Origin of the sequence: Acidovorax sp. Root70 (genome assembly GCF_001428225.1) — a bacterium.
Taxonomy (GTDB): domain Bacteria; phylum Pseudomonadota; class Gammaproteobacteria; order Burkholderiales; family Burkholderiaceae_C; genus Acidovorax.
The window spans coordinates 228,955-283,417 of sequence record NZ_LMHQ01000031.1; the positions used below are offsets into that span (position 1 = coordinate 228,955).

A 54,463-nucleotide genomic window follows, 5' to 3' on the forward strand; every position below is an offset into this window, starting at 1 on the left:
CGAGCTGGTGAACGGCGTGCGCTACTACTCCTGGACCGGCACCCTGCCGCTGACCAATGTGCTCGACGCCAGCGACGCCTTGCTGGCCACACTGAGCCTGGTGTTTGGCGAAGCCAACGACGGCCTGGTGTCGGCCTGCTCGTCGCGCCTGGGCAAAAACCTGGGCGACTACCGCCAGAACCACCTCGACGAAGTCAACCAGCTGCTGGGCCTGCGCGACTGGTTCTCCACCGACCCGGTGACGCTGTACCGCCAGCACGCCAACCGCCTCAAGCAGCAAGGCCTGTAAGCCATGGCCCAGCCCTCGCGCACCTGGGCGGTTGCCGCCACAGTCCTGGCCCTCACCACGGCCGCCGTGGTCTGGTGGCTGGGAGGCCCTGCCGGGCCCGGCGCGGGGGATGCGCGCACAGCGACGACGGGGGCGGCTGCTGCCTCCGCCGGTGCCCAAGTCCAACCATCGTCCGCACCAGGCGCGGACAACCGCTTTTTTGCACGCCGCCACGCCATCACCACCGACGGCCCGGCCGACCCGCTGCTGGTGCACGGCCTGCGCGACACACTGGAAGCGCTGCTGATGGAGGCGGGCGACGCCAGCGACCCCGCCACTCTCAAACAGCGCCTGGCCGCACTGGTCAACCAGCATTTCCCCGCCGCCCTGGCCACACGGGCGCTGGCCTTGGCCGAGCGCTATGTGGACTACCGGGTGGCCCTGGGCAGCCTGCGCGCGCCGCAGGACCTGACCGACCCACGCGCACTGCGCGACGCCCTGGAGGCACGTCACAAGGTGCGCCTGCAGTTCTTTGACGACGCCGAATACGACGCCCTCTTTGCCCGCGAGGCCGACCTGGACCGGTACACCCTGGCGCGCCTGGAGATTGAGCGCAACACCCAGCTCAGCCCCGAGCAACGCACCCAGGCGCTGCAGGCGGCCGACAACGAACTCTCCGCCGAGCGCCGCGCCGAACGCAGCGCCGCCACCGAACACATGGCCGCCGCCGCACAGACGGCAGCCTTCAATGCCAGCAACGCCGACGAGCGCACCCGCTACGCCGCCCGCAGCGCGCAATACGGCCCGGCAGCCGCCCAGGCCATGGCCCAGCTGGACCGGGACGAACAACACTGGAACCAGCGGCTCGACCAATACAGCCAGGCGCGCACCCAGCAAGGCGAAGGCGCTGGCCTGCAACAGTTGCGCCAGCAGCTCTTCTCGCCTGAGGAGCAACAACGCATCGACGCCGCGCTGGCGCTGCGCCAGCTCAATGCAGGCACTTCGGGCTCCTAGCGTTCTGGAGGCTCCTGGCGACGCCGCATGGATGCGGCGTCCAATCCGGCCGCATGCGCCGCCTGACTGCGCAAAATTTTGACAATTCACAAGATTCCTGCAAATCGAGCAGCAAAGCCTCTTGATTTCGCCAGAAACATGAGGCAGGGCGCGCCTACAGTCCATGACATTCATCAACGAATGCCGGAGACACCCCATGAACGCCGCCTTGCCGCAAGAAACCACCGCCCAGCTCGCTGCCTGGGACAACCCCATGGGCCTGATGGGCTTCGAGTTCGTCGAATTCACCTCGCCCCAGCCCGGCGTGCTGGAGGCGGTGTTTGAAAAGCTCGGCTTCACCTTGGTCGCCAAGCACCGCTCCAAGGACGTGGTGCTGTACCGCCAGAACGGCATCAACTTCATCCTGAACCGCGAGCCCCACAGCCAAGCCGCGTACTTCGGCGCCGAGCACGGCCCCTCGGCCTGTGGCCTGGCCTTCCGCGTGAAGGATGCGCACAAGGCTTACAACCGCGCGCTGGAACTGGGCGCCCAGCCCATCGAGATCCCCACAGGCCCCATGGAACTGCGCCTGCCCGCCATCAAGGGCATTGGCGGCGCACCGCTGTATTTGATCGACCGCTTTGAAGACGGCAAGTCCATCTACGACATCGACTTCGAATTCATTGAAGGCGTAGACCGCCGCCCCGTGGGCCATGGCCTGAACCTCATCGACCACCTCACGCACAACGTGTACCGCGGCCGCATGGGCTTCTGGGCCAACTTCTACGAAAAGCTGTTCGGCTTCCGCGAAATCCGCTACTTCGACATCCAGGGCGAATACACGGGCCTGACCTCCAAGGCCATGACTGCCCCTGACGGCAAGATCCGCATTCCGCTGAACGAAGAATCCAAGCAGGGCGGTGGCCAGATCGAAGAATTTTTGATGCAGTTCAACGGCGAAGGCATCCAGCACATCGCACTGATCTGCGACAACCTGCTGGACGTGGTGGACAAGCTAGGCATGGCCGGCGTGCAGCTGGCCACCGCACCCAACGACGTGTACTACGAGATGCTGGACACCCGCCTGCCCGGCCACGGCCAGCCTGTGCCAGAGCTGCAGTCGCGTGGCATCTTGCTGGACGGCACCACCGCCGACGGCACGCCCCGCCTGCTGCTGCAGATTTTCTCCACGCCCATGCTGGGCCCGGTGTTCTTTGAATTCATCCAGCGCGAAGGCGACTACCGCGACGGCTTTGGCGAAGGCAACTTCAAGGCGCTGTTCGAGTCCCTGGAGCGCGACCAGATCCGCCGTGGCGTGCTGAACACATAAGACATCGGACATCCAGGGTTAACCCTGCACAGGTGCCTATACTGCGCGCTCCCCGGAACTCAAAAGGATCCCGATGTCGCTCCGTAGCACCCTGTTCAGCACCCTTCTGGCCGGCGCAGCCACTGTCGCGCTGGCGCAGAACCCGTCTGCCCCGCTCACCATCGTGGTGCCCTACCCCGCTGGTGGTCCGCTGGACACCTCGGCCCGTATCGTGGCCGAAGGTGCTGCCGCCCAGTTGGGCGCCATCACCGTGGAGAACAAACCGGGGGCCGGTGGCAATACCGGCGCCGACCAGGTTGCCAAGGCCGGGAAGACCAGCAACCAGGTGCTGATGGGCGCTGTGGCCACGCACGCGGTGAACCCCTGGCTGTACAAGAACTTCCCCTACAACGCACTCAAGGACTTCAAACCCCTCGTCCTCGTGGCGCGCACGCCCAATGTGCTGGTGGTGAATGCGGGGCAGGCGGCCAAGCTGGGCATCAAGACCACGCCCGACCTGGTGCAGTACCTGAAAAAGAACCCGAACCAGTTCAAGTACGGCTCGGGCGGCAACGGCAGCATCGGCCACATCTCGGCCGAGATGTTCGAGTCGCTCACCAACACCAAGATGGACCACACGCCGTTCCAGGGCTCCAAGCCCGCGCTGGCGGCGCTGGAATCCGGCCAGGTGCTGCTGGTGTTCGACAACCTGGCCTCGGCCCTGCCGCAGATCCAGTCGGGCAAGTTCCTGGCGCTTGGCGTGACCACCTTGAGCCGCAACGAGGCGCTGCCGAACGTGCCCAGCATCAACGACAGCGTGCAGGGCTTCAACGTGTCCACCTGGTTCGGCCTGTTTGCACCCGCCTCGCTGCCCGATGCGGACGCACGCCGGTACGCCAACGCGTTCAGCGCCGCGATGCACTCGCCGGCTGGCAAGGAGAAGTTCAAGAAGATGGGCATCACGCCCGAAGAGCTGACGCTCGACGGGTTTGCGCAGTTTGTGCGCTCGGAAAACAGCAAGTACGAGTTCCTGATCCGGGCCGCAAAAATCAAGATCAATTAGCAGCCGCGTGGGCTGGTGCGTACCCCCATCGCGGTGCGCCGACCATGGCGGCAAAGGAGAAAAAAATGGGACAAGCCCCTGTCGTCTATGGCCAATCCACCCGCCCTCCACGTGGCGACTATTCGCGTGCCAACGCGGACTACACCTGCCCGCAAGACTACGCGGCCTACACCGCCGCCGACCACGACACCTACCGCCGCCTGTACGAGCGCCAGCGCGCTTTGCTGCCGGGGCTGGCGAGCCAGGCGTTCATCGACGCCCTGCCCTCGCTGGGCGCGAGCGACCGGATTCCGCGTTTTGAGGAAGTGAACGAGCGCCTTTACCAGGCCACCGGCTGGGAGCTGGTGGGCGTGCCCGGCCTGATCCCCGAGGTGCCGTTTTTCACCTTGCTGGCCAACCGTAAATTCCCGGTGACGGACTGGATCCGCACGCCCGAGGAGTTCGAGTACATCGTCGAGCCCGACATTTTTCACGACCTGTTCGGCCATGTGCCACTGCTGTTCAACCCGGTGTTTGCCGACTACGTGCAGCGCTACGGCCAGGGCGGCCTGAAGGCGCAGGGGCTGGGGTCGTGCGAGATGCTGAGCCGCCTGTACTGGTACACCATCGAGTTCGGTCTGATCCGCGAGGCGGGGCAGTTGCGGGCGTATGGCGCGGGCATCTTGAGTTCGTCGGGCGAGCTGGCGTATTCGGTCCAGAGCCCGGAGCCGCAGCGCATTCCGCTGCAACTGGAGCGCACGATGCGCACGCGCTACAAGATCGATACGTACCAGCAGACGTATTTTGTGATCGACAGTTTTGAGCAGCTGTTTGAAATGACGGCGGCGGACTTTGCACCGATCTACGAACGGCTCAAGGGGTTGCCGGAGTTTGCTGCGGATGAGCGGGAGGCTGTGGCGGCTTGATTTTTGGCGGTATTGGCTGCTAGTGCCAGTGAATCATGCCTTGGCAGCTACGTCTTTGATAGCACCCCTTCTGCACCCAGGAATACCTGGCTGAGGTTGCTGGAGCTTGTGGATGAATCGGTCTGTGTGCCTTTGTTGAGGGCGGAGGCCGGGAGTCGCCCGGCAGGCGAGGCACTTTTCTTTGCTTCGCCAAAGAAAAGTACCCAAAAGAAAGGCGACCCCACTGTCTGCGTCCCCGCCGCTGCGCGCCGGGGCAACCTGCGGTGCTCGGCGCATCCAGAGGGGCAAAGGGAGCCAAACAGCCACTCGGGCCTTTGCTTCGCTCGGCCGCCGCTCGCGGGCGCAAGCGCCCCGCGCTGCGCAGGCGCGGCCGAGCGCAGCGATGGCCCGAATGGACGTTGGCTGTTTGGATGTTCGGCTGCCCCACCCCTGCTGGCTGCGCCTGCGGCGGGGCGGTTGCGGGGTGAGCATGGGCGTCGAAGCGCCCATGCTTCGTGAACTGACTCGCCGCAGTTGTCTGAACGGAGCGCGCCAGCGCGCAGTGAGTTCTGCGGCGCACCCCGCAACCGACACGCCGCAGGTTTGCCCCTTCGCACCGCGAAGGGGTCGCAGACTGGGGGTCGCCTTTTCTTTGGTGACTTTCTTTTGGCGAAGCAAAAGAAAGTTACTCGCANCGCAGGTTTGCCCCTTCGCACCGCGAAGGGGTCGCAGACTGGGGGTCGCCTTTTCTTTGGTGACTTTCTTTTGGCGAAGCAAAAGAAAGTTACTCGCACGCCGGGCGACTCCCGGCCTCCGCCCTCAACCCAAGCACGCGGCCAAATCAGCACACCCCACCAAACACTACTAAATCAATAGCCGCCAGCGCATCCAGCCCCAATAACCAGAGCATCACCCCCGCCCAACCTCCTCCAGACAAGCCTCCATCACCCCAGGGTCAAACGCCATCTGCACATGCGCAACCCCTTCCACCAACCGGTTGTCCGCCCCCGCCAACGCCGCCGTGGTCGCCGGGAACACGATGTTGTCGCAGTTTGAATACCAGCAGGTAAACAGCGCCGCCCGCCCCGCAGGCTCCGCCCGCTGCAGCGCCACCACCCAGTCCCCCGCCAGACTCATCTGCCGCCCATTCACCGCCCGGCTGAAACGCCCCAGCCACGTACCCCCATGCGGCGTGCCCAGCGTCAGCACGCGGTGCACCCGCCCATCGGCCTGGTGCGCCCGCAGCCACGCCCGCACCGCCAGGCCCCCCATGCTGTGGCACAACAACACCGGCGCCTGCCCGGTGGCCGCCGTCACCTTGCGAACGGCGTCTTCAATGATGTCTGCATATTCGTCAATCGAGCCCATCACCGGCTCCAGATTGACCGCCACATAGGCATGCCCCCGCGCCTGCAAGTGCGCAAACCACGGCAGCCACAGGCCCCGGTTGCACATGAACCCATGCACCAGCACCACGCCGCGCTGTCCCGTCGGCGGCGCAGGCAGCCAGTCGGGTACGGAATCGTGGCGAAACGGCTGGCGCCAGCCAAAGACCTGCAGCGCCACCCACACCTCCTCCCACCAGGCACCCACCACCTGCGACAGGCGGGCACGCGGTGCTGCGTCGGTGCGGTTGGTGATGTGCATCAGCACAAACTCCACGGCCATCACGAGCAGGTAGACAACCAGCGGCAGCAAGGCACCCACCAGCGCCCGCGCGGGTGACTGCGGCCATTGCCACACCAGCCACGCGGCCACGGACAACAGGATGAAGAGAACAAAACTTCGTTGCCAGCGCGCAATCATGGTGATGGAGGGCGATGTTGTAATTCAGCTGGCCACATTGTGCGGCCTCGCCATCACCCCACATGAACCCCGAAGGACCACCCCATGGATGCCGCCCAGACCATCCGCGATGCCATTGCCGATGTGACCGCCCTGCGCCTGCACCGCACGGGCGACCCGGTGCTGGGGGCGGCGGTGGGCAGCGTCAAGACCTTCCAGGCGCGGCGCTTTCGCGGCAGCTATGCCGACCTGATGGCATCGCCCGCGTTCGGGCCCGCAGCGCGGTTCTTTCTGGAAGAGCTGTACAGCGACACCGACTACACCGACCGCGACCAGCAGTTTGGCCGCATCGCGGGCACGCTGCAGACCATGTTTCCCCAGCCGGTCGTGAACACGGCCGTGGCCCTGGCCGTGCTGCACGCGCAGACCGAGGAGCTGGACCAGGACATGGGCCGCGCATGGCGTGCGCATGAAGGTGCCGATGCGGCCAACGACGCCGCCCGCTACACCGCCGCCTGGCGCACCGTGGGCCAGCGCCGTGCGCGCCAGCAGCAGTTGCAGCGCGTGCTGGCCATGGGCAATGACCTGGCGCGCCTCACCCGCACACCCGGACTGCGGATGATGCTGCGCATGATGCGCGGCCCGGCCCACGCGGCGGGCATGGGCGCGCTGCAGAAGTTTCTGGAGGCGGGGTTCGACACCTTCGGCCAGCTCGCGCGCCAGCGCGGCGGGGTAGAGCAATTCCTGGCCGCCATCGAACAACGCGAGCGCGCGCTGATGAATTTGCTCTTCGACGCTGATCCTGTCACCTGCGGGACCCAGCTCGCCAGCACACTAGGACAAGCCCGATAGCCCGCAACGCCCCCGCCTTCCACAATCTGTGCCCACCTATCAATGGCATTTGGCACCGAAGGAATCAAGCGCATGGAAAAGATCTGGCTCAAGAGCTACCCCCCGGGCGTCCCGCATGACGTGAAGCCCGAGCAATACCGCTCTGTGGCCCACCTGCTGGAAGAGTCGTTCCGCAAACACGCGTCGAGCCCGTTTTCGGTCTGCATGGACCAGTGGATGACCTATGGCGAGCTGGAACGCCGCTCGGCCGCGCTGGGTGCCTATCTGCAAAGCCTGGGGCTGGAGCCCGGTGCGCGCGTGGCCATCATGCTGCCCAACATTCCGCAGTTTGGCGTGACCATGGCCGCCGTGCTGCGCGCAGGCTACACCTGCGTGAACGTGAACCCGCTGTACACCGCGCGCGAGCTGGAGCACCAGCTCAAGGACTCGGGCGCCACGGCCATCGTGATCCTGGAGAACTTTGCCCACACGCTGGCCGAGGTCATTGACCACACGGCCGTCCAGCATGTGGTGATGGCGTCCATGGGCGACCTGCTGGGCTTCTGGTTTGGCCAATGGATCACCTTTGCCGTGCGCCATCTGGCCAAGATGGTGCCCGCATACGACCTGCCGCTGACGGGCGGCCGCAAGGTCGTCACGTTCAAGAAGGCGCTGTCGCTGGGCGAGCACAAGTCGCTCGCGCCCAGCCAGGCCACGCTGGATTCGATTGCCTTCCTGCAGTACACCGGTGGCACCACGGGCCTGTCGAAGGGCGCTGTGCTCACCCACCGCAACATCGTGGCCGCCACGCTGCAGGCCGAGGCGTGGTTCACCCCCGCGCTGTCCAAGGTGGGCGACCTCAGCAAGGCCAACAGCATTGCCGCGCTGCCGCTGTACCACATCTTCGCGCTCACGCTGTGCCTGCTGGCCATCCGCCAGGGCTCCAGCCTCACGCTGATCCCCAACCCGCGCGACATTCCCAAGTTCGTGGCCGAACTGAAAAAGCGCCCCTTCCACATGCTGCCTGCAGTGAACACGCTGTTCAACGCGCTACTGCAGAACCCGCAGTTCAAGACGCTGGACTTCTCGCACCTGTGCGTGTCGCAGGCCGGGGGCATGGCCGCCAGCGAAGGCACGGCCAAGCAGTGGCAGAAGGTGACCGGCAGCACCATGATCGAGGGCTGGGGCATGAGCGAGACCTGCGCCATCGGCACCAACAACCCGGTGATCAACACCGAGTTCAGCGGCACCATCGGCCTGCCGCTGCCGGGCATCGACATCGCCATCAAGGACGACGAGGGCAACAGCCTGCCCCAGGGTGCGTCGGGCGAGATCTGCATCAAGGGCCCCAACGTGATGGTGGGTTACTACAACCAGCCCGAGGAGAACGCCAAGGCCTTCACCGCCGATGGCTTCATGCGCACGGGCGACATCGGCATCATGGACCCGCAGGGCTACACCCGCATCATCGACCGCAAGAAGGACATGATCCTGGTGAGCGGCTTCAACGTGTTCCCCAACGAGCTGGAGCAGGTCATCAGTCTGTGCCCCGGCGTGGTCGAATGCGCGGCCATCGGCGTGCCCGATGAGAAGCAGGGCGAGGCCATCAAGGTGTTCATCATCAAGAGCGACCCAGCCCTGACCGAGGACGAGGTGGCCAACTACTGCCACCAGAACCTCACGGGCTACAAGCGCCCCAAGTACATCGAGTTCCGCGACGAGTTGCCCAAGAGCAATGTGGGCAAGATCCTGCGCAGGGAATTGCGCAAGGCTTGACCTTGTTCATAGGCGCAGCGGCCCGAACGCTGCACCCTGCAACCTCCCCCAGGGCGCTTCGGCGCCCTTTTTCTTGGGCGCAAAAACTGCAACCCGCCCGCGTACCCCAGGTCATTCGATGTCGGCATCTTCGGGTTTTTACCGAATAGCAAACGTTTGCGCAAACGTTTGCTTTCGTTATCATCCCAATCGCGACAAGGCGCCGGGCCTCCGCAGCCGCTCCTTTTTGCGGGGTCTGCCGGGGTTCTATCCACGCTGTCGGTCGCCTTGGTCCACATTCCAACCTGGAGACAACACCCATGAAGTTCACCCGCCGTTCCGTTCAGACCGCCGCCGCCCTCGCCGTTGTGGGCAGCCTGCTGGCCAGCCCCGCGTTTGCGCAGGACAAGCCCAAGATCGCGCTCATCATGAAGTCGCTGGCCAACGAGTTCTTCCGCACCATGGAAGACGGCGCCAAGGCGCACCAGAAGGCCCACGCCAAGGAATACACGCTGGTGGCCAACGGCATCAAGAACGAGACTGACACGGCAGCCCAGATCAAGATGATCGAACAAGCCGTGGCGCAGAAGGTCAACGCCATCGTGCTGGCCCCCGCGGATTCGAAGGCGCTGGTGCCCGTGGTCAAGGCGGCCATCGACAAGGGCATCCTGGTGGTCAACATCGACAACCAGCTCGATGCCGATGCGCTGAAGGAAAAGAACATCACCGTGCCCTTTGTGGGCCCCGACAACCGCGCAGGCGCCAAGCTCGTGGGCGACCACCTGGCCAAGACGCTGAAGGCGGGCGACAAGGTCGGCATCATCGAAGGCGTGTCCACCACCTTCAATGCGCAGCAGCGCACCCTGGGCTACCAGGACGCCATGAAGGCCGCCAACATCACCGTGGTGGGCGTGCAGTCCGGCAACTGGGAGATCGAAAAGGGCAACACCGTGGCCGCCGGCATGATGCGCGAGCACCCGGACCTTGTGGCTCTGCTGGCCGGCAACGACAGCATGGCCCTGGGCGCCGTGGCCGCCGTGAAGGCTGCGGGCAAGACCGGCAAGGTGCAGGTGGTGGGCTACGACAACATCGGCGCCATCAAGCCCATGCTGGCCGACGGCCGCGTGCTGGCCACCGCCGACCAGTACGCCGCCAAGCAGGCCGTGTTCGGCATCGAACTCGCGCAGAAGGCCCTGGCCGCGAAGACGCCCCAGAACCAGCTGCCCGCCACGGTGAAGACCGACGTGGTGCTGGTGACGAAAGACAGCAAGTAAGCCCCTGGCACCTTAGAACGCGTCACATCAACCCCCGCCGTTCACCCTGAGCCTGTCGAAGGGCTGCGCTACCGTAGCGCCCTGGCTTCGACAAGCTCAGCCCGAACGGTGATGGGTGTAGCGACCCGACCAACGCCTCTCAAGCCCATGCCCCACACAACCAACGCCACCGCGTCCCCGCCCCTGCTCGCCATCCAGGCCGTGGGCAAGGACTACACCGCCACCGTGCTCGATGGCGTGAACGTGGAGCTGTTTGCGGGCGAGGTGCTGGCGCTGACCGGGGAGAACGGCGCGGGCAAGAGCACGCTGTCCAAAATCCTCTGCGGGCTGGAGCAGCCCACGCGCGGCGGCATGTTGCTGGCGGGGCAGGCCTACGCCCCCGCGTCGCGCCGCGATGCCGAGCGCCACGGCGTGCGCATGGTGATGCAGGAGCTGGGCCTGGTGCCCACGCTCACCGTGGCCGAGAATTTGTTGATGGGCCGCCTGCCGCACCGGCTGGGCTGGCTGCAGCGCGATGTGCTGCACGCCGCCGCCCGTGCACAGCTGGCCAAGATCGGGCTCGACAACATTGACCCCGCCACACCCGTCTCGCAGCTGGGCATCGGCCAGCAGCAGATGGTGGAGATTGCGCGCAACCTGCAGGACGACACGCGCATCCTGGTGCTCGACGAGCCCACGGCCATGCTCACGCCGCGCGAGACCAATTACCTGTTTGAGCAGATCGCCCACCTCACCGCACGTGGCGTGGCCATCATCTACGTGTCGCACCGGCTTGAAGAGCTGCGCCGCATTGCCGACCGCGTGGCCGTGCTGCGCGATGGTCGCCTGGTGGACGTGCGCCCCATGGCGGGCATGAGCGAAGACGACCTGGTGCAGCGCATGGTGGGCCGCGTGGTGAGCGACCTGGACCACCGCCCGCGCCGCACCGTCGGCCCGGTGGTGATGAGCGCTGACAAGCTGGGCCGGGGCACCGCTGTGCAGGATGTGAGCCTGGAGCTGCGGGCCGGTGAAATTTTTGGCATTGCCGGGTTGGTCGGATCGGGCCGCACCGAGCTGGTCCGCCTGCTGTTCGGTGCCGACCGCGCGGACCGGGGCAGCGTCACCTTGCACTCAGAATTTGAACAAAAACAGGCTGTCCCGCGCGATGGACAAGCCAAAGAAGCTATACAAAACATAGCAAACACCCAAACCACAACTGTGCCTCGTACTTGGCACAGGGGTTTCGCGTCTCCGCTGCAAGCCATCGCCGCCGGAGTCGGCCTGGTCACCGAAGACCGCAAATCCCAAGGCCTGCTGCTGTCGCAGCCCATCCGCATCAACGCCACGCTGTCCGACCTGTCGGCCGTATCGCGCGGCGGCTGGCTGCAGCGCGGGCTCGAAAGCCGCCTGGTGCAGGGATTCATCCGCACCCTGCGCGTGCGCTGCCACGGCCCGGAACAGCCGGTGGGACAACTGTCGGGCGGCAACCAGCAAAAGGTGGTGTTCGCCCGCTGGCTGCACCGCGAAGGCCGCGTGCTGCTGCTTGACGAGCCCACGCGCGGCGTGGACGTGGGCGCGCGCGCCGAGCTGTACGGCGAGCTGGACCGCATGGCCCTGGAAGGCCGTGCGCTGCTCATGGTGTCGTCCGACCTGCGCGAACTCATGGCCATGGCCGACCGCATCGGCGTGATGAGCGCAGGCCGCTTGGTGGCCGTATTCGAGCGCGGCGAGTGGTCCGAGCAATCCCTGCTGGCGGCCGCGTTTTCCGAGCCCGGCGGGCGCCCCAGCACCACCCCTTCAACTTCTTCCCCTGTGACCGCATGAACGCCCCCACAACATCTGCCGCGCCCGCTGCGGCGCCCTCCTCTGCCTCGGTCTGGCGCAGCCAGCTGGGTACCTACCTGGGCCTGATGGCCGTGCTGGCGGGCATGGTGGCGCTGTTCTCGTCGCTGTCCGAATACTTCTGGAGCGCCGAGACCTTCATCACCATCGCCAACGAAATCCCGGCCCTGGCCGTGATGGCCGTGGGCATGACCTTTGTGCTCATCATCGCGGGCATCGACCTGTCGGTGGGCTCGGTGATGGCGCTGGCCGCCGCCACCTCGGCCGCCGCCATCCTGCAGTGGGGCTGGACGGTACCCGCCGCCGCCGCGCTGGCCCTGGCCACGGGCCTGGTGTGCGGCACCATCACGGGCACCATTTCGGTCGCATGGCGGCTGCCCTCGTTCATCGTGTCGCTGGGCATGCTCGAAGCCGTGCGCGGCAGCGCCTATGTAGTCACCGACTCGCGCACCCAGTACGTGGGCGATGCGATCTCGTGGCTGTCGGCGCCGTTTTTTGGCGGCATCTCGTTCGCCTTTTTGCTGGCCGTGGTGCTGGTGGTGGTGGCGCAACTAGTGCTGTCGCGCACCGTGTTTGGCCGCTGCGTGGTGGGCATTGGCACCAATGAAGAAGCCATGCGCCTGGCGGGTGTGGACCCGCGCCCCATCCGCGTGATCGTGTTTGCCATGACCGGCCTGCTCGCAGGTCTGGCGGGCCTGATGCAGTCGGCCCGGCTCGAAGCTGCCGACCCCAACGCAGGCACCGGCATGGAGCTGCAGGTGATTGCGGCCGTGGTGATTGGCGGCACCAGCCTGATGGGCGGGCGCGGCTCGGTGGTGAACACCGCGTTTGGCGTGCTCATCATCGCGGTGCTGGAGGCAGGCCTGGCCCAGGTGGGCGCCAGCGAGCCCAGCAAGCGCATCATCACGGGTTTTGTGATCGTGGCGGCCGTCATTGTGGACACGCTGCGCCAGCGCCGCGCCAAGGTCTGAGAGACTGACCCCGCATCCAGCCGCCCCACCACCCACGACCTCATTCTTCTTTTTTGCATGGCTACTATCAAGGACGTTGCGCGCCACGCCGAGGTGTCGGTCACCACGGTGTCGCACGTGGTCAACGGCACGCGCCGCGTGAGCCCCGAGGGCCGCGAACGTGTCGAGGCTGCCATCCGTGCCCTGGGCTATGTGCCCAGCGCCATTGCGCGCAGCCTCAAGAGCAACAACACGCGCACGCTGGGCATGTTGATCCCCAACAGCTCCAACCCCTACTTTGCCGAGATCGTGCACAGCGTGGAAGACCGCTGCTTTGGCGCGGGCTACAACGTCATCCTGTGCAACACCAACGACGAGGCGCACCGCCAGGGCACCTACCTGCAGGTGCTGGCCGAGCGGCGCATCGACGGGCTCATCGTGGTCTCCACCGGGCACGACGCCACGCTGGCCACGCAGCTCGCAGGCCTGTCCATCCCCACCGTGCTGGTGGACCGCGAAATCGACATCGCCGAACAACAGCCCTGTGACCTGGTGGAAACCGCCCACATGCAGGGCGGCCTGCTGGCCACGCGCCACCTGCTGTCGCTGGGCCACCGCCGCATTGCCTGCATTGGCGGCCCCGAGGGCATTGCCCCCAGCGAGCAACGCATTGCCGGCTGGCGCACCGCACTGGCCGACGCGGGCTGCGGCACCGGCGAGGGCCTGCTGTGGCACGGCAACTTCACGAGCCAGGGCGGCTACGAAGCCATGCACGCCGTACTGCGCGCGCCCGAGCCGCCCACTGCCGTCTTTGTCTGCAACGACCTTATGGCCATGGGCGCGCTGTGCGCCGCACACGAGCGCGACCTGCGCGTGCCCGAGGCACTGTCCATCGTCGGCTTTGACGACATCGAACTCACCGCCTTCACCAGCCCGCCGCTCACCACCGTGGCCCAGCCCAAGCAGCGCATCGGCGCGCTGGCCGTGGACATGCTGCTGGAGCGCATCGACGGCAAGCGCCAGGACGCGCGCAAGGTGATGCTGCAGCCCGAGCTGCGCGTGCGCGCCTCCACGGCCCATGCGCTCGGAGGTGCGGCATGAGCACCAACAACAAGCCCCGCATCGCCGTCGTCGGCAGCCTGAACATGGACCTGGTGCTGCAGGTGCAACACGCACCCGGCCCTGGCGAAACCGTGCTGGCCGACGCCCTGCACCTGGTGCCCGGCGGCAAAGGCGGCAACCAGGCCGTGGCCTGCGCGCGCCAGGGCGCCCAGGTGGCCCTGTTTGGCCGCGTGGGCGATGACGGCTACGGCCACACGCTGCGCGCCGGGCTGGACACTGACGGCATCGATCACAGCGGCGTGCAGACCGACACCGCAACCACCACCGGCGTGGCCGCCATCACCGTAGAAGCGACAGGGCAGAACCGCATCGTGGTCGTACCCGGCGCCAATGGCCGCTTTGTGCTGGATGCCGCAGCGCTGGGCGCCGCCCTGCAAGGCGCAGGCGGCCTGGTACTGCAGTTCGAAACCCCCCTGCCCCAGGTGCTCGCCGCCGCCGAGATGGCCCATGCCGCGGGCTGCCCCGTGGTGCTCAACCCCTCGCCCATCCAGCCCCTGCCCGAGGCCCTGTGGCCGCGGGTGCACACGCTGGTGGTGAACGAGGTGGAAGCCGCTGCGCTGGCGGGCCAGAACGTGACCACGCCCGCCGATGCCGCGCAGGCCGCACAAGCCCTGCGCGCCAAGGGCCCCGCCCAGGTGGTAGTGACCCTGGGCGCAGCAGGCGCCGTGGCCGCCGATGCCGCAGGCAACCGCTACCACCCTAGCCTGGTCGTGAAAGCCGTGGACACCACGGCCGCAGGCGACACCTTCCTGGGTGCGCTGGCCGTGGCGCTGGCACGCGGCGAGCCGCTGGACGCCGCCGTGCGCGAAGGCATCCGCGCATCGGCGCTGTGCGTCACCCAGCCGGGCGCCCAGCCCTCCATTCCCACCCGCGCCGCCGTGGCGCAAAGCCCCCAACCGCCCGCCTGGAGCCCCCTGTGAAACGCACCGCCCTGCTGCACGCCGAACTCTCCCATGCCATCGCCACCCTGGGCCATGGCGACATGCTGGTGATCGGCGATGTGGGCCTGCCCATCCCCCCCGGCCCGCGCCGCATTGACCTGGCGCTCACGCCGGGCATCCCCGCCGTGGCGGATGTGCTGCGGGTGGTGCTGGAAGAAATGCAGGTCGAAAAGGCCGTGATCGCCACCGAAGCCGTGGAGCGCAACGACGGCCAGTTGCCCGCCTGGTGCCAGCTGCCAGTCACTCCCCAGGCGGTCTCGCACGAGGACTTCAAGCGCCTGACGCAGCAAGCCCGTGTGATGGTGCGCACGGGCGAGTGCACGCCTTACGCCAACGTGATCCTGGTGGCAGGCGTGACCTTCTGAGGTTCTGACGTTGTGAAACCCGCCGGACCCGCCGCAGGCCGGGCGTTGCGGGTTTTGGAGAACGTCTAGCAGGGCACACCTGGGGTACGCTGAGGCCTCACCTTTTGCCTGCCCCCATGCCCAGCTCCGAGCCCCACGATCTCCTGCCTCCCGAAATCACCGTCCTCGAACGCGGCTGGCTGTCGGCCAACAACATCCTTTTTATCGGCCAGCACGACACGGCCATCGTGGACACCGGCTACTGCAGCCATGCCGATCAGACCGTGGACCTGGTGCGCGGCACGCTGCAGGGCCGCGCGCTGGACCGCATCCTCAACACCCACCTGCACAGCGACCACTGCGGCGGCAATGCCGCGCTGCAAAAGGCCTGGCCCAGCGTGCTCACCGCCATCCCGCCCGGCCAGGCCGACCATGTGCGCCAGTGGGATGCCTACGCGCTGAGCTACACGCCCACCGGGCAGGAATGCCCGCCGTTTCGGGCCGACACGCTGCTGGTGCCGGGCTCGTGTGTGCTGCTGGGCGACAAGCCCTGGCAGGTGCATGCTGCACCGGGGCACGACCCGCATTCGGTGGTGCTGTTCGAGCCCCAGGGCCGCGTGCTGATCTCGGCCGATGCACTGTGGGAGAACGGCTTTGGCGTGGTGTTCCCCGAACTGGAGGGCGACGATGCCTTCGCCCAGGTGGGGGCCACGCTGGACCTGATTGAGGCGCTGTCGCCGCAGGTCGTGATCCCGGGCCACGGGCCGGTGTTTGCCGATGCGCCCCGCGCCATCGACGGCGCCCGCCGCCGCCTGGACGGTTTTGTGCGCAACCCGGGCAAACATGCGCTCTACGCGGCCAAGGTGCTGCTGAAGTACAAGCTGCTCGAATGGCAGCAGATCGGCATCCTCGACCTCACGGCCTGGGCGCAGGCCACGCCGTATTTCGGCATGCTGCGCACGCGGCACTTTGCAGCGCAGACCGAGGCCGAATGGCTGCAGAGTCTGGCGGATGAACTGGTGCGGTCAGGCGCTGCGGCGCGCCAGGGCGAGGTGCTGCACAACGTGTGAGGCGTGGCGCATGCGCCTGCGGGGTTGAACGCGACACCGCAGGCACAAAACTACCGAGAAGGTCAGCCCCACGCCCTCAATGTTTGTATTGCTTGTCGCAGCCCGTGACGTGGTTCTTGCTGCTGGACATGCACTGGTAAAACGACTTCTTGTTGCCCGATGCGCCCTGGCAGTCGGACACGCTGTATTTGCCCTTGGCTTCGCGGATCTTGGGTGCCGTGGCATCGAACGCCGTCTGGGTCATGTAGCCATCCCGCACGTTCTTCTGGCCCACTTCCAGCATCAGGTCGGCCTGGTAGTGGATGTTGTCCACGGCCACGGCGCAGTTCAGGGGAACCTGCTTGCTGTCCACGGTGCCCAGCGATTTTTTGAGCCCCTCGCCAAACTCCTCGACGTCCTTCGAGACCTTTTTGGTACCGTCAGGGTTGTACTGCTGGCCCGCCTTGGCGCTGGCGCCCTTGCCGCTGGAGGAGCCACCGCCACCGCTGGTGCCGTTGTTGCTCTGCAGCTTCAGCGGCTCGGCGTCCTGCTTGGCGGGTGGGGGCTGCGACCCGTAGTGGGTCTTGCCATCGGCATCCACCCACTTGTACACGGGCTGCGCCTGCGCGCCCGCGCCCCACGCCACGACCGCGCCGATTGTGGTCACGCAAGCCATCCATGCCAGTTTACCCATTCCACCCCTCCCCTTTTATGCAAACATGCCCAGGCGCACATTTATCATGCGCCTATAGCTCTGATTTTTATAGCAATCAGTTTGCTCTCCGACGCCCGTCAACGGCAGTTGGCGTCACGGCAGGTCCTTATTCACCTCGGGCAAGGCCGCATCGCGCGGGCCAATGGTGCCCAGGCGGCTCTTGAGCGACTGGGGCAGGCCGGTGAGCATGGCTGCATAGTTGGTGGTGTTGGACAGCACCTTCTTCACGTAGTCGCGCGTCTCGGCAAAAGGCACGTTCTCGGCCCAGATGGCAGCGTCCAGCACCGGGCCGTTGCGCCAGCTGCGTGGGCGGCCGGGGCCCGCGTTGTAGGCGGCAGCAGCCATGGGCATGGAGCCTGCAAAGTCGTCCAGCGCCAGCTTGAGGTAGGCGGTGCCGATGGTGATATTGGTGTCACGGTCGGTGATCTGGTCGGGCGTGAAGTTGGTGAGGCCGATCTTCTTGGCCGTCCAGCGGGCCGTGGCGGGCATCACCTGCATCAGGCCCGAGGCGCCCACGTGCGAGCGCGCGTCCATCACAAAGCGGCTTTCCTGGCGGATCAGGCCATACACATAGGCCGGGTCGATGCCGATGCCCTGCGCGCGCTCCACCACGGCGCTGCGAAACGGCATGGGGAACCGCTGGGTGACCTCGATCACGCCCTTGGTGCGTTCGCTGGTGTTGATGCACCGGTCCCACACCTCGCGCTGACACGCGAAATCAGCGGCGGCCAGCAGCTCACGGTCGGGCATCCCGCCACTCTGATGCAGGTTGGTGGTGTAGTTCCATTCGCGCACGCCTTCGCTGCGCAGGCCGAGCAGGATGGCATACAGCGCGCGGTTCAGGCCAGGGTTGGCACGGGCGGCGGCTTTTTCTTCGGCCGTGAGGGGCGCGGGGGATGGCGGCACGGTGATGCGCTGGCCCAGTTCCTCAAGGGCCAGTTGTTCATAGAACCCGCGCGTGCCGGCAATGCCTTCGAGCATCTGGCGGGCTTCGGCGCGCTCAGCATCCGTCACGCGGCCCGTGAGCAGCGCACGCGCCTTCCAGTACACCCAGGTGCTGTCCTGCCGGCCTTCGGGGCCCATGGCGTCCACAGCCTTGGCCACGGCCTTCCACTGGCCGGCGCGCAGTGCGGCGCGCACTTTCCAGCCCAGCAGATCGTCGTTGAGGTCGCTGTCTTTGGTGATGTTGCCAAAGTAGCCCATGGCATCGCTGGACAGCTTTTGCGCAGCCGCCTTGCCGATCACGCCCCAGGCCCAGTTGCGCTCCTCGGGCGAGAGGTGAACGCTCCATTTGCTGTCGAGCTGGCGGGCTGCGCCGTCCGGGTCGCTGCCTGCGAGCTTGATCAGTGCCAGCACGATCAGCTCCTGGCGCACCTTGCCCCGCGCCGTGGCCCGGCCGAGCAGGTATTTGCTGGGGGTGTCGAGCGCTTCCTTGAGCTGGGGCAGCGCATCGGGCGCCACGATTTCGACGGCATTGCGCACCACGCGGGGCCGGTTGGCGTCCACGCCCAGCCGGGCTTTGCGCCAGATGTCCAGCGCCGAGAGTTTCTTGGCGCTGTACAGCTCGCCAGCCGCATGGTTGCAGCCATCGTCGGCGTCGCGAATGGCGTACCAGTTGCTGCGCACGTCGTCCGCCACCGTGGCGGCAGCCGTGCCCTTGATGTGGTCGATCAGCAGCGCGTAGCAGCGCACCTCGCGGTCATCCGACATGCGGTAGTTGGGGTGCTGCTCGGCAAACTGGCTCCAGTCGCGCCGCTGGCCCAGCAGCAGCAGCCAGTCGTTGCGCAGGCGGTCTTCCTGGTAGCTGCCCGCGTAGCGCTGCATGAAAGACTGGATCTCCTGCGGCGACGCCTCGCCCAAGCGCACCCGCAGCTCCCAGTAGGCAGCCCAGGGCTCCAGCGCGTGGCCGCGTGCCGCAGGCAGCAGCTGCGCGAGCTTGTTGCGGTCACCCTTGCGGAAGGCCTGCTGCATCTCCAGCAGGGTATCGTCACCGCGGTTTTGCGCCATGACAAGGGGCGCGGTGGCGGCCAACAGGGTGGCTGCCACAAGGGGTGTCAGAATGGCTCTGAGAAATTGCATGGGGGAATTATCTGATGGACAAAGCAGCCCTTCGGCGCACATTGATAGAAGAACGCCTCAACCTGCCCGACCGCCTACAGCGGGCCGACCTGTTACAGCAGGTGATGCGCATCTGGCTGGTGAACCGGCCGGACACGGTGATCGGCGCCTACTGGCCCATCAAAGGCGAGTTCGACCCCCTGCCTGCCCTGCACCGCTGGAAGGAAGACGGCGAGCTGCTGGACGAACCCCTGCGCCGCCGCATCGGCCTGCCGGTGGTCAACAAGCAGCACAAGACCCTGACCTTCCACGCCTGGTACCCCGGCTGCCCCATGGAAGAAGACGCCTACGGCATCCCCAAGCCCAAGGACACCGAGGTCATCGTGCCCACGCTGCTGTTTGTGCCCTGCGTGGGCTATGCGCCGGGTGGCTACCGGCTGGGCTACGGCGGCGGTTTTTACGACCGCACGCTGGCCACACTGCAGCCCAAGCCCTTCACGGTGGGCCTGGGCTTCACCCACGGCTACCTGGACGATTTCGAGCCCGAGGCGTTCGACCTGCCACTCGATGCCATCCTGAACGACAACGGCGTGGTCTGGCCGGTCTGATCCCCTCAGTGCCCGCTGGCGGCCGCACGGCAGACCGCCCACGGGCACTTGCCGGTCGGCACGAAGGCCTGTGATGCCTGCTGCGCATCATTCGGACCGGTTTTTCGCATCGCTGGCGCGCGCCGCAGCGGCTAGCATGGCGGGCTGACCTCTTCATTTCAGGTGCCCACCATGCTCAAGCTCTACATCGGCAACAAGAACTACTCGTCCTGGTCCATGCGCCCCTGGGTGCTGCTCAAGCAGGCGGGCATCGTCTATGAAGAGGTGCGCGTGCGCTTTGACAGCTTTGACGCGCAATCGGACTTCAAGCGCACCATCGGCGCCGTCAGCCCCACCGCCAAGGTGCCCGTGCTGGTCGATGGCGACCTGGTGGTGTGGGACACGCTGGCGATTGCGGAGTACGTGGCAGAAGCCCATCCCGACAAAAAGCTCTGGCCCACGGAAGCAAAGGCCCGCGCACGCGCCCGGAGCGTCTGTGCCGAGATGCACAGCGGCTTCACCGCCCTGCGCAGCCACTGCCCCATGAACATCGAAGCCCAACTGGCCGACACCGGTGCCCTGATCTGGCGCGACCAGGCCGGCGTGCGCTCCGACGTGCAGCGCCTGGTGGAGATGTGGAGTGCGTTGCTGCAGGAGCACGGCGGCCCCCTGCTGTTTGGCGACTTCACCGTGGCCGATGCCTACTTCGCCCCCGTGTGCATGCGGCTGCACACCTACGCTCTGCCCGTGCCTGCGCCCATCCAGGCCTATGTGGACCGCGTGCGTGCCCTGCCCGGCGTGAAGGCCTGGATCGACGAAGCCCTGGCCGAGAAGGACTTTCTGGACTTCGAAGAGCCCTACCGCCTGCGCCATACCGAAGGCTGAGCCCCATGGCCGCCACCATCTACCTGCGCTACGTGCTCAACACCAGCAAGCTGAAAGAGTTCGAGCACTACGGCAAGCTGTGGATTCCGCTGGTCGAGAAGTTCGGCGGCCAGCACCACGGCTACTTCATGCCCAGCGAGGGCGCCAACAACATTGCACTGGCACTGTTCACGTTCGAGAGCCTCGCGGCCTATGAGCGCTACCGCGAGGCGTCGATGCAAGACACGGACTGCCTGGCGGTCTTCCGCTATGCCGAGGAGACGGGGTGCATCGTGAGCTATGAACGGAGCTTTTTCAGGCCGGTATTCGCCTGAATGAAGGCGCGCACAGGCAGTCTTTTAACGGAACTGCTTGCGCAAGAACGGCTTGTGCCGCGCGATGTGCGCCAGCTGGGCGGGAGCGATGGTTCCGCCCAGGTCTTCCTCCTCCGCATTGAGGACCCGATTGGCATAGGCCAGCCCACGCGCGACCACCTCTTCGTCGCTCAACCCCTGCTGCGCGGCCAGGTCCAAAGCCACACGCTTCATGGCGCGCTGGGACAGCATCCACATGGCGCCAAAGGCGTCCCATGCGGCGGCGGCCTCCTTGAACTTGTCGCGGTCGGCCAGGATTTCATTGAGCGGCTTGGCCAGGATCTCCTGCAAGCCTTCCACCTGCGCCTTCAGGGCCTCGAACTGCGCCTCGCGCTGCAAGGCCTCGGCAGCCGCGTTGGCGGCGGCGTCGGGCGCCTGAGGCACGGGCACGCTGCCGTCGGGGTTGAGCTGGGCAATGGTGAGATCAGACGATAGGGACATGGTGGCGGGACTATACGGCCCCCACCCTAAACTACGCCGATGCAAATCTACATGGTGGGCGGCGCGGTCCGCGACAAGCTGCTGGGCCGGCCGGTGAATGACCACGACTGGGTGGTGGTGGGCGCCACGCCCGAGCAGATGCTGGCGCAGGGCTACCTGCCCGTGGGGCGCGACTTCCCGGTCTTTTTGCACCCCGAGACACGCGAGGAATACGCGCTGGCCCGCACCGAGCGCAAGAGCGGGCGTGGCTACCGGGGCTTTGTGGTGCAGAGCTCGCCCGACGTGACGCTGGACGAAGACCTCTCACGCCGTGATCTCACTATTAATTCAATAGCATTCAGCACAGATGAATCCGGCGCTACCCGCCTTTTTGACCCCTATCACGGCGAAAAAGACCTTCAGGCCCGCGTACTGCGCCACGTGACCGACGCCTTCCGCGAAGACCCGGTGCGCATCCTGCGCGTAGCGCGGTTTGCGGCGCGCTTCACCGACTTCACGGTGGCGCCCGAGACGATGCAGCTCATGCGCGAAATGGTCGCGCATGGCGAGGTGGACCACCTGGTGGCCGAGCGCGTGTGGCAGGAGCTGGCGCGCGGGCTGATGGAAGAGCAACCCTCGCGCATGTTTGAGGTGCTGCGCGAGTGTGGCGCGCTGGCCGTGCTGCTGCCCGAGGTGGCACGCCTGTGGGGCGTGCCCCAGCGCGCCGAATTCCACCCCGAGGTGGACACGGGCGTGCACCTGATGATGGTGCTGGACATGGCCGCGCGGCTGCAGGCGCCGCTCACGGTGCGGTTTGCCTGCCTCGTGCACGATCTGGGCAAGGGCACGACGGCTGCCCATGTGCTGCCCCGCCACATCGGGCACGAGGAGCGCAGCGCGAGGCTGCTGAAAGACGTGGCCGAACGCCTGCGCGTGCCCGTGGACTGCCGCGAGACTGCCGACGTGGTGGCGCGCGAACACGGCAACATCCACCGCAGCGGCGACCTTGCGGCCGCTGCCCTGGTACGCCTGCTGGAGCGTTGCGACGCCATCCGCAAGCCCGAGCGTTTTGCCGACATCCTGCTGGCCTGCGAGTGTGATGCACGCGGGCGGCTGGGGTTTGAGGAATCAGCCTACCCCCAGCGCCAGCGGTTGGCCTCCGTGCTGACGGCGGTGCAGTCGGTGGTCACGCGCGACATTGCCGCACAGGCTGCCGCCAAGGGCGTGAGCGGCCCGAAGGTGGGCGCGCTGATCCACCAGGCGCGAGTGGCAGCGGTGGCGCAGTGGCTGCAGGCCCACATCGACGCGGCCTGACCCCGCGCACGGCATCCCCAAGACGCGGCAGAACCCTTTCTACAATCCGCGTCCGCCCGCACCCCTTCAGGAGTGCGCCTCTGCCAACCGCTGGGCGCCTCTTGGGGCCCTTCTGCCATCCCGACGCCACCATGACCGCTGCGCACATCCGCCCCGCCACACCGGCCGACGCCGACACCATCGCGCCGCTTTTTGATGCCTACCGGCAGTTCTACGAGCAGGCGCCAGACCTGTCCAGAGCACGGGCCTTCATGGCAGAACGGCTAGAGCGTGGAGAGTCGGTGATCCTGCTGGCAATGGATGCTTCGCAGGCCGCAATGGGCTTTTGCCAGCTCTATCCCACCTTCTGCTCGGTGGAGGCGGCCCCCATCTACACGCTGTACGACCTGTTCGTGGTGCCCGCAGCGCGCCAAACCGGCACCGGGCGCAGCCTGCTGGTGGCAGCAGAGGCGACGGCCCGCGCCCATGGCAGGGTGCGCATGGACTTGACCACGGCACACACCAACATCGCCGCGCAGTCACTCTACGAATCGCTGGGGTGGACGCTGGACACGGTGTTTCGCGCCTACAGCAAACGCGTCAGCGCCTGAGCCGCCATGGCGCTTGCTGTATCAGCCGCCCTCACCAACGCAGGAGGCGCGGCCCCAGCACAGCCCCCAGCGCCGTCGGCATGGCCATGCCTGCCACGTACCACACCGCCAGAAACGGCGCGGCCATTTCGGGGCAATGCAGCGCATACACCAGAGCCCCCAGCGCACCCGCCAGCAATCCGGCGCCCGCTCCTGCCCACGCCAGGCGCGTAGGGGCCGCGCCCTTGAGCGCCCAGAACCCGGCCACAAATGCGGGCACCGAGAGCAAGGCGATATTGAAGGGGCAAGTGCGCCAGGTGCTGCCCAGGATGATCGGCATGCGCTCTGCGGCAGACACCTGCGACAACGCCCCCAAGGCCATGGCCCACAGCACCAGCGGCGGCACCGCCAGCCACAGGGCCGCGTGGCCTAGCGGCATGCCCGGGCGGGCCATGCGGCGCAGCAGCGCCAGGCCTGCAGCCGCCAGCGCTGCCGCAAACACCAGCTTGCCCCAGAACATGGGCAGCGCCATGGTCGCCAGCAGATCGGGGCGCAGGCCGAACAAGGTCAGCATCAGCACCCCGGCGCCGGCAATGCCCACAGCGCTGGCCACGGCAATCCGTTGCTCGATGGCGGTGCGCCGCACGGGCCGCTCGTCTGCAGCCAGCAGGTGGATCAATTCATCGGTTTTCATGTCATTCCTCTGATCTTCGCAGCCAGGGCCTTCAGGCCCCGGTGCACGCCGACTTTGACGGCCGACTCCGACAGCCCCGTGAGGCGCGCCGTCTCGACCACCGACAACCCTTCCAGCTTCACATACTCAATCGGCAGTCGCTGCTTGTCCGGCAGGGTCTGAAGCAACTGCCCCAGGTCGCGCCGGGCTTCAGCAGCCTCGCTGTCGCTGCTGGCAAACAACTCGTCCGCATCGTCCAGCGGGTCATTGCGCGCCTCCTTGGCGGCATGCGAGCGCAGCCAGTCGATAAGCTTGTAGCGCGCAATCGCATGCGCCCAGGCCGTCACCGGCATTTCGGGCCGGTAGGTGTGGCGCTGGTTGTGCACGGCCAGCAACGTCTCCTGCACCAGGTCTTCCACCTCATCAGGCCGCTGCGCGAGGCGGCGGCGCAAGAAGGCGCGCAGATGGGCACTCAGCTCCTTCAAAAAGCGCTGGTAGGCGGCTGCGTCGGCATCCAGCCCCTGCAGCAACAAGCCACGCAGGCGCTCTTCCACTATCTCCATGGTGTCTCCCTGCAAGGAATTCGTATCCCGGGGCGGATGGGTTACAGGCAGCACAAAAAATATCTTCGTCATGCCGTCGCGATTTTTTGCGCAGCGCTGTAACCCGACCGCTGCACAGCGCGAATTACAACGCAGATCGGGCAGTTCCACGCAGCCTCTGGGCAGCACCCCGGTCGGACTCAACCCTTACCCAACCTTCGGAGATTCCTACCATGACCACCCGCACCCTCAGCCTCGGCGCCCTCGCCCTCGTTGCCCTGACCTCTGGCGCCGCCATGGCCCAGACCGCCCCCATGGACGGCGCCAAGCCCGCCATGGAGAAGTGCTACGGCGTCTCGATGGCAGGCAAGAACGACTGCGCCGCCGGCCCCGGCACCACCTGCGCGGGCACCTCCAAGATGGACTACCAAGGCAACGCCTGGAAGTTCGTGCCCGCAGGCACCTGCGCCTCGATCAAGACACCCAAGGGCATGGGCATGCTGACGCCCATGAAGAGCTGACCATGGCCCCCCCTCTCACCGCTGGCCTGGGCCTCAAGCCCCAGCACTACGACGAGGCGCTGCGGTGCACCGCCCCCGGCTTGTGGTGGGAGGTGCACCCCGAGAACTACCTGGCCGATGGCGGCCCGCGCCTGACCTGGCTGGAGGCCATCCGTGCGCGCCACCCGGTGGCTCTGCATGGCGTGTCGCTGTCGCTCGCGGCCGATGCCCCGCCCGACGCGGCCCACCTGAAGCGCCTCGCCGCCCTCGCACGGCGCGTCGATCCCGCCCTCATTTCTGAGCACCTGGCCTGGTCCACCTGGCGCGGGCAGTACCTGCCCGACCTGCTGCCGTTTCCCCGTACGCAAGCGGCGCTGCACCGCATCGCTGGCAACATCGCCCGCACGCAGGACGTGCTGCAACGCCCCATCGCCATCGAGAACCCGACGCATTACCTGCACATCGACGGCCATGACTGGCTGGAGACCGATTTTCTCGCCGAACTGGTGCAGCGCACCGGCTGCGCCCTGCTGCTGGACGTGAACAACGTGTACATCAGCGCCAACAACCTGGGCTTTGACGCACAGGCCTACCTCGGCGCCTTCCCCCTGCACGCCGTGGCCGAAATCCACCTGGCAGGCCACCATGCGGACCCGGTGCACGGCAACGCCTTGCTCATCGATAGCCACGATGCGCCCGTGGCGCCCGCTGTGTGGGCGCTGTACGAGCAGGTGATCGCACGCACCGGCCCCGTGCCCACGCTGATCGAGCGCGACGACCACCTGCCACCCTTGGGGGAACTGCTGGCCGAGCGTGATCAGGCCCACAGCGCACTCACCGCGGTGCAGCCCGAGGAGGCCGCATGCAGCTGAGCACCTTCCAGGACGGCTTCTCTGCCGCGCTGCTCGGCCACGCCGCGCAAGCACCGTGGCTGTCTGCACTGGAGTCCCAACCGGGATTTGCCGTGTATCGCAACACCGCGCTCAAAGGCTGCATCGATGCGCTGCAAGCCAACTACCCCACGGTGAGCCAGCTGGTGGGCGAAGACTGGTTCCGCGCCGCCGCTGCGGTGTACGCCCGCGCGCAGCCGCCAGTTGACGGGCTGCTGGTGAACTATGGCGCGGGGTTTGCCGACTTTCTGGCCGGGTTTGCACCGGCGGCCGAGCTGCCCTACCTATCCCCCGTGGCGCGCCTGGACCGGTACTGGACCGAATGCCATCTGGCAGGGAATGCCACCGCCATCGACCGTGGCTGGCTTGTGCAGCAGGCCCCCGACACGTTGCCCCTTGTGCCGCTGCGTCCGCACCCCGCCGCACGCTGGAGCTGGTGCGACGAGCATCCGGCATATGCCCTGTGGCAGAGTCACCGTGAAGGTCTGCTCCCCAATGAAGCACTGGAGTGGACGGGTGATGGGGCTTTGCTCACCCGGCCCCATGCCGAAGTGGTGTGGCATCCCCTACCGCGTGCAGGAGTGGCCTTTCTGGACGCCTGCGCCCAAGGCCTGCCCCTGGAGGCCGCCGCCACCCGCGCCCTGGAGGCCGACCCGGGCACCGACTTTGCCGCCCTGATGGGCCGCCTGATGGACGCGGGCGCCTTGATTCCAACGGATTCCCACACAGACTGAGGTGCCCGCCATGAACACCACCACCCACATCTCCCCTGCCTCCGCCAACGGCCCGCGCGTGCTACTGGCCCGTCTGGCCGATGCCGCAACCCTCCTCACCCCCCACAGTCTGCTGGCCCTGGTCAACCGCGTGGCCGTGGCAGGGATCTTCTGGCTGTCCGCACGTACCAAGGTCGAGGGCTGGTTCACGGTGTCCGACAGCGCTTACGCCCTGTTCCGCGACGAATACAAGCTGCCCTTGCTACCGCCCGAGCTGGCGGCGCAGATGGCCACAGTGGCCGAGCACCTCTTCGCCGTGCTGCTGGTGCTGGGCCTGTTCACGCGCCTGTCGGCGCTGGCCTTGCTGGGCATGACGCTGGTCATCCAGGTGTTTGTGTACCCCGATGCCTGGCCCACCCACCTGTCGTGGGCGGGGCTGATGCTGTACTTGGTCGGGCGTGGTGCGGGGGCCCTGTCGGTCGACCGGGCGTTCGGAATCCGCTAACAGCCCAATGACGATCTGTCAGGGGATCGTCTACGGGCTCTCACGATGTGAGCCATTTAAGCGGCCGCTGTGCGCACCCAGCGCACGATGTCCGCAGCCCCCAGCGCGCCCGAAATGCGAGCCACCTCGCGCCCCTGCTGAAACAGGATCATGGTCGGGATGCTGCGGATCGCATACCGCGCGGCAATGGCCTGGTGGTCTTCGGTGTTGAGTTTGGCCAGACGCACGCCGGGCTCCAGCTCGCGGGCTGCCTGCGCAAAGGCAGGCGCCATCTGGCGGCACGGCCCGCACCAGGGGGCCCAGAAGTCCACCAGCACCGGGAGGTGACTGCGCGCCACATGTTTGTCAAAGCTGGTGGCGTCCAACTCCAGCGGAGCCCCCGAAAAAATTGGCTGATGGCACTTGCCGCAATCGGGTGCGCTGCCCAGGTCGGCGCTCTGCACGCGGTTGGTGGTGTGGCAATGGGGGCAGACAATGTGCAGGGCTTCGGTCATGGCGTGGGGCATACAGGTTGCTGAACACATGGCGGCGCAGACATGACGTTTCAAGGGCACGCCGCGGAATCCCCGTTGCCCCGGTTGCAGCAGGTCGCAGACCTTGCGCCCAGTTACCTGCCCCGAATCCCCCTGGTGGCCGTACCTGCATTGCAGCGTCTGCTATGGTTTCGCGCATGCGGCTGCTCCCCACACTGACAACTGCCCATGCGCTTTTTCTGGATTTCGACGGCACGCTCACCGAACTGGCGCCGCGCCCCGAGGCAGTGCGCGTTGCGTCGGGCCTGGTGCCCACGCTGTCTTCGCTGCACACCCATCTGGACGGCGCATTGGCCATCGTGACCGGGCGGCCCGAGGCCGACATCGACGGATTCCTGGCACCGCTGCGACTGCCGCAGGCCAGCGAGCACGGGGCCCAATACCGGCTGGGCGAGACCTCTGTCCTCGCCACCGCACCACCCGCCCTGGACCCCGTGCTGCGGGCCGCACAGGACCTGGCATCCCGCCACCCCGGCCTGCTGGTGGAGACCAAGCGTGCCAGCGTGGCCCTGCACTACCGCCAGGCCCCCCAGCTGGAGGCCTTGTGCCACGACACGCTCGCGCACGCCATGCGCCAGGTGGAGGGCGTGGAACTGTTGCGCGGCAAATGTGTCTTTGAAGTGAAGCCCCGTGGTGTCCACAAGGGCCAGGCCATCGTCGATTTCATGACCCAGCCGCCCTTTGCGGGCCGCACACCGGTCTTTGTGGGCGATGACGTCACCGATGAGGCCGGCTTTGCCGCCGTGCAGGCGCTCGGCGGCTGGGGCATCAAGGTGGGCGAAGGGCCGACCATGGCACAACACCGCTGCATGACATCGGCCGCACTGCGTGGCTGGCTGTCGTCTGCACGCACGACCCTGGAGCGCGAACGATGAACACAGCCGCCACCGAACCCCAGTCCGGGACCTTGAACCTGGGCATGATCGGCAACTGCGCCATCAGCGCACTGATCGACGACCATGCCCGCATGGTGTGGTGCTGCCTGCCCCGCTTTGATGGCGACCCGGTGTTCAACGCCTTGTTGCAACCCGGTGACGAGGGCAGCCACTTTGCGATCGAGCTGGAAGACCTGGCCTCGACCCACCAGTGGTACGAGCCCAATACCGCCGTCCTGCGCACGCAGCTGTTCGACAAGGCCGGGCACGGCGTAGAGATCACCGACTTTGCGCCGCGCTTCCACAGCCGCTCGCGCTTCTTCCGGCCCATGACACTGGTGCGCCGGGTGCGCCCCATCCAGGGCGCGCCGCGCATCCGCGTGGCGCTCAAGGTGCGCTACGACTGGGGCCAGACGGAGCCCCACATCACGCGCGGCAGCAACCACATCCGCTACGTGGGGGAGAACATGACGCTGCGCCTGTCCACCGATGCGCCGGTGTCTCATGTGCTGTCGGGTCAGGCGTTTGTGCTCACGCGCGAGCACAACTTTCTGCTGGGCGCCGACGAAACCCTCACCGAAGGCATCGCCGACACCGCGCGCCTGTTCGAGCAGGAAACCACCTCCTACTGGCGCAACTGGGCGCGCGCCCTGGCGCTGCCGCTGGAGTGGCAGGACGCGGTGATCCGTGCGGCCATCACGCTCAAGCTGTCGCTGTACGAAGACACCGGCGCCATCGTGGCGGCCATGACCACCAGCATCCCCGAGTCCGCCCACAGCGGCCGCAATTGGGACTACCGCTACTGCTGGCTGCGCGACGCGTTCTTTGTGGTGCGCGCGCTCAACAGCATTTCCGAGGTAGGCACCATGGAGGACTACCTGCGCTGGCTGAGCAACGTGGTGGTCGAAGGCGGCGACGGCCACATCCAGCCGCTGTACGGCATTGGACTGGAGAAGGACCTGCCCGAGAGCTTGGTGCCGCAGCTGGCAGGCTACCGGGGCATGGGTCCGGTGCGCGTGGGCAACCAGGCGGCCGAGCATTTTCAGCACGACGTGTACGGCAACATCGTGCTGGGCGCGGCCCAGGCCTTCCACGACCACCGCCTGCTGCACCGCGCGGGCCTGGCCGAATTCACGCGACTGGAACAGGTGGGCGACAACGCGGTGCGCGTGTACGGCCAGCCCGATGCGGGCATGTGGGAGCTGCGCACACGTGCGCGGGTGCACACCTCGTCGGCCCTGATGAGCTGGGCCGCCTGCGACCGCCTGGCCAAGATCGCCGCCACGCTGCAGCTGGCCGACCGTGCCAGCCACTGGCAGCAACATGCCGACCGCATGCGCGCCGAGATCCTCGACAAGTCGTGGTGCGAAGAACGCCAGGCGTTTGCCGAGAGTTTTGGCGGGCACGAGCTGGACGCCAGCGTGCTGCTGATGGCCGAGGTGGGCCTCATCGACCCCAAGGACTCGCGCTTTGTGAGCACCGTGGAGGCCATGGAAAAGAGCCTGTGCGACGGTCCCTACATGCGCCGCTACGAGGCGGCCGACGACTTCGGCAAGCCCGAGACAGCCTTCAACATCTGCACCTTCTGGCGCATTGATGCGCTGGCGCGTATTGGCCGCAAGGCCGAGTCGCGGGCCATCTTCGAGACCATGCTGGCCGCCCGCAACCCCCTGGGCCTGCTGTCCGAGGACACGCACCCCGAAACCCGCGAGATGTGGGGCAACTTCCCGCAGACCTACTCGATGGTGGGCGTGATCAACGCGGCCGTGCGGCTTTCTGCCCCCTGGGACAGCGTGATTTGAGGCTCTGTCCGACAACGGCCGGGACCGATCCACAACGATGATCGGTCCATGAGCCGTCTTGTCGTCATCTCCAACCGCCTCGCAGATCCCCGCAAACCCGCTGCAGGCGGCCTGGCCGTCGCCTTGGGCGAGGCCCTGAACCAGACAGGCGGGCTGTGGTTTGGCTGGAGCGGCACCGTGGTCGAAGGCGGCACGCCCGGCGAGGGCGAACTCCACACCCGGCAGGCCGGCGCCGTCACACTGGCCACCGTGGACCTGTGCCGCGAGGACCACGACAGCTACTACCACGGCTACAGCAACAGCGTGTTGTGGCCGGTGTTCCATTACCGGCTGGACCTCGCCGACTTCAACGCCAGCTACATCGCAGGCTACCGGCGCGTGAACCAGATGTTTGCGCGCAAGCTGCTGCCGCTGCTGCGCGACGACGATGTGATCTGGGTGCATGACTACCACCTGATCCCGCTGGCGGCCGAGTTGCGCGCCATGGGCTGCAAGCAGCGCATCGGGTTTTTCCTGCACATTCCCATGCCACCGCCGCTCATCATGGCGGCCATCCCGCAGCATGAGTGGCTGATGCGCTCGCTGTTTGCCTATGACCTGGTGGGGCTGCAGAGCGAGGCTGATGTTTCGCATTTCACGCGCTACGTGCGCAACGAAGGCAGCGCGGAATCCTTGGACGAAAAACGCGTGCGCGCCTTCGGGGCCACGGTGGTGGTGCAGTCGTTTCCCATCGGCATCGACGTGGACGAGTTCACGCGCCTCACGCACGCCCCCGACGCGGTGGAGACCTACGAGAACATGCGCGACGAGTATTCCCGCCGGCGCCTGCTGCTGGGCATTGACCGGCTCGACTACTCCAAAGGCATTCCGCACCGTGTGCGCGCGTTCCGCGAGCTGCTGGACCGCTACCCTGAAAACCGCGACAGCGCCACACTCATCATGATCGCGTCACCCACCCGTGACGACGTGCATGCCTATGCCGACCTGCGCCACGAGCTGGAGGGCCTGTGCGGCTCCGTCAACGGCGACTACGGCGAACTGGACTGGATGCCCGTGCGCTATATCCACCGCATGGTGGCGCGCAAGCGCGTGCCGGGTCTGTGTCGCGCCGCCGCCGTGGGCCTGGTCACGCCGCTTCGCGACGGCATGAACCTGGTGGCCAAGGAATACGTGGTGGCACAAGACCCGGACAACCCCGGCGTACTGGTGTTGTCGCGGTTTGCCGGTGCGGCCGAACAGCTGAAAGAGGCGCTGTTGGTGAACCCCTACGACACCCAGGGCATGGCCGACAGCATCCAGCAGGCGCTGCAGATGCCGCTGGCCGAACGGCAGGCACGTCACCAGAAACTCATGGCGCGCATCAGGGAGCGCGATGTGCACTGGTGGCGCAACGCGTTCCTGAAAGCGCTGCAGGCATCGGGCGACTAGAGGGCAGAAGGCCGGGCCATCAGAGGAGCTTGGTCAGCAGGCTGACCACAAAGCTCAGCAGCAGCGTGGACGCGAGCGGCACGTCCCAGTCCCGCCCCAGCCAGCGGAATCGGAAATCCCCCGGCAACCGCCCAAAGCCCATGCGGCGCAGCAGCGGCGACAGCCAGCTGATGAACATCAGGGCCAGGAAGATCACGATGAGCCAGCGGAACATGGTCGGGCCAGGGCCTGTTCAGGGTGTCAAAGCCGGTGGGACCGGTCCCCATGCGCAAACCCCATGGGCTCCCATGGCTCGCCAGCGCCCACGGCCAGCACTTTGAACAGCTCACCCATCTCGTGTTCCATGATCAATTTGGCCGCTATAGCACGCTGCGCCTGCGGTAGGCGCTCCATTATTGGGAGCAATCCACAGTTGATGAGAAAGTGCGCCTGCGTGGTGTAGCCCAGTACCTGCAGCCCCGCGTCCTGCGCGGCAAGCGCCATGGCCGTGAAGTTCACGTGGGCGGTGATGTCCTTCAAGCCCACCGCCACCAGCGGGTCGCCATCGGCGAGATGCCCCTGGTGGCACATCACCGTGCCCATGTGGCGCTGGGGGTGGTAGTACTCGTCTTCGCCAAAACCGTAGTCGAGCAAGAACGCGGCACCGCGCGTCAGTCGGTCGGCCAGCATGCGCATGAAGCCTTCTCCCTGCGCGTGGATCTCGGTCAGGTAGTCCTGCGGACCTTCGATGACGATGGGAGGGCGCAGGGCCGTGGGGCGGTCGGCCCAGGCAAAGCGGCCGTCTTCGGCCACCACCACGCCGCGTTCGTGCCACACCCCACTTTGCTGACCGCCGTGGCGCGCAAGCAGCTGAACGGGCATGGCATCGAGCACCTCATTGCCCACGACCACGCCTTCGATGTGCTCTGGCAGCGCATCCACCCAGCGCAGTTTGGGCGCATGGGCCTCCAGCCTGGCCTGCTGGCGGGCGCGCAGGCTGCCCGACAGATCGACGATGGTGTAACGCTGCACCTGGTCGGCCAGGGCATCGAGCAATTGCAGCGCCAGCGCGCCCGAGCCTGCGCCGAACTCCCACACCTCGTAGGTACCGGTCTGCGCCAGAGCCTGGCCCACCTGCACGGCCAGCGTCTGGCCAAACAGGGGCGTGAGCTCGGGCGCGGTCACAAAGTCGCTGCCCGACTCGGGCATGGCGCCGAATTTGGTGGAATCGTTGGCGTAGTAGCCCAGGCCGGGCGTGTACAACGCCAAGGCCATGAAGCGGTCAAACCCCAGCCATCCGCCCTCGGCGGCAATGGCCTGGGCGATGTGCTGGTGCAGGGCGGTCGTTAAACTGTCGGGTCTTTGGGTCACGGCCCGCATTGTCTCCCACATGTCCACCCCTTCCCTGCCCCATCGCCCCCGCACCGTGCTGGTGACCGGTGCCGCCAAGCGCCTGGGCCGCAGCATTGCGCTGGCCCTGGCAGCGGGTGGCTGGCAGGTGGCCGTGCACTACCGCTCTTCAGCCCAAGACGCTATCAATAGCGTAGCTGAATGCGCAAAATTGACTAGCGCAAGCGCCCATTTTGAGGCCGATTTTGATGACGAGGCCGCCGTGCGCGGTCTGCTGCCCCGCGTGGTGGCGCATTTCGGCAGTGTGGACGCGGTGGTCAACAGCGCCTCGCTGTTCGAACATGACAATGCCGAGACCTTTGGTTTTGCCGCGCTCGAAAAGCACCTGCGCAGCAACACTGCCGCCCCGGTGCTGCTCGCCCAGGCCCTGCACCAGCATCTGACCGACCGGGCGGCGGCGGGCGAGGCCGATGCCCAGGGCGCCGTGGTCAACCTGCTGGACCAGAAGCTCTGGAACCAGAACCCCGACTTCGTGAGCTACACGCTCTCCAAGGCCGCGCTGGAGGCGGCTGGCACCATGCTGGCGCTGGCCCTGGCGCCGCGCGTGCGGGTGGTGGGCGTGGCGCCCGGCCTCACACTGACCAGCCACATGCTCAGCGACGACAAGTTTGCCCAGCTGCATGCGCTCTCGCCGTTGGGCCGCTCGTCCACCGCCGAGGACGTGGCCGCCACTGTGAAGTTTGCGCTGGAAAACCGGTCCCTCACCGGCACCACCCTGCTGGTCGATGGTGGCCAGCACCTGATGAAGTTTGACCGCGATTTTTCGCTGATGTGAGCGCACGCACACCCGCTCACTCAAGCCAGGACCTTCTCCCATGACCCACGCTGTTGGCACCCAGATCCTCACGCTCACCGGTTTGCGCTTTGACGCCAACCTGGGCATCCTCGACCACGAAAAGACCGACCCGCAGCCCATCCAGGTGGATGCCGAGCTGAGCCTAGGCGTGCAGCCACTGGCCCCGCGCGACGACGACATCGGCCATGTGCTGGACTATCGCCGCGTGCGCCAGATCATCATCGACGAGTGCACGGCGGAACACGTGAACCTGCTGGAGAGCCTGATCGGCAAGCTGGCCCACCGCCTGATGCAGCTGCCCGGCGTGCTGGGTGTGCGCGTGAAAATCGCCAAACTCGAAATTTTTGACGACTGCGAAGTGGCGATTCGCATTGAGACAGGGCAGTGGTAAATCTATGAATGCAGTGATCGACAACCCCATGCAAAACAGCTGGACGGAGGCGGAAGACGCCCCCCAAGAACCCGCCACCGCCAACGCGACGCGCATCAAGATCGAGCGCGAGACCCACAAGCTCGAAAAGCGCCTGTGCCGCGAGGTGGGCAAGGCCATCGTCGACTTCAACATGATTGAAGAAGGCGACAAGGTGATGGTGTGCATGTCGGGCGGCAAGGACAGCTATGCGCTGCTGGACATCCTGCTCAAGCTCAAGGCCCGCGCGCCGATCCACTTTGACCTGGTGGCCGTCAACCTGGACCAGAAGCAGCCGGGCTTCCCTGAACATGTGCTGCCCGAGTACCTGGCCAGCACCGGCGTGCCGTTCCACATCGAGAACGAAGACACCTACAGCATCGTCAAGAAGCTGATCCCTGAGGGCAAGACCACCTGCAGCCTGTGCAGCCGCCTGCGCCGGGGCATTCTGTACCGCGTGGCGGATGAGTTGGGCTGCACCAAGATCGCACTGGGCCACCACCGCGACGACATTTTGCAGACGCTGCTGCTCAACATGTTCTTTGGCGGCAAGATGAAGAGCATGCCGCCCAAACTGGTGAGCGACGACGGCAAGCATGTGGTGATCCGCCCGCTGGCCTACGTGGCCGAGAAAGACACTGCCCGCTGGGCTGCGCACCGCAACTTCCCCATCATCCCGTGCAACCTGTGCGGCAGCCAGGAGAACCTGCAGCGCAAGCAGGTGGGCGAAATGCTGCGCGAGTGGGAGAAAAAATTCCCCGGCCGCGTGGAGAACATGTTCAACGCCCTGCAGAACGTGGTGCCCTCGCACCTGCTGGACGGCAGCCTGTACGACTTCAAGAACGCCAAGGCCACAGGCATTGCCAGCGAAGACGGCGACAAGGCGTTTGACAAGGAAGAGTTCGTAGCGCCATCGCCTTCGCTGCCTGGCGTGCAGGTGGTGCAGCTGTCGTGAACTGCGGGGGCCAGCGGCACTCTCACGGAGATCCTTGTTTCAGAACTCTCTGACCATGACACAACGCCGATGGCTTCCCGCTCTGCTTCTGGGCCTCACCGCCGCCCTGCTTGGAGGCTGCAGCACTACCCGCGTGGTCGAGGGCCAAGTGCAGAGCTTCTCGACCCTGGAGGCCGCGCCCGCACCCGCCACGTACCGCATTGAGCGCCTGCCCTCCCAGCAAACCCCCTCGTTTGACGCCATTGCCACGCTGGCCAACCAAGCCCTAGCCCGCGCGGGCCTGCAGCGCGACGATGCCGCGCCCCGCCTGCTGGTGCAGCTGGGTGTGCAGGCCGACACCGTGCCCCGCTATGACCCCTTCCGTCCTTACGGCCCCTACGGTCCCGGCCCCTGGGGCATGGGTGGCTGGTATGGCCGGGGCTGGGGCGTGCATGGCACGTGGCGTTTTGGCGAGCCCACGCCCTTGCACCGCCGCGCGGTCAGCATGGTGATGCGCGATGCCGGCACCCAGGCCGTGGTGTACGAGACCTCGGCCGTGCACGAAGACGTGTGGGTGAGCGACCCGGCCGTCTATGGCGTGCTGTTCGACGCCGCGCTCAATGGCTTTCCGAAGCCGCCCCAGGGCCCCCGGCAGGTGCGGCTACCTCTGGTACCCCCCGCTCCCTGAGATCCCCAGACCCTCCCCACTGCATGCAAGCCACCCGCATCGTTGCCATCCGCCACGGCGAAACCGCCTGGAATGTGGACACCCGCATCCAGGGCCACCTGGACATTCCGCTCAACGACACAGGCCTGTGGCAGGCCGACCAGGTCGCGCAGGCCCTGGCGGGCGAGCCGATTGCCGCCATTTACACCAGCGACCTGCAACGGGCCCACGCCACGGCCCAGGCCGTGGCCCGCACCACGGGCGCGCCCTTGATGACCGAGACCGGCCTGCGCGAGCGCAGTTTTGGCCACTTTCAGGGCCAGACGTTTGCCGAGATCGAGGCCAAGCTGCCCGAAGATGCGCTGCGCTGGCGCAAGCGCGACCCGCACTACACGCCCGAAGGCGGTGAGTCGCTCGTGACCCTGCGTGACCGCATCGAGCGCACCGTGAACACGCTGGCGCAGCAGCATGTGGGCGAGCAGGTGGTGATGGTGGCCCATGGCGGCGTGCTGGATGTGCTGTACCGCCTGGCCACGCGCCAGGACATTCAGGCGCCGCGCACGTGGCAGCTGTCCAACGCCGCCATCAACCGCCTGCTGTGGACGGAGAACGGCCTCACCCTGATCGGTTGGGCAGATACCCAGCACCTAGACAACAACACCCTCCGCGATGAAACCCATTCCTGAAGCCTTGCAGTCCACCGTGGGTCAACGCGTGGACCTGATCGACACCCCGGCTCTGGTGGTAGACCTGGACGCCATGGACCGCAACATCCAGCGCCTGGCCGACTTTGCGCGCAAGCACCAGGTGCGCTGGCGCCCCCACGCCAAGATGCACAAGAGCGCCGAGCTGGCCCTGCAACTGCAGCGGGCGGGCGCCCAGGGCGTGTGCGTGCAGAAGGTCGCCGAGGCCGAGGCCCTAGCGGCCGGAGGGGTGGATGACATCACCATCACCAATCAGGTCATCGCCATGCCCAAGCTGCACCGCCTGGCGCGGCTGGCCGCCCAGCTGGCGGCACGCGGCGGGCGACTGGGGGTGGCCGTGGACCATGCCGATGGCATTGAACGCTTGGCTGAAGCCATGGCGCAGTATGGCAGCGATGCCGGCATCGACGTGCTGGTGGAGATCGACGTAGGCCAGGGCCGCTGCGGCGTGCGCCCCGGCGAGGCCGCCGTGCCGCTGGCGCTGGCCGTGGCACGCAGCCCCCGCCTGCGGTTTGCCGGCCTGCAGGCCTACCATGGCCGCGCGCAGCACCTGGCCAGCAGCGTGGGCCGCCGGGAGACCATCGCCGCTGTGGTGCGCGCCGCCGACCACACGCGCCAGCTCATCGAAGCCGCCGGGCTGCCCGTGCCGCTGATCACCGGATCCGGCACCGGCACCCTGGTGCATGAGGCCGCCAGCGGTGTGTTTGGCGAGCTGCAGGCAGGCTCGTTCCTGTTCATGGATGCTGACTACGCCCGCAACGAGCGCGAGCCAGCCCAGCCTTCGTTTGAACACGCGCTGTACGTCAAGACCCAGGTAGTGTCGGTGCACGACACCCACGCGGTGTGTGACGCGGGCCACAAGAGCCACGCCATCGACTCGGGCCTGCCCACCGTGGCCCTGCTGCCCGCCGACCGCACCCTGCGTTACGCCAACGGGGGCGACGAACACGGCCTGCTGTACGCCGACGGCCCCGAAGCCCACCTACCCAGCCTGGGCCACATGCTCTGGCTCATCCCAGGACATTGCGACCCCACGGTGAATCTGTACGACTTTTTGATCGGCGTGCGCGGCGGACTGATGGATGGGGTCGTGGAGCGGATCATCCGAGTGGATGCACGGGGGGCGCTGACGTAGGCGCAGCCCTCTAAACACCGGCGCTATAGGGGTTCACCTGCCCCGGTGTGGGCTGGCTGCTGGACCACAATCCGGCAGCATGAGCCCCAGCCAGATCATCGTCCTTGCGACGCCCGTCTTCTTTTTGCTGATCGCCATCGAACTGGCCATTGGCTTCAAGCGCCAGCGCAACACCTACCGGCTGGCCGATGCTGTGAGCAGTATCAGCCTGGGCATGCTGAGCCAGACCAGCGCGGTGTTCACGCGACTGCTGCGCATCGGCATCTACACCGCCCTGTTCGAGCACGTGGCGCTGTGGCGCAACGATGCGTTCTGGACGAGCCTGCCGGGCTGGCTGCTGGCGCTGGTGTTCTACGACTTCTGCTACTACTGGCTGCACCGCATGGGGCATGAGTCGGCCGTGCTGTGGGCCGCGCACGCGGTGCATCACCAGAGCCAGGACTACAACCTCAGCACCGCGCTGCGGCAAACGAGTTCGGGCGCGCTGCTGGGCTGGATCTTTTATGTGCCCATGGCGCTGGCCGGCGTGCCGCCCCTGGTGTTTGGCGTGGTGGCGCTCATCGACCTGCTCTACCAGTTCTGGGTGCATACCGAGCAGGTGGGTCGCCTGGGCTGGTTCGACCGCTGGTTCTGCAGCCCGAGCAACCACCGCGTGCACCATGCCGTCAACGACGCTTACCTGGACAAGAACTACGGCGGCGTTCTGATTCTCTGGGACCGGATGTTTGGCACCTTCAAGGACGAAGACGCGCAAGAGAAATGTGTGTATGGCACCCGCGGCCTGCTCAACAGCTGGGACCCGCTGTGGGCCAACGCCCAGGTGTACGCCGGGCTGGCGCACGACAGCTGGCACGCGCGCAGCTGGCTCGACAAGCTCAAGGTCTGGATCAAGCCGCCGGGCTGGCGGCCTGCGGATGTGGCGGAGCGGTTCCCCAAGCCCGCCTTCAGCATGGCGCAGATGCAGCTGTACCACCCACCCATGTCGCGTGCCGTGCAGTGGTTTGCGCTGGTGCAGTTCGCGCTGCTGCTCACAGGCGTGGCGGCCTTTCTGTGGCAGGCCGATGCAGCGCCGCTGGCGCACGACGCCCTCTGGTTTGCCGTGCTGCTGACGATGCAATGGTCGCTGGGTGCGGTGATGCAAGGGCGCATCGGCGTGCTGATGGCGCTGATGCTGCAAAGCGCGGCGCTGGCCACGGCCACCAGCGCGCTGGGGTTCACGCAGTGGCATTGGCTGTTCAAGCCGCTGACCATGGTAATTGCTATTATTTTGGTAGCTACCAGCGTATATTCGACTAACGCAAGGGGCGCATCAGGCTCCAGTACGCCCTCGGTCTTGCTGATGGCAGCCCTGGGCGGGTCCTTGGCGGGGGACGTGTTCCTCATGTTCCCGGGTTTCTTCATCCCCGGTCTGGTGAGCTTTCTGGTGGCGCACCTGTTCTATGTGGCGCTGTTCAAAAGTGGACAGACATGGTTTCCGCACCGAGGTGCGCTGGTGGCCACGCTGGGCATCGGCGTGGCCATGTACGCCTTTCTGTGGGCGGGCGGCCTGCCGTCTGCATTGCGCGAGCCTGTCGCGGCCTATGTGCTGGTGATTGCGTTGATGGCGGCCCAGGCCATTGGCCGCGCCACCGTGTTGCGCGGCGCCGCTTCGCTGTGTGTCGCCATCGGCGCCGGATTTTTCATGCTCAGCGACTCGCTGCTGGCCACGAACCGGTTTGTGACGCACCTGCCCATGGCACAGGTCTGGGTACTGGCGACGTACTACGCAGCGCAGGCATTCATCGTGGCGGGCCTTCTGCGGGGTGCAGCCCGCGCAGAGCCAACCCCCGCCATACCCCTCACACCCCAAACAGATCTTGCCCGCTCGCCTTCGGCGGCGTAACCCCCAGGTGTCGGAACGCCGCCAGCGTGGCAATGCGCCCACGCGGCGTGCGCTGCAGGAAGCCCTGCTGGATCAGATAGGGCTCGATCACATCCTCGATGGTGCCAGCCTCTTCACCAATGCTGGCGGCGATGTTATCGAGCCCCACGGGGCCACCGTTAAACCGGTGGATCACGGCTTCAAGCAGCTTGCGGTCCATCACGTCAAAGCCTTGCGGGTCCACGTCGAGCATGGCCAAGGCCTTGTCGGCAATGGGCTTGGTGATGCGGCCGTCGCCTTTGACCTCGGCATAGTCGCGCACGCGGCGCAGCAGGCGGTTGGCAATGCGCGGTGTGCCACGCGAGCGGCGGGCGATCTCGAAACCACCGTCCTCGTCCATGGGGGCATTGAGCAACCCGGCACTGCGCTGGACAATGCGCGCCAGCTCTTCGGCCGTATAGAACTCCAGCCGCGCCACGATGCCAAACCGGTCGCGCAACGGGTTGGTCAGCATGCCCGCGCGCGTGGTCGCGCCTACCAGGGTGAAGGGCTGCAGGTCCAGCTTGATGCTGCGCGCCGCAGGGCCTTCGCCAATCATGATGTCGATCTGGTAGTCCTCCAGCGCGGGGTAGAGGATTTCCTCCACCACGGGTGACAGGCGGTGGATCTCGTCGATGAAGAGAACGTCATTCTTTTCCAGGTTGGTCAGCAGCGCCGCCAGATCCTTGGGTTTTTCCAGCACGGGGCCACTGGTCTGGCGCAGGTTGACCCCCAGCTCAGCCGCGATGATGTGCGACAGCGTGGTCTTGCCCAGGCCCGGCGGGCCGAACAGCAGCACGTGGTCCAGCGCCTCCTCACGCTTCCTCGCAGCGCCGATGAAGATCTCCAGCTGCTCCCGCGCCTTGGCCTGGCCCACGTACTCCTGCAGGAGCTTGGGGCGCAGGGCGCGTTCGATGGCCTCCTCTTGGGGCGAGGCGGGGGCGGCAGAGATGACGCGTTTGGCGGGGGCGGGGGAGAAGTCGTCGGTTTGGATGGTCATGCGTCAGAACCGCTCACTTACTCAGTTACCCGTCCATGCGTAATAGGCAATGCCTTCGTAATTGAAGTCCTTGTAATTAGCGATCACAAAATCACGCTCTGCGGCACTGATCGTGAAGAAATGGGTTCCTGTTACAGGCCTGTAAAACCGATAGATCGGTGTAGAACCATCGCTCACTGCCGTCTGCGCGTACCAAATTGGGCCCTCGTAGTTGTACACGGGGTAGTTGGCGCGAACAAAGTCACTTTCCGCTTGGCTGATGGTGTAGAAATGTGCCCCGTTGCCGGTATTGAAGAAGCGATACACAGTACTTTGCCCCACAGCAGGCTGTGCATAGGCGTAGAACGCGATGTTCTCGTAGGCGAATTCCGGGTAAGTGCTGATTACGAAATCACGCTCGGCGGCGCTCGAGGTGAAGAAATGGGCCCCGGTTTTGCTGTTGTAGAACCTGTAGATAGCCGTGCGACCCGAACTATTGGCTGTCGATGCCAGCCAGTTCTTCAGCGCTGCGTTGTAGGCCACGTCGAATCGGCCATAGTAGTCGGGTGACGACTTGTTGGTGCAGATGGCCACGCCACCGTACAAGGTACCCACAACTTTGCCGTTTCGGAACAGCGCCGAGCCACTGCTCCCCCCCTCGGTGGTGCCCTGGCTCCAGTTGACCCGGTAGTAGTTACCGCTGGTCCCCGTGCACGTGAACGTCGTGTCAGATGCGGTAGTACATGACGATTGACTGACCACCGCGCCATAGCTCAGCTTGAGCAAGTCTCCGCGGGGATGGTGCAAGCCAATGGTGGAGACCCCAGCCGCAACGGTGGACGCATCCCACCCGGCAAAAACGGCTCCCGCAGGAGGCGTGTCGTTCAGCAAGAGGAACGAGGTATCACTGTCAGCGCTGGCGTAGAGAAGCTTGGCCCCACCCACCTTCTTGGTGCTCGAGCTCTGCAGCGCACCACTGTTGCAACTGGATGAACGGAAAAACCAGTCCGTCTGCAAGGTCGAAGCCACGGTCTGATCTGAAATGCAGTGGTTGGCACTGAGAAAGTAGGGCTTGCCACTGGAGCTGCCATCGTTGAGCAAGGTGCCGGTGCAAAGGTAGGCGCTCGCCCCCTTCACAAAGACCATGCGCGCGACCGCGTTGCGCTCACTGGCACCGTCGTTATAGCAAGTGGCATCCAGGTTACAGGTATCCGCGTCTCCAATGGCTTTCGTGCCTTGCTGCACCTGCGCCTGGTATTCCTGCTCCGTAGGCACGGCCAGATTCGCGAAGATGTGCGACAGCTGGGGTACCGATATTTGTAAGGTATTCGCGGCCAGGCCAGGCGGCAACTCCACTTCCAGCGTCGCCTCACCAGCCCCGGTGTCGGGTGTCCACCAGGTGCGAGCAGCTTCCGAACGGTCACCCGCCGCCTGATTGCGCTCAATCAGCTGCAGAATTTCCTGCCCGGAGATCTCGAACACCTTGCCAGGCGCTGCTTGGGTGTAAACGCGCACGACGGCACTGCCAGGCAGTTGCTGAACCAGCACACCCAATCGCAAACCATAGGCCCCTTCTGCGCTGAAGCTCACCGCCGCAACCAAGCCGCCTGCGGATGTTTTGCGCCACTGCCACAGGGCTCCCATGGCCGATGCAGACTTTGTAGCCTCTACGCTGCGGCCTTGGCCCACGAGCCGAGGACCCACGGAGTCCACAGACAGGGTTTTTTCCGCAGCCAGCGCTTCCAACGCAACCGCTGTTGCTTCGGGCGCAGCAGCGGCGCTGCGCGATTTGATGCGGACAACGTCCTGGACAGCCTCTGCGGGCTGAACCCGGCTGTCCACCTTGGAGAGCAGCGGTGCATTGACGGCAGCGTCGCCCGAGCCACCGCCACAACCGACCAGCAACGCGGCCGCGGTGAGGACGGCAGGCATCCAGCGCCAAATAGAAAACTTCTTCATTGTCTGCATCCTTGAATTCGCCACAACTCACACGCCCCATCCCGGAGACAGGCCGGCGAGAGGCCACGCACATCAGTCCCGGCCCACAACGCCGGGCACGGGTTTTCGAGAGCGATTATCAGCGCGCCAACGCCTTCAACGCCATCTTGATCCCCTCGCTCACCCCCACCTCCGCTGGCAACGCCTTGAGCGCGGCCGCGGCCTCCTTGTCGTTGTAGCCCAAAGCCAACAGCGCCTGCAGAATGTCGGCCTGCGCATCGCTGGTAGCCGCGCCACGCACAGCACCGATGTCGGCACCCAGCTTGCCCTTGAGTTCCAGCAGCAAACGCTCGGCCGTCTTCTTGCCGATGCCCGGCACCTTCACCAGACGGCCCGCCTCCTGCAACGAAATCGCTTGGGCCAGATCGCTCACGCCCATCCCACTCAAGATGGACAACGCCGTGCGCGGCCCCACGCCGGAAATCTTGATCAGCTCGCGAAACGCTTGGCGCTCAGGAGCGGTTGCAAAGCCGTACAGCAACTGTGCATCCTCGCGCACGATGAACTGCGTCAGCAAGCTCACTCGCTCGCCCACGGCGGGCAGGTTGTAGAACGTGCTCATGGGCACATTCACCTCGTAGCCCACACCGTGGCAGTCCAGCAGCACCTCGGGGGGATTCTTCTCCAGCAGGGTGCCGGTCAATTTGCCTATCATTGATGTCCTTTGGCGACGCGGGCGTGACATGCCGCGCCGTCGTTCTTGCCGTTTTCCGTTGCCTGACTGGAATTATCCGCGTGATCCTGCGCCACACCTTCACCCCCCACAACAACACCCGGCTCACCCACTTGTGTGGCCCGGCCGATGCGCACCTGCGCACCATCGAGGTGGCCTTGCAGGTGAGCATTGCGCACCGGCACGAGCAGTTCAAGGTCGATGGCCCCAAGGCCAAGGCCACGCAGGCGATGGAGCTACTGCAGGCCCTGTATGAAATAGCCGAGCGCCCCATTGGCGAGGACTACATCCAGCTGATGCTGGCGGGCGACAGCGAGCTGCTGGAGGCCCCGGACGACGCCATCATCCTCAACACCCGCCGCGCCGACCTGCGCGGGCGCACCCCCACGCAGAATCTGTATCTGCAGAACATCGCCACGCACGACATCACCTTCGGCATTGGCCCCGCAGGCACCGGCAAGACGTACCTTGCCGTCGCCAGCGCTGTGGATGCGCTGGAGCGCAGCAGCGTGCAGCGCATCGTGCTGACCCGCCCGGCGGTGGAGGCGGGCGAGCGCCTGGGTTTTCTGCCTGGCGACCTGACGCAGAAGGTGGACCCGTACCTGCGCCCGCTGTACGACGCGCTGTACGAACTGATGGGGAATGACAAGGTGCAAAAAGCCTTCGAGCGCAACGCCATCGAGATCGCACCGCTGGCTTTCATGCGTGGGCGCACGCTGAACAATGCCTTTGTGATTTTGGACGAAGCGCAAAACACCACGCCCGAGCAGATGAAGATGTTCCTCACCCGCATCGGCTTTGGCGCCAAGGCCGTGGTGACCGGTGACGTGAGCCAGATCGACCTGCCCAAGGGCACCCTGAGCGGCCTGATCGACGCCGAGCGCGTTTTGAAGCGCGTCAAGGGCATCTCCATCACCCACTTCACCAGCGCCGACGTGGTGCGCCACCCGCTGGTCGCCCGCATCGTGGACGCCTACGACGCCCCCCGCCGCGCGGCCGCTGTGCGTGCACGCGACTGAACTCCTAATTTGATAGCTGCTTGCGCTCACGCATCAAGCGCTAAGTGCCAAAAGCAATCCAAATGCCACTGAACCAACTCTCCCTGTCGCTGCAGTTCGGCGCCTTTGACGGCGTGACCGCCCACCGCGCGGTGCTGACGCGCCACAAGGTCACGCGCTGGATTCGCCACGCCCTGGCCACCGACGCCGAGATCACCGTCCGCATCGTGGGTGCTGAAGAAGGCCAGCAGCTCAACCGCGAGTACCGCAAGAAGGACTACGCCACCAACGTGCTCACTTTCGACTACACCCAGGAACCCATGGTGACCGCCGACCTGGTGCTGTGCGCCCCGGTGATCGAGCGCGAAGCGAAGGAGCAGAACAAGAGCCTGGAAGAACACTACGCCCACATGCTGGTGCATGGCACGCTGCACGCCCAGGGCTGGGACCACGAAACCAGCGAGGCCGACGCCGAGGAGATGGAGGCATACGAGACCGACATCCTGCAAGAGCTGGGGTTTGAAGACCCCTACGCGACCTGACCAGCTGCAGGGCTCCCCCGCGACTCGGTGGACAACCCACTTTTAAAACGCCGCCTTAAAACGCAGCCGCAGGCAAAGCAGTCGCACCTTTTACAGTCGCAATCCGGACTGCAACGCCCAACATCTCCACCTAACATCGGTGCAATGCCGCGTGCGCAACGCCGTGGCCAAGGAAATACTTTGGAAACCGCCCTTCTCGTCGCTGCCGCCTTCGTCGCCGGCGCCCTCAATGCCGTCGCCGGTGGCGGCAGCTTTCTGACGCTGCCCGCCCTCGTCTTCACCGGCGTGCCGCCCGTGGTGGCCAATGCCACGGGCACCGTAGCGCTGTTGCCGGGCTACATGGCAGGTGCCTGGGGCTTTCGGGAGGACATGCAGCCGCCGCCCGGCCTGTCCATGCGGGCGGTGGTGGTGCTGGCCCTCATCGGCGGCTCGGCCGGGGCTGCGCTGCTGCTGATCACGCCCGACGCCACCTTCCGCAAGGTCGTGCCCTGGCTGCTGCTGGCGGCCACGGCAATGTTTGCGCTGGGCCCCCGGCTGCGCCAGTGGGCCGGTGCGTCGGCCCATGGCCCTGCTGCGCCGTGGAAGGCGGCCCTGGGCATGCTGGCCGTGGCGGGGTATGGTGGCTACTTCAACGGCGGGCTGGGCATCCTGCTGTTGGCGCTGTTCGGCCTGCTGGGGCAAACCCAGCTCAACGCCATGAACGGCATGAAGAACCTGGTCTCGGCCCTGCTCACCGCGATTGCGGTAGCCATCTACGCAGCGGGCGGCATCGTGCTGTGGCCCCAGGCGCTAGTGATGATGGTGGCCGCCACCGCCGGCGGCTACGGCGGCGCCCGCGTGGCACGAAAGCTGCCTGCCAACGTGCTGCGCTGGGGCATCGTGGCCACCGGGCTGGTGATGGCGGCGGTGTTCTTCTGGCGGCAGTGAACAGCAGCCCCTCAGCCCCGCCGCCAACGCCCAGGTCCACGCCTGCGGCGGCACCAGCACCAGCACCCGCGCCGGCGCCGGCGCCAAAGGCAGACAGTGGCCGTCCGCCCAACCGCGTGCTGTGGACCATGCTGCTCACGCTGCTCAGTGGTTTTGCGTTGAGCCAGGCGTTTCGCACCACCACCGCCATCCTGGCCCAGGGGCTGACTGCCGAGTTCGGGCTGTCGCCGGGGTCTCTGGGGGCCTTTGCCGGGCTGTTCGGCCTGTCGTTCGGCGTGGCCCAGTTGCTGATGGGTGTGGGGCTGGACCTGTGGGGCCTGCGACGCACGGTGCTCACCGCCTTCCCGCTGGCGATTGGCGGTGCTGCGCTCTCGGCGGCAGCGCCCGGCTATGCGTGGCTGATGGTGGGCCAGCTGATGATCGGCGTGGGCTGCTCGCCCGCGTTTCTGGCCTGCACGCTGTTCATTGCGCGGCATTTTCCGGCCGACCGGTTTGCCTACCTGTCGGGCGTGGCCATGGGCGTGGGTGGGCTGGGCCTGCTGTTCACGGGCACACCGCTGGCCTGGCTGGTGCAGCACGGCGGCGGCTGGCGCACGGGCTATTTCGTGCTGGCAGTGCTCAGCGCGCTGTCGTGGCTGCTGATCTGGCTGCGGGTGCACGAGCCCGCCCCGCTGGTGCCGCCCCCGGCGCAGCGCGAAACCTGGGGCCAGGCGCTGCTGGGCTTTGGCCACCTGCTCACGGTGCCGCACACCTGGGGCATTCTGCTGCTGGGCATGTCGGGCTACGCCGCATTTTTGTCGCTGCGGGGCCTGTGGCTGGCGCCGCTGCTGATGGACCGCTACCACCTCACGCTGGTGGACAGCGGCAACGTGGCGCTGGGGCTGTCGCTGATTGCACTGTTCGCCCCCGGGTTGGCGGGCCGGCTGGATCCTGGCGTCAAACGCCGCCGGTGGTGGATTGGCAATGCCTCGCTGCTCATGGCCGGGCTGTTCGCGCTGCTGGCCTTTTTGCGGGTGCACCCTGCGGCCAGCGTGGTGCTGATTTTGCTGATGGGCCTGCTGTCGGGCTACGGCGTGCTGCAGTACGCCGATGTGCGCGCGTCGTACCCGCCCGCACTCACGGGCCGGGCCCTGTCCGCCTACACCATGGCGATGTTTTTGGGCGTGGCGCTGATGCAGTGGTTCACCGGCATCGTGGCCACCGGCGCCCAGCGTCTGGGCTGGGATGCCCACACGGCCGTCATGCTGGCCATTGCGGCCTGGCTGGCGCTGGCGTCGACGGCGTTTCGGTTTTTGCCTGTGTCGCCACTGGTTTCTTCGCAGACACCAGAACCCCAATAGCCTGTAGCGCCGGCCTATCAAGACTGACGGCTACGGCCGCGCCCGCGGGGCGCGCCAACGCCTGCCAACGTGCTGCGCTGGGCCATCATGGCCACCGGGACGGTGATGCCGACGGTGCTCTTCTGGCGGCAGTGACGGGCTGACCTACCCCGTGGTCAGGACCGCCGCCCACATGGCGGTCAGCCGCCGCGCACCAGCAACACGGGCACGGGTGACTGGCGCAACACCTGCTCGGCGTCGCTGCCCAGCAGCATGCGCCCCACACCCCGTCGGCCATGGGTGCCCAGAACGATGATCTGGGCGCCCCATTCCTTGGCTTTGGTGAGGATCAGATCACTGACCCGCCCGGAATAACTCTCGAACAGTTCGGCCTCCACCGCAATGCCAGCGGCCTTCGTCCGCGCCTCGGCATCCGACAGCACCTGCTGACCCGCTTCCTTCAAGAGATCGAACACGTTGGGCGGCAACGCCATGGCGGCCTCAAAGCTCGTCATCAGCGAAATTTCATCCACCACATGCAGCAGCTTGATGGTGGAGCCCATCACACGCGCCAGGGCAATGGCCTCATTCAGGCCCGCGAGCGAAGTGGGGCTGCCGTCCACAGGCACCAGGATCTTTTCGTACATGAGAGTTCCCCTTAAAAACCCATCGTAGCGCCTCACCGTGCGCAGGCACACCCCAGGCGGCTCTGTGCAGCACTCAAGCGGCCACCACGGCGGGCGGCATCCGCAGCGGGATCGTCACCGGCCCGTCATTGACCAGGTGCACCTGCATGTCGGCCGCAAACTGGCCGGTGGCGACCACGGGGTGGACTTTGCGCGCCTGGGCCACCAGGTAGTCAAACAGCCGCCGCCCGTCGTCCGGCGCCGCCGCCTGGGTAAAGCTCGGGCGGTTGCCGCCGGTGGTGTCGGCTGCCAGCGTGAACTGGCTGACCAGCAGCAGGCCGCCACCAATATCCTGCACGCTCTGGTTCATCTTGCCCGCCGCGTCCGAAAAAATCCGCAGCTTGAGGATCTTGGCCATCAGCTTGTCGGCCTCGGTCTCGGTGTCGCCGCGCTCGGCGCACACCAGCACCAGCAGGCCCGCGCCAATGGCGCCCACGGTCTGCCCATCGACATCCACTCGCGCTTCGCGCACACGTTGCAATACGCTGATCACTTCACGGCATCCTTCACATCGTCACGGGGGTCGTCGAAATGCGCCTCCACATCGGTGGGCAGCAGTTCGATGGTGGCACGCAGGCCGGGCACGGCCGTCATCAGCGCGCGCTCGACTTGGCCGCGCAGCTCGGCGGCGTGGCGCAGGGTCCAGTCGGCGGGCATGTGCAGGTGCATGTCCACAAATTGGCGCTGGCCTGCGCGGCGGGTGGAGACATGGTCGAAGCGCACAGCGCCCGGCGCCTGGGCCGCCACAAACTGCTGCAGCGTGGCGTCGATGGTGGACTGCACCTCGGGCTCCACCGCTGAATCCATGAGGCCCTGGGACGAGCGCCACACCAGCTCCACGCCCTCTTTCAGAATGTTCAGCGCCACGGCAATCGCCGCCACCGCGTCCAGCCACAGCCAGCCAGTCAAGGCTGCGCCCGCAATGCCCACCAGCACACCGGCCGAGGTCCACACATCGGTGACCAGGTGGCGGGCATCGGCCTCCAGCGCGATGGAGCGGTGCTCGCGCGCCGAGCGGAACATCACCCAGGCCAGCAGCCCGTTCAGGGCCGAGCTGAGCACCGACAGGCCCAGGCCCCAGCCCACCTGCTCGATGGGCTGCGGGTCGAACAAGCGGTGCCCCGCCGCCCACAGGATGCCTGCCGACACGCCCATGATGAGGATGCCCTCGAACCCCGACGAAAAGTATTCGGCCTTGTGGTGGCCGTAGGGGTGGTCGTCATCGGCCGGGCGCTGGGCCACCGTCACCATGGCCAGCGCAAACATGGCGCTGGCCAGGTTCACGAAGGACTCCATCGCATCCGACAACAGACCTACCGAGCCCGTGACTACCCAGGCCAGCGTCTTGAGCGCGATGGTGACCGCCGCCACCGCAATCGACGCCCACAAAAGGTTGCGGGGTGAAAGCCAGGGGTGAGGTGCGGGCGAAGCAGCGGACATGGTGGGTAGGAGAAGAAGCGGAAACGGGCGAGTCGGAAATTACACCAGAGCCACCTTAAGCGCGGTTTAACGGAAGACCCCGGCGCAGCCCCCATGCCAGAATCCGCGCATGCCCCCCGCCTGGCGCCGCCTTCTGCCCCGACACGCCCTGCACCTGCCCAGCCTGCTGCTGTGGGTGGTGGTGGCCTGCATCGGTTGCGGCTGGCTGGTGATGGACCGCCTGCAGCAACTCCACGCGGCATTTGAGACCGACGCACGCATCGTGCACCGGCTGCTGAGCCAGCGCGTGGTGCAGCACGACGCCATCATGGCCACGCTGGCGCTGCTGCAGCCCGCCACTGCGGCGGATGGCCCGCACAACGCGGCCTCGCCCCTGCCCCGCCTCCCGTCGGTGTACCCGCAAATCCTGGACGTGCTGCAGCGCTCGGCCCACAGCGACTGGCCGCCCGCACTGCAGGCCGAGCTGGCAGCGGCCGAGGCCACCTCACGGCGCACGGGCCACGCAGCCATGGCGGGGCTGAACCTGCCCGCAGGCCGTTACTACCTGGTGCTGGCAGGCACGCCCGCCAGCTACGCGCTGCACATCGACCTGCGCACCACCATCCCCACCGACGAGTGGCCCATGGACCTGGCCACCAGCCCGGTGCGCGTGACGCTGGAGCACGGCGGCACGGCCTTTGTGGTGCAGCCCGGCCAGGTCGACCGGGGCAGCGGCATCCGCACCTACGACTTTCACAAACTGCTGGCCGCCCCCAGCCAGCCGCTGGACGTGGTGGCCCGCCGCAGCGTGGGTCTGCACGAACTGCCCTGGTGGCGCATGCTGGGCTGGTGCCTGCTGACGGCCGCGCTGTGGGCCGCAGGCCGCGCCCTGTGGCGCCAGCGCGTGGCCCGCCAGCGGGCCGAAGAGCTGCTGCGCCTGGGCCAGGTGGCGCGGCTGAACACGCTGGGCGAACTGGCCGCGGGCATGGCGCACGAGCTGAACCAGCCGCTCACGGCGCTGCTCTCCAGCACGCAGGCCGCCCAGCGCCTGCTGGCCGACGACCCGCCCGAACTGGCCACCGCGCAGACCGCCATGGCCCGCGCGGTGGAGCAGGCGCGCCGCGCATCCACCGTGGTGGGCCGCCTGCGCCGTCTGGTGGAGCGGCCCGACCTGGCAGGCCAGGCCCAGCCCCTGGCACTGCCCACCGCCGTGCAAGACGTGCTGCACCTGCTGGAGCCCGAGCTGGCGCAGCGCGGCGTGGTGCCCGAGGTGGCTGCCGAACCGGATCTGCCCAACGTACTGGCCGAACCCGTGGCGTTGCAACAGATCATCCACAACCTGCTGATGAACGCCCTGCAGGCGCTGGAGCAGGTGCCACTGGCAGAACGCCAATTGCACCTGGCCATGGTGCGCGTGGACGCCGGGCGCGTGGCCCTCTCGGTGCGCGACCATGGGCTGGGCATACCGCCCGAGGCACGCCAGCACCTGTTCGAGCCTTTCTACACCACCCGCACCGGCGGACTGGGCCTGGGCCTCACGCTGTGCGAGAGCCTGGCGCAGGCCATGGGTGCACAACTGACCCTGGCGCCCGAAGCCACGCCCCCCTCCGCCACTCACCGGGGGGCCGAGTTTGTGCTGACCCTGTGTGCAGCGCCGCCCGCCCATGACCGATAACGCCCGCTCCCTCTCGCCCCTGATCCACCTGGTGGACGACGACGCCGCCGTGCGTGACAGCCTGGGCCTGCTCATCAGTACCGTGGGCCTGCGTGTGCAGACCTGGGCCGACCCGCAGTCGTTCATGGCGGGGTTTGACCGCGCCAGCATCGGCGCCATCGTGCTCGACGTGCGCATGCCCGGCATCAGCGGACTCACGGTACTGGAGCAACTGCTGGCACAAGGCGTGGACCAGCCCATGATCCTGCTCACCGGCCACGGCACGGTGGAGATGTGCCGCCGCGCCTTCAAAGCCGGGGCGGCAGAGTTTCTCGAAAAGCCGGTGGATGACGAGGTGCTGATCGAGGCCCTGCAGAACGCCGTGCGCCAGCATGTGCGCTCGCGCGAGCGGCACCAGGCCGACCAGCAGGCGCGTGAACGCTTTGTTCAACTGTCTGCCCGCGAGCGCGAGGTACTGGGCCTGATCGTCGAAGGCCTGACCAACAAGGAAATCGGCCGGGCGCTCGAACTCTCGCCCCGCACCGTCGAAACCCACCGCGCCAACCTGTTTGCCAAGCTGGGGGCCGAGTCGCTTGCGCAGTTGATCAGGCGGTACGCGGCACTGGTGGACGCGGCATCCTGACCTTGTCTGAAAGGGCTCTCCGTAGTTCTACGGAGGCGCGCGCGTAACCACCCGAATGGCTGAAAACAGCGGCAGTTTCTACAGTTCTCCCACGGCGCCACAAAGGGTGGCACCGCCCCCACAACACCGGAGAACACCATGCAGAGCACCCTCGCCAAAGTCGCCGCCCTGACCCTGTCCCTGATCGCCACCGCAGCCAGCGCCGAAGGCGTGCGTACCGAAAAGAACATGTCGCTGGACCTGGCCACGCAGATCGCCGCACAAACCGTGGCCACCTGCACGGCCAACGGCTACGCCGTGACCGCCACCGTGGTGGACCGCGCCGGCACCGTGCGCGCCGTGCACCGTGCCGACAACGCTGGCCCCCACACGCTGGAAGCCAGCCGCCTCAAGGCCTACACCTCGGCATCGGCCAAGAACACCACGCTGGCCATGATGGAAGGCGCGCAAAAGAACCCCGCAGCTGCCAACCTGGTGAACATCCCCGGCTATCTGCTGCTGGGCGGTGGCGTACCTGTGAAGGTGGGCAACGAAGTCATCGGCGCCGTGGGCGTGGGCGGTGCGCCCGGCGGCCACCTGGACGAACAGTGCGCCGTGGCGGGCATCGCCAAGGTGCAGGATCTGCTGAAGTAAGCCAGCCCATCCACAGGCAACGCAGCATTCACCGGAGGCACCCATGAAGCACTGGCCCCTTGCATTCGCCCTGGCCACAGCGCTGGCCAGCGCGCTGCCCGCCAACGCCCAGGTGCCTCCCACGGCCACCGAAACCGCGGCCTACCAGGGCCTGCACGCCGCCGCCGCGCGCGGCGATGTGCCCGCGCTGTCCAGACTGGTGACGGCACGCGCCGATGTGAATGCCCGCGACCCGTATGGCCGTACGCCGCTGCATGTGGCCACCTATGCGCGGCAGGCCGACGCCATCCGCGCCCTCGCCAAGGCCGGTGCCGACCTGAACGTGCTGGAGAACGACCGCTACGACGCCGTGACCATCGCTGCCGTGGCCGACGACGAGGCCACGCTGCGCCTGCTGCTGCAACTCGGCGCCAGTGCCAAACAGGTGACCAGCCGCTACGACGGCACGGCCCTGATCGCCGCCGCCCACCTGGGGCATGACGGCGTGGTGCGCCAGCTGATCGCAGCCGGGGCGCCACTGGACCATGTGAACAACCTGCACTGGACGGCGCTCATCGAATCCATCGTGCTGGGCAACGGGGGCCCGCGCCACCAGGCCACGCTGCAGGCGTTGCTACAGGCCGGTGCCAGCCAGTCCCTGACCGACCGGCAGGGCAACACGCCCCTGCAGCTGGCGCGCCAGCGCGGCTATGGCGAGATGGTGCAGATGCTGGAGGCAGCCGCCGCCCGGCGTTGAGGCGGTGGAGGATGGATACAAAACGCTATTAATTCAATAGCTATTGGCGCTTTATTCACTAGCGCATCCAGCGCTTTTTATTCAAATTCCTGGGTTCCTGTCACCAAGCGCGCCTTCACCGTCTTGCCCTTTACCCGGCCCTGGTTCAGCCGCTGCACAGCCTGCGCGCCGATGGCACGGTCCACCGCCACGTAGGTGGAAAAGTCGTTCACATTGATCTTGCCGATCTGCTCGCGCGTGTAGCCCATGTCGCCGGTCAGCGCGCCCAGCACGTCGCCCGCGCGGATCTTCTCCTTGCGGCCGCCGATGATCTGGATCGTGGCCATGGGCGGCACCAACGGGCCACTGCCCGTGGGCGTGAGGTCCGCCAGCGGGAACCAGCGCGATTCGCGGCCCTGCAGTTGCTCGATCTTGCCCACGCTGCCCATCTCGTCCAGGCTGGCCAGGTTCAGCGCCAGGCCTTCGGCGTCGCCCCGACCGGTGCGGCCGATGCGGTGTATATGCACCTCGGGGTCGGGCGTCACGTCCACGTTGATGACGGCGGCCAGGTTGGCAATATCGAGGCCCCGCGCGGCCACGTCGGTGGCCACCAGCACCGAGCAGCTCTTGTTGGCAAACTGCACCAGCACCTGGTCGCGCTCGCGCTGCTCCAGCTCGCCAAACAGCGCCAGCGCGCTGAAGCCCTGCGCCTGCAGCACGCCCACGAGGTCACGGCACTGCTGCTTGGTGTTGCAGAACGCGATGGACGAGTCGGGCCGAAAGTGATTGAGCAACTGCGACACCGCATGCAGGCGTTCGCTGTTCTTCACCTCGTACCAGCGCTGCTCGATCTTGCCCTCGGCATGCTGCGCCTGCACCGTGATCTGCTCGGGCGACTTCATGAACTGGGCGCTGAGCTTGGCAATGCCTTCGGGGTAGGTGGCTGAGAACAGCAGGGTCTGGCGCTCTTTGGGGCACTGGCGCGCCACGGTGGCGATGTCGTCAAAGAAGCCCATGTCCAGCATGCGGTCGGCTTCGTCCAGCACCAGTGTGTTGAGCGCTTCGAGCGTCAGGTGCTGGCGCTCCAGGTGGTCCATCACCCGGCCGGGCGTGCCCACCACGATGTGGGCGCCATGCTCCAGGCTCAGCATCTGGCCGCGCAGCGGCACGCCGCCGCACAGGGTCACAACCTTGATGTTTTCTTCGGCGCGCGCCAGGCGGCGGATCTCGGTGGCCACCTGATCGGCCAGCTCGCGCGTGGGGCACAGCACCAGGGCCTGCACGGCAAAACGGCGGGGGTTGAGGTTGGCCAGCAGGGCCAGGGCAAACGCGGCCGTCTTGCCGCTGCCGGTGCTGGCCTGGGCGATCAGGTCCTTGCCCAGCAGGGCGGGCGGCAGGCTGGCCGCCTGGATCGGGGTCATCGTGGTGTAGCCCAGCTGCTGCAGGTTGGCCAGCATGGCGGGGCTGAGGGCCAGCGCACTGAAATCAGTGCGGGCTTGGTTTTCTTTGGAGGTCATGGGCCGATTATCCGGCCCGGCCCTCACAGGCCGCTATGCCTGCAGGCCAGCACCCCCACAAAGGCCAGGGTGTGC

58 protein-coding genes (2 of these 58 running past the window's edge) are annotated in these 54,463 nt (G+C 66.5%); 41 read left to right on the forward strand and 17 right to left on the reverse strand.

Annotated elements, in window-relative coordinates:
* From ASD94_RS20730 to phhA, 5 genes are all read left to right on the forward strand, one after another.
* Positions 1-289, forward strand: the 3' portion of a protein-coding gene (locus ASD94_RS20730; protein ID WP_108626478.1) for a triacylglycerol lipase. It extends 653 nt beyond the left edge of the window; the window shows 289 of its 942 coding nt (coding positions 654-942); its start codon lies off the left edge, out of view; it ends in the stop codon at positions 287-289.
* 3 nt (positions 290-292) lie between these two features.
* Complete coding sequence (locus ASD94_RS20735; protein ID WP_056647147.1) at positions 293-1,282, forward strand: lipase secretion chaperone; 990 nt, start codon at positions 293-295, stop codon at positions 1,280-1,282.
* Positions 1,283-1,478: 196 nt separating this feature from the next.
* Complete coding sequence (hppD, locus tag ASD94_RS20740; RefSeq protein WP_056647150.1) at positions 1,479-2,591, forward strand: 4-hydroxyphenylpyruvate dioxygenase; 1,113 nt, start codon at positions 1,479-1,481, stop codon at positions 2,589-2,591.
* 73 nt (positions 2,592-2,664) lie between these two features.
* Positions 2,665-3,633: a tripartite tricarboxylate transporter substrate binding protein gene (locus tag ASD94_RS20745; RefSeq protein ID WP_056647153.1), complete on the forward strand. Its 969-nt coding sequence runs from the start codon at positions 2,665-2,667 to the stop codon at positions 3,631-3,633.
* Between the two features lie 65 nt (positions 3,634-3,698).
* Complete coding sequence (phhA, locus tag ASD94_RS20750) at positions 3,699-4,538, forward strand: phenylalanine 4-monooxygenase (RefSeq protein WP_056647156.1); 840 nt, start codon at positions 3,699-3,701, stop codon at positions 4,536-4,538.
* Between the two features lie 888 nt (positions 4,539-5,426).
* Here phhA and ASD94_RS20755 read toward each other — a convergent pair.
* Positions 5,427-6,323 carry a triacylglycerol lipase gene (locus tag ASD94_RS20755; RefSeq protein ID WP_056647158.1) on the reverse strand — a complete coding sequence of 299 codons (897 nt, stop codon included), beginning with the start codon at positions 6,321-6,323 and terminating at the stop codon, positions 5,427-5,429.
* Between the two features lie 84 nt (positions 6,324-6,407).
* Between ASD94_RS20755 and ASD94_RS20760 the strand changes: the two genes are divergently transcribed.
* The 9 genes from ASD94_RS20760 (at position 6,408) to ASD94_RS20800 (ending at position 16,410) form a co-directional block, all read left to right on the forward strand.
* Positions 6,408-7,154, forward strand: a complete 747-nt coding sequence (locus ASD94_RS20760; RefSeq protein ID WP_056647160.1) for a hypothetical protein — start codon at positions 6,408-6,410, stop codon at positions 7,152-7,154.
* Positions 7,155-7,226: 72 nt separating this feature from the next.
* Positions 7,227-8,909 (forward strand): AMP-binding protein, encoded by a 1,683-nt coding sequence (locus ASD94_RS20765; protein ID WP_056647652.1) that lies wholly within the window; start codon positions 7,227-7,229, stop codon positions 8,907-8,909.
* Between the two features lie 299 nt (positions 8,910-9,208).
* Positions 9,209-10,162: a sugar ABC transporter substrate-binding protein gene (locus ASD94_RS20770; RefSeq protein WP_056647163.1), complete on the forward strand. Its 954-nt coding sequence runs from the start codon at positions 9,209-9,211 to the stop codon at positions 10,160-10,162.
* A 147-nt stretch (positions 10,163-10,309) separates the two neighbouring features.
* Positions 10,310-11,965 (forward strand): sugar ABC transporter ATP-binding protein, encoded by a 1,656-nt coding sequence (locus ASD94_RS20775; protein WP_056647166.1) that lies wholly within the window; start codon positions 10,310-10,312, stop codon positions 11,963-11,965.
* Positions 11,962-12,954 carry an ABC transporter permease gene (locus ASD94_RS20780; RefSeq protein WP_056647169.1) on the forward strand — a complete coding sequence of 331 codons (993 nt, stop codon included), beginning with the start codon at positions 11,962-11,964 and terminating at the stop codon, positions 12,952-12,954. Before ASD94_RS20775 ends, ASD94_RS20780 begins: the two co-directional genes overlap by 4 nt.
* A gap of 57 nt (positions 12,955-13,011) precedes the next feature.
* Positions 13,012-14,034, forward strand: coding sequence for a LacI family DNA-binding transcriptional regulator (locus ASD94_RS20785; RefSeq protein WP_056647172.1), 1,023 nt, complete (start codon positions 13,012-13,014; stop codon positions 14,032-14,034).
* Positions 14,031-14,975 (forward strand): ribokinase, encoded by a 945-nt coding sequence (gene rbsK / locus ASD94_RS20790; protein ID WP_056647182.1) that lies wholly within the window; start codon positions 14,031-14,033, stop codon positions 14,973-14,975. The genes ASD94_RS20785 and rbsK overlap by 4 nt, the downstream gene beginning before the upstream one ends.
* Positions 14,972-15,361, forward strand: coding sequence for a D-ribose pyranase (rbsD, locus tag ASD94_RS20795; RefSeq protein ID WP_056647184.1), 390 nt, complete (start codon positions 14,972-14,974; stop codon positions 15,359-15,361). The genes rbsK and rbsD overlap by 4 nt, the downstream gene beginning before the upstream one ends.
* A 116-nt stretch (positions 15,362-15,477) precedes the next feature.
* Positions 15,478-16,410 carry an MBL fold metallo-hydrolase gene (locus tag ASD94_RS20800; RefSeq protein ID WP_056647188.1) on the forward strand — a complete coding sequence of 311 codons (933 nt, stop codon included), beginning with the start codon at positions 15,478-15,480 and terminating at the stop codon, positions 16,408-16,410.
* A gap of 76 nt (positions 16,411-16,486) precedes the next feature.
* On the opposite strand, the gene ASD94_RS20805 is transcribed toward ASD94_RS20800, so the two are convergent.
* Positions 16,487-17,065 (reverse strand): DUF4124 domain-containing protein, encoded by a 579-nt coding sequence (locus ASD94_RS20805; protein WP_235510729.1) that lies wholly within the window; start codon positions 17,063-17,065, stop codon positions 16,487-16,489.
* A 132-nt stretch (positions 17,066-17,197) separates the two neighbouring features.
* Entirely contained in the window at positions 17,198-19,183 is a 1,986-nt protein-coding gene (locus ASD94_RS20810) for a lytic transglycosylase domain-containing protein (RefSeq protein ID WP_056647193.1), read from the reverse strand.
* A 14-nt stretch (positions 19,184-19,197) separates the two neighbouring features.
* On the opposite strand from ASD94_RS20810, the gene ASD94_RS20815 reads away from it, so the two are divergent.
* The 3 genes from ASD94_RS20815 (at position 19,198) to ASD94_RS20825 (ending at position 20,948) form a co-directional block, all read left to right on the forward strand.
* Complete coding sequence (locus ASD94_RS20815) at positions 19,198-19,770, forward strand: 5-formyltetrahydrofolate cyclo-ligase (RefSeq protein ID WP_056647195.1); 573 nt, start codon at positions 19,198-19,200, stop codon at positions 19,768-19,770.
* Positions 19,771-19,941: 171 nt separating this feature from the next.
* Entirely contained in the window at positions 19,942-20,634 is a 693-nt protein-coding gene (locus ASD94_RS20820) for a glutathione S-transferase family protein (protein ID WP_056647199.1), read from the forward strand.
* Positions 20,635-20,639: 5 nt separating this feature from the next.
* On the forward strand, positions 20,640-20,948 hold the full coding sequence (locus ASD94_RS20825; protein ID WP_056647201.1) for an NIPSNAP family protein: 309 nt from the start codon (positions 20,640-20,642) through the stop codon (positions 20,946-20,948).
* A 24-nt stretch (positions 20,949-20,972) separates the two neighbouring features.
* Here the strand turns inward: ASD94_RS20825 and ASD94_RS20830 are convergent, their stop codons facing one another.
* On the reverse strand, positions 20,973-21,428 hold the full coding sequence (locus ASD94_RS20830; protein ID WP_056647204.1) for a hypothetical protein: 456 nt from the start codon (positions 21,426-21,428) through the stop codon (positions 20,973-20,975).
* Positions 21,429-21,467: 39 nt separating this feature from the next.
* Here ASD94_RS20830 and ASD94_RS20835 point away from each other — a divergent pair, with 39 nt between their 5' ends.
* Together ASD94_RS20835 and ASD94_RS20840 are read left to right on the forward strand one after the other, a co-directional pair.
* Entirely contained in the window at positions 21,468-22,721 is a 1,254-nt protein-coding gene (locus ASD94_RS20835) for a multifunctional CCA addition/repair protein (protein WP_056647207.1), read from the forward strand.
* 131 nt (positions 22,722-22,852) lie between these two features.
* Entirely contained in the window at positions 22,853-23,311 is a 459-nt protein-coding gene (locus ASD94_RS20840) for a GNAT family N-acetyltransferase (RefSeq protein ID WP_056647656.1), read from the forward strand.
* A 31-nt stretch (positions 23,312-23,342) separates the two neighbouring features.
* Here the strand turns inward: ASD94_RS20840 and ASD94_RS20845 are convergent, their stop codons facing one another.
* Positions 23,343-23,984 carry an NrsF family protein gene (locus tag ASD94_RS20845; protein WP_056647209.1) on the reverse strand — a complete coding sequence of 214 codons (642 nt, stop codon included), beginning with the start codon at positions 23,982-23,984 and terminating at the stop codon, positions 23,343-23,345.
* Positions 23,981-24,526 carry a sigma-70 family RNA polymerase sigma factor gene (locus tag ASD94_RS20850; protein ID WP_056647212.1) on the reverse strand — a complete coding sequence of 182 codons (546 nt, stop codon included), beginning with the start codon at positions 24,524-24,526 and terminating at the stop codon, positions 23,981-23,983. Before ASD94_RS20850 ends, ASD94_RS20845 begins: the two co-directional genes overlap by 4 nt.
* A 212-nt stretch (positions 24,527-24,738) precedes the next feature.
* Between ASD94_RS20850 and ASD94_RS20855 the strand changes: the two genes are divergently transcribed.
* From ASD94_RS20855 to ASD94_RS20870, 4 genes are read left to right on the forward strand one after another with little or no spacing between them, the layout of a single operon-like run.
* Positions 24,739-25,026 (forward strand): DUF2282 domain-containing protein, encoded by a 288-nt coding sequence (locus tag ASD94_RS20855; protein WP_056647216.1) that lies wholly within the window; start codon positions 24,739-24,741, stop codon positions 25,024-25,026.
* Positions 25,027-25,028: 2 nt separating this feature from the next.
* Entirely contained in the window at positions 25,029-25,877 is an 849-nt protein-coding gene (locus ASD94_RS20860; protein ID WP_056647219.1) for a DUF692 domain-containing protein, read from the forward strand.
* Positions 25,868-26,629 carry a DNA-binding domain-containing protein gene (locus ASD94_RS20865; RefSeq protein WP_056647220.1) on the forward strand — a complete coding sequence of 254 codons (762 nt, stop codon included), beginning with the start codon at positions 25,868-25,870 and terminating at the stop codon, positions 26,627-26,629. Before ASD94_RS20860 ends, ASD94_RS20865 begins: the two co-directional genes overlap by 10 nt.
* 10 nt (positions 26,630-26,639) lie before the next feature.
* Positions 26,640-27,113: a DoxX family protein gene (locus ASD94_RS20870; RefSeq protein WP_056647222.1), complete on the forward strand. Its 474-nt coding sequence runs from the start codon at positions 26,640-26,642 to the stop codon at positions 27,111-27,113.
* A gap of 56 nt (positions 27,114-27,169) precedes the next feature.
* Here ASD94_RS20870 and trxC read toward each other — a convergent pair whose 3' ends face one another.
* Positions 27,170-27,607, reverse strand: coding sequence for a thioredoxin TrxC (gene trxC, locus ASD94_RS20875; RefSeq protein WP_056647659.1), 438 nt, complete (start codon positions 27,605-27,607; stop codon positions 27,170-27,172).
* A gap of 176 nt (positions 27,608-27,783) precedes the next feature.
* Between trxC and otsB the strand changes: the two genes are divergently transcribed.
* Genes otsB through otsA form a run of 3 tightly spaced genes read left to right on the forward strand, consistent with a single transcriptional unit; the run spans position 27,784 to position 31,751 of the window.
* Positions 27,784-28,521: a trehalose-phosphatase gene (gene otsB, locus ASD94_RS20880; protein WP_056647663.1), complete on the forward strand. Its 738-nt coding sequence runs from the start codon at positions 27,784-27,786 to the stop codon at positions 28,519-28,521.
* Positions 28,518-30,323 carry a glycoside hydrolase family 15 protein gene (locus ASD94_RS20885; protein ID WP_056647225.1) on the forward strand — a complete coding sequence of 602 codons (1,806 nt, stop codon included), beginning with the start codon at positions 28,518-28,520 and terminating at the stop codon, positions 30,321-30,323. Before otsB ends, ASD94_RS20885 begins: the two co-directional genes overlap by 4 nt.
* Before the next feature lie 48 nt (positions 30,324-30,371).
* Entirely contained in the window at positions 30,372-31,751 is a 1,380-nt protein-coding gene (gene otsA / locus ASD94_RS20890) for an alpha,alpha-trehalose-phosphate synthase (UDP-forming) (protein WP_056647228.1), read from the forward strand.
* A gap of 19 nt (positions 31,752-31,770) precedes the next feature.
* Here the strand turns inward: otsA and ASD94_RS20895 are convergent, their stop codons facing one another.
* Entirely contained in the window at positions 31,771-31,965 is a 195-nt protein-coding gene (locus ASD94_RS20895; protein ID WP_056647231.1) for a DUF2905 domain-containing protein, read from the reverse strand.
* 26 nt (positions 31,966-31,991) lie between these two features.
* The gene (locus ASD94_RS20900; protein WP_056647234.1) at positions 31,992-33,110 is read right to left on the reverse strand and encodes a class I SAM-dependent methyltransferase; all 1,119 of its coding nucleotides are present in this window, start codon (positions 33,108-33,110) and stop codon (positions 31,992-31,994) included.
* A gap of 10 nt (positions 33,111-33,120) precedes the next feature.
* Between ASD94_RS20900 and ASD94_RS20905 the strand changes: the two genes are divergently transcribed.
* From ASD94_RS20905 to ASD94_RS20935, 7 genes are all read left to right on the forward strand, one after another.
* Positions 33,121-33,915 carry an SDR family oxidoreductase gene (locus ASD94_RS20905; RefSeq protein ID WP_056647236.1) on the forward strand — a complete coding sequence of 265 codons (795 nt, stop codon included), beginning with the start codon at positions 33,121-33,123 and terminating at the stop codon, positions 33,913-33,915.
* A gap of 40 nt (positions 33,916-33,955) precedes the next feature.
* Entirely contained in the window at positions 33,956-34,327 is a 372-nt protein-coding gene (locus ASD94_RS20910) for a dihydroneopterin aldolase (RefSeq protein ID WP_056647240.1), read from the forward strand.
* Between the two features lie 4 nt (positions 34,328-34,331).
* Positions 34,332-35,300 carry a tRNA 2-thiocytidine(32) synthetase TtcA gene (gene ttcA, locus ASD94_RS20915; RefSeq protein ID WP_056647242.1) on the forward strand — a complete coding sequence of 323 codons (969 nt, stop codon included), beginning with the start codon at positions 34,332-34,334 and terminating at the stop codon, positions 35,298-35,300.
* A gap of 55 nt (positions 35,301-35,355) precedes the next feature.
* The gene (locus ASD94_RS20920) at positions 35,356-35,967 is read left to right on the forward strand and encodes a DUF4136 domain-containing protein (RefSeq protein ID WP_056647245.1); all 612 of its coding nucleotides are present in this window, start codon (positions 35,356-35,358) and stop codon (positions 35,965-35,967) included.
* Positions 35,968-35,990: 23 nt separating this feature from the next.
* The gene (locus tag ASD94_RS20925) at positions 35,991-36,632 is read left to right on the forward strand and encodes a histidine phosphatase family protein (RefSeq protein ID WP_056647248.1); all 642 of its coding nucleotides are present in this window, start codon (positions 35,991-35,993) and stop codon (positions 36,630-36,632) included.
* Entirely contained in the window at positions 36,616-37,785 is a 1,170-nt protein-coding gene (locus ASD94_RS20930; RefSeq protein ID WP_056647250.1) for a DSD1 family PLP-dependent enzyme, read from the forward strand. Before ASD94_RS20925 ends, ASD94_RS20930 begins: the two co-directional genes overlap by 17 nt.
* Positions 37,786-37,864: 79 nt before the next feature.
* Positions 37,865-39,667 (forward strand): lysoplasmalogenase family protein, encoded by a 1,803-nt coding sequence (locus tag ASD94_RS20935; RefSeq protein ID WP_056647253.1) that lies wholly within the window; start codon positions 37,865-37,867, stop codon positions 39,665-39,667.
* On the opposite strand, the gene ruvB is transcribed toward ASD94_RS20935, so the two are convergent.
* From ruvB to ruvA, 3 genes are all read right to left on the reverse strand, one after another.
* On the reverse strand, positions 39,624-40,685 hold the full coding sequence (gene ruvB / locus ASD94_RS20940) for a Holliday junction branch migration DNA helicase RuvB (RefSeq protein ID WP_056647255.1): 1,062 nt from the start codon (positions 40,683-40,685) through the stop codon (positions 39,624-39,626). The genes ASD94_RS20935 and ruvB overlap by 44 nt on opposite strands.
* Positions 40,686-40,706: 21 nt before the next feature.
* The gene (locus tag ASD94_RS20945; RefSeq protein ID WP_056647258.1) at positions 40,707-42,623 is read right to left on the reverse strand and encodes a trypsin-like serine protease; all 1,917 of its coding nucleotides are present in this window, start codon (positions 42,621-42,623) and stop codon (positions 40,707-40,709) included.
* Between the two features lie 118 nt (positions 42,624-42,741).
* Positions 42,742-43,317 carry a Holliday junction branch migration protein RuvA gene (ruvA, locus tag ASD94_RS20950; RefSeq protein ID WP_056647262.1) on the reverse strand — a complete coding sequence of 192 codons (576 nt, stop codon included), beginning with the start codon at positions 43,315-43,317 and terminating at the stop codon, positions 42,742-42,744.
* 80 nt (positions 43,318-43,397) lie between these two features.
* Between ruvA and ASD94_RS20955 the strand changes: the two genes are divergently transcribed.
* The 4 genes from ASD94_RS20955 (at position 43,398) to ASD94_RS20970 (ending at position 47,142) form a co-directional block, all read left to right on the forward strand.
* Entirely contained in the window at positions 43,398-44,354 is a 957-nt protein-coding gene (locus tag ASD94_RS20955; RefSeq protein ID WP_056647264.1) for a PhoH family protein, read from the forward strand.
* A 62-nt stretch (positions 44,355-44,416) separates the two neighbouring features.
* Positions 44,417-44,875 (forward strand): rRNA maturation RNase YbeY, encoded by a 459-nt coding sequence (gene ybeY / locus ASD94_RS20960; RefSeq protein ID WP_056647268.1) that lies wholly within the window; start codon positions 44,417-44,419, stop codon positions 44,873-44,875.
* A gap of 144 nt (positions 44,876-45,019) precedes the next feature.
* Entirely contained in the window at positions 45,020-45,802 is a 783-nt protein-coding gene (locus tag ASD94_RS20965) for a sulfite exporter TauE/SafE family protein (protein WP_056647271.1), read from the forward strand.
* Entirely contained in the window at positions 45,799-47,142 is a 1,344-nt protein-coding gene (locus ASD94_RS20970; RefSeq protein WP_056647273.1) for a nitrate/nitrite transporter, read from the forward strand. The genes ASD94_RS20965 and ASD94_RS20970 overlap by 4 nt, the downstream gene beginning before the upstream one ends.
* A gap of 179 nt (positions 47,143-47,321) precedes the next feature.
* On the opposite strand, the gene ASD94_RS20975 is transcribed toward ASD94_RS20970, so the two are convergent.
* The 3 genes from ASD94_RS20975 to ASD94_RS20985 all read right to left on the reverse strand — a co-directional run bounded on the left by ASD94_RS20975 (position 47,322) and on the right by ASD94_RS20985 (position 49,247).
* Positions 47,322-47,768, reverse strand: a complete 447-nt coding sequence (locus ASD94_RS20975; RefSeq protein WP_015015916.1) for a universal stress protein — start codon at positions 47,766-47,768, stop codon at positions 47,322-47,324.
* A gap of 73 nt (positions 47,769-47,841) precedes the next feature.
* On the reverse strand, positions 47,842-48,300 hold the full coding sequence (gene dtd, locus ASD94_RS20980) for a D-aminoacyl-tRNA deacylase (protein ID WP_056647275.1): 459 nt from the start codon (positions 48,298-48,300) through the stop codon (positions 47,842-47,844).
* Positions 48,297-49,247 carry a cation diffusion facilitator family transporter gene (locus tag ASD94_RS20985; RefSeq protein ID WP_056647278.1) on the reverse strand — a complete coding sequence of 317 codons (951 nt, stop codon included), beginning with the start codon at positions 49,245-49,247 and terminating at the stop codon, positions 48,297-48,299. Before ASD94_RS20985 ends, dtd begins: the two co-directional genes overlap by 4 nt.
* A 109-nt stretch (positions 49,248-49,356) precedes the next feature.
* On the opposite strand from ASD94_RS20985, the gene ASD94_RS20990 reads away from it, so the two are divergent.
* The 4 genes from ASD94_RS20990 (at position 49,357) to ASD94_RS21005 (ending at position 52,892) form a co-directional block, all read left to right on the forward strand.
* Positions 49,357-50,901, forward strand: a complete 1,545-nt coding sequence (locus tag ASD94_RS20990) for a sensor histidine kinase (RefSeq protein ID WP_056647281.1) — start codon at positions 49,357-49,359, stop codon at positions 50,899-50,901.
* Positions 50,891-51,523, forward strand: a complete 633-nt coding sequence (locus ASD94_RS20995) for a response regulator transcription factor (RefSeq protein ID WP_056647284.1) — start codon at positions 50,891-50,893, stop codon at positions 51,521-51,523. The genes ASD94_RS20990 and ASD94_RS20995 overlap by 11 nt, the downstream gene beginning before the upstream one ends.
* Before the next feature lie 138 nt (positions 51,524-51,661).
* Complete coding sequence (locus ASD94_RS21000) at positions 51,662-52,156, forward strand: heme-binding protein (protein WP_056647287.1); 495 nt, start codon at positions 51,662-51,664, stop codon at positions 52,154-52,156.
* A 43-nt stretch (positions 52,157-52,199) separates the two neighbouring features.
* Positions 52,200-52,892, forward strand: coding sequence for an ankyrin repeat domain-containing protein (locus ASD94_RS21005; protein ID WP_056647290.1), 693 nt, complete (start codon positions 52,200-52,202; stop codon positions 52,890-52,892).
* A gap of 77 nt (positions 52,893-52,969) precedes the next feature.
* On the opposite strand, the gene dbpA is transcribed toward ASD94_RS21005, so the two are convergent.
* Together dbpA and ASD94_RS21015 are read right to left on the reverse strand one after the other, a co-directional pair.
* Entirely contained in the window at positions 52,970-54,388 is a 1,419-nt protein-coding gene (dbpA, locus tag ASD94_RS21010) for an ATP-dependent RNA helicase DbpA (RefSeq protein WP_056647293.1), read from the reverse strand.
* A 23-nt stretch (positions 54,389-54,411) separates the two neighbouring features.
* A protein-coding gene (locus ASD94_RS21015; protein WP_056647296.1) for a DUF4010 domain-containing protein crosses the window boundary here: on the reverse strand, positions 54,412-54,463 show its end. Its footprint extends 1,238 nt past the window's final position; only the last 52 of its 1,290 coding nucleotides appear in the window; its start codon lies off the right edge, out of view; the stop codon is at positions 54,412-54,414.

Excerpts from the sequence above, each read along its gene's own strand:
- phhA (WP_056647156.1), top strand. The coding sequence starts at position 3,699 with ATGGGACAAGCCCCTGTCGTCTATGGCCAATCCACCCGCCCTCCACGT.
- ASD94_RS20755 (WP_056647158.1), bottom strand. The coding sequence starts at position 6,323 with ATGATTGCGCGCTGGCAACGAAGTTTTGTTCTCTTCATCCTGTTGTCC.
- ruvA (WP_056647262.1), bottom strand. The coding sequence starts at position 43,317 with ATGATAGGCAAATTGACCGGCACCCTGCTGGAGAAGAATCCCCCCGAG.
- ASD94_RS20975 (WP_015015916.1), bottom strand. The coding sequence starts at position 47,768 with ATGTACGAAAAGATCCTGGTGCCTGTGGACGGCAGCCCCACTTCGCTC.
- ASD94_RS20780 (WP_056647169.1), top strand. The coding sequence starts at position 11,962 with ATGAACGCCCCCACAACATCTGCCGCGCCCGCTGCGGCGCCCTCCTCT.
- ASD94_RS20775 (WP_056647166.1), top strand. The coding sequence starts at position 10,310 with ATGCCCCACACAACCAACGCCACCGCGTCCCCGCCCCTGCTCGCCATC.
- ASD94_RS20930 (WP_056647250.1), top strand. The coding sequence starts at position 36,616 with ATGAAACCCATTCCTGAAGCCTTGCAGTCCACCGTGGGTCAACGCGTG.
- ASD94_RS20885 (WP_056647225.1), top strand. The coding sequence starts at position 28,518 with ATGAACACAGCCGCCACCGAACCCCAGTCCGGGACCTTGAACCTGGGC.
- ASD94_RS20735 (WP_056647147.1), top strand. The coding sequence starts at position 293 with ATGGCCCAGCCCTCGCGCACCTGGGCGGTTGCCGCCACAGTCCTGGCC.
- trxC (WP_056647659.1), bottom strand. The coding sequence starts at position 27,607 with ATGACCGAAGCCCTGCACATTGTCTGCCCCCATTGCCACACCACCAAC.
- ASD94_RS20825 (WP_056647201.1), top strand. The coding sequence starts at position 20,640 with ATGGCCGCCACCATCTACCTGCGCTACGTGCTCAACACCAGCAAGCTG.
- ASD94_RS20745 (WP_056647153.1), top strand. The coding sequence starts at position 2,665 with ATGTCGCTCCGTAGCACCCTGTTCAGCACCCTTCTGGCCGGCGCAGCC.
- ASD94_RS20925 (WP_056647248.1), top strand. The coding sequence starts at position 35,991 with ATGCAAGCCACCCGCATCGTTGCCATCCGCCACGGCGAAACCGCCTGG.
- ASD94_RS20905 (WP_056647236.1), top strand. The coding sequence starts at position 33,121 with ATGTCCACCCCTTCCCTGCCCCATCGCCCCCGCACCGTGCTGGTGACC.
- ASD94_RS20895 (WP_056647231.1), bottom strand. The coding sequence starts at position 31,965 with ATGTTCCGCTGGCTCATCGTGATCTTCCTGGCCCTGATGTTCATCAGC.
- ASD94_RS20760 (WP_056647160.1), top strand. The coding sequence starts at position 6,408 with ATGGATGCCGCCCAGACCATCCGCGATGCCATTGCCGATGTGACCGCC.
- ASD94_RS21000 (WP_056647287.1), top strand. The coding sequence starts at position 51,662 with ATGCAGAGCACCCTCGCCAAAGTCGCCGCCCTGACCCTGTCCCTGATC.
- ASD94_RS20800 (WP_056647188.1), top strand. The coding sequence starts at position 15,478 with ATGCCCAGCTCCGAGCCCCACGATCTCCTGCCTCCCGAAATCACCGTC.
- ASD94_RS20770 (WP_056647163.1), top strand. The coding sequence starts at position 9,209 with ATGAAGTTCACCCGCCGTTCCGTTCAGACCGCCGCCGCCCTCGCCGTT.
- ybeY (WP_056647268.1), top strand. The coding sequence starts at position 44,417 with ATGCCACTGAACCAACTCTCCCTGTCGCTGCAGTTCGGCGCCTTTGAC.
- ASD94_RS20805 (WP_235510729.1), bottom strand. The coding sequence starts at position 17,065 with ATGGCTTGCGTGACCACAATCGGCGCGGTCGTGGCGTGGGGCGCGGGC.
- ASD94_RS20830 (WP_056647204.1), bottom strand. The coding sequence starts at position 21,428 with ATGTCCCTATCGTCTGATCTCACCATTGCCCAGCTCAACCCCGACGGC.
- ASD94_RS20990 (WP_056647281.1), top strand. The coding sequence starts at position 49,357 with ATGCCCCCCGCCTGGCGCCGCCTTCTGCCCCGACACGCCCTGCACCTG.
- ASD94_RS20785 (WP_056647172.1), top strand. The coding sequence starts at position 13,012 with ATGGCTACTATCAAGGACGTTGCGCGCCACGCCGAGGTGTCGGTCACC.
- ASD94_RS20835 (WP_056647207.1), top strand. The coding sequence starts at position 21,468 with ATGCAAATCTACATGGTGGGCGGCGCGGTCCGCGACAAGCTGCTGGGC.
- ASD94_RS20920 (WP_056647245.1), top strand. The coding sequence starts at position 35,356 with ATGACACAACGCCGATGGCTTCCCGCTCTGCTTCTGGGCCTCACCGCC.
- ruvB (WP_056647255.1), bottom strand. The coding sequence starts at position 40,685 with ATGACCATCCAAACCGACGACTTCTCCCCCGCCCCCGCCAAACGCGTC.
- ASD94_RS20965 (WP_056647271.1), top strand. The coding sequence starts at position 45,020 with ATGCCGCGTGCGCAACGCCGTGGCCAAGGAAATACTTTGGAAACCGCC.
- ASD94_RS20870 (WP_056647222.1), top strand. The coding sequence starts at position 26,640 with ATGAACACCACCACCCACATCTCCCCTGCCTCCGCCAACGGCCCGCGC.
- otsA (WP_056647228.1), top strand. The coding sequence starts at position 30,372 with ATGAGCCGTCTTGTCGTCATCTCCAACCGCCTCGCAGATCCCCGCAAA.
- dbpA (WP_056647293.1), bottom strand. The coding sequence starts at position 54,388 with ATGACCTCCAAAGAAAACCAAGCCCGCACTGATTTCAGTGCGCTGGCC.
- ASD94_RS20935 (WP_056647253.1), top strand. The coding sequence starts at position 37,865 with ATGAGCCCCAGCCAGATCATCGTCCTTGCGACGCCCGTCTTCTTTTTG.
- ASD94_RS20995 (WP_056647284.1), top strand. The coding sequence starts at position 50,891 with ATGACCGATAACGCCCGCTCCCTCTCGCCCCTGATCCACCTGGTGGAC.
- ASD94_RS20865 (WP_056647220.1), top strand. The coding sequence starts at position 25,868 with ATGCAGCTGAGCACCTTCCAGGACGGCTTCTCTGCCGCGCTGCTCGGC.
- ASD94_RS20900 (WP_056647234.1), bottom strand. The coding sequence starts at position 33,110 with ATGCGGGCCGTGACCCAAAGACCCGACAGTTTAACGACCGCCCTGCAC.
- rbsK (WP_056647182.1), top strand. The coding sequence starts at position 14,031 with ATGAGCACCAACAACAAGCCCCGCATCGCCGTCGTCGGCAGCCTGAAC.
- ttcA (WP_056647242.1), top strand. The coding sequence starts at position 34,332 with ATGAATGCAGTGATCGACAACCCCATGCAAAACAGCTGGACGGAGGCG.
- otsB (WP_056647663.1), top strand. The coding sequence starts at position 27,784 with ATGCGGCTGCTCCCCACACTGACAACTGCCCATGCGCTTTTTCTGGAT.
- ASD94_RS20840 (WP_056647656.1), top strand. The coding sequence starts at position 22,853 with ATGACCGCTGCGCACATCCGCCCCGCCACACCGGCCGACGCCGACACC.
- hppD (WP_056647150.1), top strand. The coding sequence starts at position 1,479 with ATGAACGCCGCCTTGCCGCAAGAAACCACCGCCCAGCTCGCTGCCTGG.
- ASD94_RS20860 (WP_056647219.1), top strand. The coding sequence starts at position 25,029 with ATGGCCCCCCCTCTCACCGCTGGCCTGGGCCTCAAGCCCCAGCACTAC.
- ASD94_RS20910 (WP_056647240.1), top strand. The coding sequence starts at position 33,956 with ATGACCCACGCTGTTGGCACCCAGATCCTCACGCTCACCGGTTTGCGC.
- ASD94_RS21005 (WP_056647290.1), top strand. The coding sequence starts at position 52,200 with ATGAAGCACTGGCCCCTTGCATTCGCCCTGGCCACAGCGCTGGCCAGC.
- ASD94_RS20985 (WP_056647278.1), bottom strand. The coding sequence starts at position 49,247 with ATGTCCGCTGCTTCGCCCGCACCTCACCCCTGGCTTTCACCCCGCAAC.
- ASD94_RS20765 (WP_056647652.1), top strand. The coding sequence starts at position 7,227 with ATGGAAAAGATCTGGCTCAAGAGCTACCCCCCGGGCGTCCCGCATGAC.
- ASD94_RS20815 (WP_056647195.1), top strand. The coding sequence starts at position 19,198 with ATGGACAAAGCAGCCCTTCGGCGCACATTGATAGAAGAACGCCTCAAC.
- ASD94_RS20810 (WP_056647193.1), bottom strand. The coding sequence starts at position 19,183 with ATGCAATTTCTCAGAGCCATTCTGACACCCCTTGTGGCAGCCACCCTG.
- ASD94_RS20855 (WP_056647216.1), top strand. The coding sequence starts at position 24,739 with ATGACCACCCGCACCCTCAGCCTCGGCGCCCTCGCCCTCGTTGCCCTG.
- ASD94_RS20820 (WP_056647199.1), top strand. The coding sequence starts at position 19,942 with ATGCTCAAGCTCTACATCGGCAACAAGAACTACTCGTCCTGGTCCATG.
- ASD94_RS20945 (WP_056647258.1), bottom strand. The coding sequence starts at position 42,623 with ATGAAGAAGTTTTCTATTTGGCGCTGGATGCCTGCCGTCCTCACCGCG.
- ASD94_RS20845 (WP_056647209.1), bottom strand. The coding sequence starts at position 23,984 with ATGAAAACCGATGAATTGATCCACCTGCTGGCTGCAGACGAGCGGCCC.
- ASD94_RS20850 (WP_056647212.1), bottom strand. The coding sequence starts at position 24,526 with ATGGAGATAGTGGAAGAGCGCCTGCGTGGCTTGTTGCTGCAGGGGCTG.